This is a genomic window from Arthrobacter sp. NPDC080082 (assembly GCF_040686595.1).
Taxonomy (GTDB): domain Bacteria; phylum Actinomycetota; class Actinomycetes; order Actinomycetales; family Micrococcaceae; genus Arthrobacter.
In genome coordinates, this window is sequence record NZ_JBFBKQ010000001.1 from 226,482 (window position 1) to 283,535 (window position 57,054).

Genomic DNA, 57,054 nt, shown 5'->3' on the forward strand with positions numbered 1-57,054 from the left:
GGGCAGGAAACCGGCCTCGAGACGATCATCGCCGGGGCCGGCGGGGCACCGTGGTTGGCAGGGAACGCTGCCGTCACCTCGGCCGGGCTCTACGCGGACAAACTGTTGGACACCATGGCCAAGGGCGGGCTGGTCACGAAGCTGACCAACTGGCCCATGCTCGGCGCCCAGTACGGCCAGGCCGCCGAAGCCGGCTACGTCCGCGGCACCCAACTCCTCAACGGCACCTCCCTGCTGGGGCGGCTGTCCGGCGGGTTGGGCATCATCACCGGCGGCCTGCAACTGGCGCAGGGAATAGCGACGGACAACACCGGGATGAAGATCGACGGCGGCATCTCCACCATCCTCGCCGCGGGCAGCTTCGTTCCGGTGGCGGGACCCTTCTTTGCCGTCGCCGGGGTCGCCTGGGGCGGGGCCGGCCTGCTCGCCAGCAAGTTGGGCTACGGCTCAGCCTCGGAAATGATCGGCGACGGCGCCACGCATGTCGCCGACGCCGTGGCCGACGGCGCCAAAAAGGTGTGGGGCTGGCTCACCTGAGCCGCCCATCCCCCCTTCTCCCTAGACTGGGACCAGAGACAGAGACCCGCGGCACCACCCAATCCCCAGACCCGTCGCCCGAAAGGCAGTCATGACCGCGCAAGACGACGCACCCCTGCTTATCACCGAGCACGAACTGATCGCCCTGGTCGCTTTGGCGGGCACCGACGCGGCTCTGATGTGCCAGCGCTTGTTCCGGCTGGACCATGCCGCCGGCGCGCCGCTGGAACAGGCAGGGGTCAGCACGCTCCTGGAACGGGGGCTGATGACCGTCGAGGCCGACGCCCTGGTGCCGGTCGGGCAGGCCGCCAGCGTGGCGGCCGCACTGGCCGGTGCCGATGCGTGGCTGGAAATCGCACTGGTCACCCCCCAGGCCGACCACGTGTACTTCCTCTTCGGCTCCGCCGACGGCGCCCTGATCCTCAGCCTGAGCAAATACGGGGTGCACGAACTGCGACCGCTCACCGATGCCGAGGGCATGATCGTTACCGCCGTCGAGATGGTGAATTTCTACCTGGGCGCGTCGCCGGACGGGCGGCCTGCCGCGGCCACCCTCCGGCGCCATCTCCCGGACGGCGCCTCCCACGCCGTGCACGTGAAGGCGGACCCGGACGGGTCCCTCGAACTCCGCGCCGGGGACGACGGCAGCGAGGCGGTCCCCCTCCGCCTAGAGGATCTGGACTCCAGCCTCCGCAGGGGCCTCGGCCTGCAGCCGGCATGACCGATCCGTCAACGTTCGCCCGGGACCGACCCGAGCATCCCCTGGACCACTGGGCCTCGCCGGAACTGGCCCGGGTCAGCCCGCCGAACGCCCCGTCCCGCCTGCGCCAGTTAGCCGACGCGCAGGCAGCCCGGGCCGCGGCCTGGAGCGCTGCCATCGCCGCCGGACCCGTGCTGCTGCTGGCGGGGGCCTTCATCTCGGCCCTGTCCGGAAACCCCGCCTGGGTCCTGGCTCTCGGCGCGGCCGGAGTGCTGTTGGCGGTGCCGGGCATCGTGGCCTGGAAACGGGTCCGCGCAACGCTGCCGGACGCCGGCGCCAGCCTGGTCACCCGCGGCCCGGGGTCGGCGCGCGGCGGCATCATGATGGTCGCGGTGCTGGCCGTAGTCCTCGGAGCCATCCTGGGGTTCGTCTCCCCCGGCATCGCTGCCCGGGGCGGCTCAACGCTGGCCGCGGTGGCCGGCGCCTACGTCCTGATGGTCGCGCTCCTGGCGGCTTGCATTCTGGTCCCCGCCGTGGTCCTGGGCCGCGGGCGGCAATCCTTCCGCCGCAGGATCGGCACGGACCCGAGCCTCCGTGCCGCGGTGGAAGCAGACCTGGCTACCTGGCGTGACCCCCGCGGTGCCGTCGGGTATGGACCGCTCTGACCGTGGCCGGGCACTAATCATGGCCGAGCGCTGGATTTTTGACGGACACATCGCCGGGATTGGCGCCGCGTCCGGTTTCCGTGCTGTGATCGGCATCTGGCATTCCTCCCCCTTGGGCGCCTTCGCCGATGTGATGGTCCAGGAGGCCACCGGACGGCGGCTGCTGCTGGCCCCCTCCGCGGCGGTGGCGGAGTTTGTCGCCGCCACCTACCAGTTCGACCAAGTGCAGATTGTGGACGTGGACGCCGGGCTCGACGGCGGCCGGCTCACCGTCGCCGCCGGTCCCCTGGCAATCGAGGCAGGCATCGGCACCCGCACGGTGACAGGCATCGGGCTCCGGGCGGTCCCTCACCGCCTCGCCGTCCACCCGGCCTGGCTGACCGCGATCAACCCCCTCGCCGCCCTGCTCAGCCCCGGCGCCCGGACCGCCGGCACCGCCGGGAACGGCAGGCGGGAGTTCTACGGCGTCACCGACCTGCACCGGATCAACGACGCCCGGGTCCGCTGGGACGGCGAAGACCAGGGCGCGCTGGTGCCGATCCGGCCGGCGGTAACCTTCGGCTTCAGCAGCGTCCCTGCCCGGCCCGCCGTGGCGACGGTCCGCACCACGATCCTTTCTGGAGACTGAGCCGTGCGGTGGGGCAGCCTGCGGTCCTCCCCTCTTGGAGGTCAGCCGGCGTCGGCGTCACTCAACTGCGATTCGAACATCCGGAAGTAGCGGCCGCGCAGGGCGACGAGGTCCTTGTGGGTGCCCTGCTCGACCACGCGGCCGTCCTCGAGCATGTACACCACGTCGGCCTTCTCGATCGTGGCGAGCCGGTGGCTGATGGCGATGATGGTGCTGCTCCGGTCCGCGAACAGCCGGGTGAAGATCCGGTGCTCGGCCAGCGCGTCGATCGCCGACGTCGGTTCGTCCATCACCATGAAGGCGGCGTCCCGGTAGAAGTTCCGGGCCATGGCCAGCCGCTGCCACTGCCCGCCGGAGAGGCCGCTGCCCTTGCGCCCGCGGGGGTCCTCCATCCAGTTGCTGACGTGGTTGTCCAGGCCGTTGGGGAGTTTGAGGATGAAGTCCAGCGCCTCGGCGTCTGCCGCTGCCCGGCGGATCCGTGCGTCGTCCCGCGGGGCGTCGACGTCGCCGAAGCGGATGTTCTCCGCGGCGGTGGCGAACTCGTACTTCAGGAACTCCTGGCTGAGCACCGCCAGGTGGCGGTGCCAGGAGGTGACGTCGACGGCGGCGAGGTCGACGCCGTCCAGCAGCACCTGGCCCGAGTCGGGGTGGTACAGCCCGGCGAGGATCCGGATCAGGGTGGACTTGCCGGCGCCGTTCTCCCCCACGATCGCGACGTGCTGGCCCTGCCGGATGGTCAGCGAGATGCCCTTGATGACTTCGAGGTCGCTGCCGGTATAGGTGAAGCGGATATCCCGCAGTTCCACGGTGCGGGGTGCCCGCAGCAGCGGCGGCGCGTGCTCGGAGTGCACCGGTAGCGCCATGAACAGCTCGTAGTCCTTGAGGTTGGCGAGGTCCTCGTCAATGGAACTCAGGGAGGAGACCAGGTTGTTCGCCGTGGACAGGGCGCGGCTGACGATCTGCTGGACGTACAGGAACTGGCCGACCGGCTGGGCCCGGGCGATGATCTGCCCGACGACCCAGATCAACGCCACCACCTCGGCGCCGTACTGGAGCGCGTCCGCCGCGAGCTGGCGCGGGATGTAGCGTTTCTGGAAGTCCAGCCGCCGTTTCTCGTCGGCGTCGCGGAGCCGGGACCGGAGTCCCATCAGGTAGCCGACGATCCCATAGAGCCGCATCTCGGCGATGTGCTGGGGCCGCAGCAGGTTGGTTTCGATCATCCGCCGCTGCCGGCGCGAATCCACCTGGGTGTTCCAGTGGGCGATCTGCTCCCGGGAGAGCTTGAACTGCAGGTAGACGCTGGGCACGATCGCCACCAGCACGATCACGGCGATCCACCAGCTGACCAGCCAGAGTGCGCCGATCGCTAGCACCACGGAGACCAGCTGCGTGAAAATCGCGGCAATCCGGTCCAGGACCCGGGCGTAGGAGTCGGAGAACCGCTTGGCCCGGTCGTAGAGGTCCACGGTTTCCTTGTCGTCGTAGCGCCAGAATTCCAGGGCCAGGAACCGTTCGTACATCAGGTCGCCCACGATCGCGCCGACCCGGAAGCTCATCAGCTGCTGGATGTAGCGGTCCACGCTGCTGAACGCGCCCCAGAACAGGCCAAGGGCGGCGGTAACGACGACGTAGACGATCGCCTGTTGCCCGGCGGCGGCGTTGCCCGCGTAGGCCGCGGCCAGCGCGGTCGTCGTCAGCGCGGCGAAGTAGGTGGTGACCAGCGGCAACAGCGCCGAGATCAACGAGCCGGCCACCTTCATGACGACGGCGGCGGGCGAGGCGCGGAAACTGACCCGCAGCACCTGCGCTACGGCCCGGGCGTAGGGCCGCAAGGCGAGCTTCCGTGCCGGTTCGCGCGCGGGCAGCAGTTCGGACATAGCTTCAGCCTAGGTCACGCGCCCAACGCCGCGGACACGCGAAAGGGGCCGTTCTGAGTGATCAGAACGGCCCCATTCGGGTATCAGTCGGGCACCCTGTTCGGGTCAGCGTGCGCCGTAGTTGGGCGCTTCGACCGTCATCTGGATGTCGTGCGGGTGGGATTCCTTCAGCCCGGCCGGGGTGATCCGGACGAACTTGCCGCGGGCCTTCAGCTCGGGGACCGTGGGGGCGCCGGTGTAGAACATGGTCTGGCGGAGGCCGCCGACCAGCTGGTAGGCCACGGAGGCGAGGGGGCCACGGTAGGCCACCCGGCCCTCGATGCCTTCGGGGATGAGCTTGTCATCGCCGGAGACGTCGGCCTGGAAGTACCGGTCCTTGGAGTAGGAGGTGTTCTTGCCGCGGGTCTGCATGGCGCCGAGGGAGCCCATGCCGCGGTAGAGCTTGAATTGCTTGCCGTTGACGAAGATCAGGTCGCCCGGGGACTCGTCGCAGCCGGCCAGCAGGGAGCCGAGCATGACGGTGTCGGCGCCCGCGACCAGGGCCTTTCCGATGTCGCCGGAGTACTGCAGGCCGCCGTCGGCGATCAGCGGCACGCCGGCGGGGATGGCGGCCTTGGCGGACTCGTAGATCGCGGTGATCTGCGGGACGCCGACGCCGGCGACGACGCGGGTGGTGCAGATGGAGCCGGGACCCACGCCGACCTTGATGCCGTCGGCGCCGGCGTCGATCAGGGCCTGCGCTCCTTCGCGGGTGGCTGCCTGGCCGCCGATGACGTCCACGTGCGCGGCCACCGGGTCCGACTTGAGGCGGCGGATCATGTCCAGCACGCCCTGCGAGTGGCCGTTGGCGGTGTCCACGAACAGGGCGTCGACGCCGGCGTCAATCAGGGCCATGGCGCGTTCCCAGCCGTCGCCGAAGAAGCCGATGGCGGCGCCGACGCGGAGCCGGCCCTCGTCGTCCTTGGTGGCCAGCGGGTACTGCTCGGCCTTGGTGAAGTCCTTGGTGGTGATCAGGCCCTTGAGCCGGCCCTGGTCATCGACCAGCGGCAGCTTCTCGATCTTGTTGGTGGCCAGCTTGTGGGAGGCTTCCTCGCGGCTGATGCCCACGTGGCCGGTGACCAGAGGCATCTTGGTCATGACGTCGCTGACCAGCCGGATCGCGAAGTCTGCCTCGGGAACGAAGCGGGTGTCGCGGTTGGTGACGATGCCGAGCAGCCGCATGCCCTCGTCCACGACGGGGAGGCCGGAGACGCGGTAGTGCGAGCAGATCTCGTCGAGCTCGGCCAGGGTGGCCTCGGGGCCGATGGTCAGCGGGTTGGTGATCATGCCGGATTCACTGCGCTTGACCCGGTCCACCTGGTCCGCCTGGTCGGCGATCGAGAGGTTGCGGTGGACGACGCCGAGGCCGCCTTGGCGGGCCATGGCGATGGCCATGCGGGACTCGGTGACCGTGTCCATCGCGGCCGAGAGCAGCGGGGTCTTCACGGAAATGCGCTTGGAAATCCGGGAGGAGGTGTCGGCGTCGGAGGGGATGACGTTGGTGTGCCCCGGCAGGAGCAGAACGTCGTCGTAGGTCAGGCCGACGAAGCCAAAGGGGTCGTGTTCGGGCTGGGTCATGAGTGCGCCTCTTACCTTGGGTTTCTGGGTTTCACGGGTAGGGGTTGCAGCAGATGACCAGCCCGTCATTACGGGCGTGGCCTGTGCAGAAGTGTTGAATAAATAGTAGAACCTTGGCGCCGATCCCCATATTCCGGGCGGCGGGTGTGAGCCACTTCATCCGGGGTGCCGGCCGGGGGCACACAGGCGCCGCGACGGCGCGCAGGCGCCGCTCAGCTCCAGCCGGTCGCCGCGAGCAGACGCTCCTCGAACATGGGGATCATGGTCTGCACATAGGTCTTGGTCAGGTGGTTGTCGTCCTTGTAGACGTAGACGTTGCCCACCACGGCGGGGCAGGTGCCGTTGGCGCAGATGAAGTCGCTCATGTCCATCAGGTGCAGCCGGGGCACCTTGCCGCGGTAGTCATCCAGCGGCGAGGCGGCGGCCAGGGACTCCTGGAGCGGGACGTTGCACGCGGCGGCGTCGGCGCCCTTCTTCTGGACGCATTCGGGCATGTTCTGGGTGAAGCGGGGGTTGTCCCGGATCCCGACGACGTCGATCCCGGCGTCGGTGAAGGGTTTGATGCCCTCAAGGTACTGCGGAACCTCGGTCTCGTAGGGCGCGTCCTTGTGGGTCAGGGAGGCGACGGTGAACACCGCATCCGGCTTATGTTCCAGGACGTACTCGGCGCTGGCCTTGTTGAAGGCGTTGCAGTCGGCGTCACGCTGGTCCGATTCGCCGCCGAACCGGCAGTTGCCCTTGAGCAGGGTGACGACCTCCCAGCCGTGGCTTTTGGCGACCGGGCCGAGGGCGGCCATGTACTGCTGGGCGTGCGAGTCGCCGAGCACCACGATCCGCTTGGTCACATGCTCGGGGCGGCTGTTCTGCAGGCAACCCTGCAGCAGCGGGTTGCTGGGCACGTTCGCGTCCGTGCAGAGGCCGTCGATGTCCGCCCATTCGTTTTTCATCGCCTGCGGCGCGGGAATGATCTTCGCCTCCGGCGTGGGTTTGCCGGCGTTTTCCGGCGCCAGGACGGCGGCCCCGGGGGTGAGGTCCCGCGGCTGCGCGGCGGCGGCGGCCTCATCCGCGCTGATGCGACCCTGCCAGAGGGTGATCGGGGCGGCCAGCAGGGCCCCGCAGGCGGCGATCACGACGGCGGAGCGCCAGGCCCGGCTCTGCGGCCAGTGCCATTCGCGCAGCGGCTTCTCCACATAACGGGTGGTCAGCACCGCCAGCGCGATGGAGACGGCGACGATGGCCAGGCCCTGCCAGAGGTCCGGCGCGGTGATCCCCCACCCGGCCAGGGCCAGCACCAGCAGCGGCCAGTGCCAGAGGTACAGCGCATAGGAGTTGTCGCCAAGGGCCACCAGCGGCCGCCAGGTAAGGAGCCGGTCCACGCCGAACCGGCTTCCGCTCTGCCCGGCGACGATGATGGCGGCGGCGGCCAGCGTGGGCCAGAGGGCGATGAAGCCGGGGAAGGACCGGTCGACGGTCAGGAGCAGTCCGCAGGAGAGCATGGCCACGAGGCCGGCCCAGCCCAGCACCACGCGCAGCGCCTTGCCAGGCTTCAGGTGCGGCAGGGCCAGGGCGAGCAGCGAGCCCAGGGCGAACTCCCAGAGGCGGGCCCCGGTATCGAAGTACGCGTAGGCCTGGTTGCTGGCGGTCTGGTCGATGGAATAGACGAGTGACGCGGCGAAGACCGCACCGAAGGCCACCGCGAGCAGCAGCGGGTAGCTGACGCCCTTTGTCCCCAGTGGAGTCCAGCGGTTCAGTGCCCGGCGGAGCAGCGCCGCTCCGGCGAAGATCAGCGGCCACAGCACGAAGACCTGCCCCTGGATGGAGAGGGACCAGAAGTGCTGCAGCGGGCTCGCACCCGAATGGTCTTGGGCGTAGTAGTCGACGGCGGTGTCCGCGAGCAGCCAGTTCTGCCGGTACAAGAGGGAGGCCCAGGCCTGGCTCAGGACATCGGGCCAGCGACTGGCGGGGAGGATCGCCCAGGTCCCGGCGAGCACGGCGAGCACCACCACGACGACGGCGGGCAGCAGCCGCTTCAGCAGGTGGAGCCAGTGGTGCACGAGGCGCAGCGGCTTCCCGGCCTCGACCTTGCGGGCGAAGCTCAGGGTCATGAGGAAGGCCGAGATGAGCAGGAAGATGTCCACGCCTCCCGAGACCCGGCCCAGCCAGACGTGGTAGGTCACGACCATGAGGACGGCCAGGGCGCGCAGCCCCTGGACCTCCGGGCGGTAGCCCGTTTTACGGCTCGCCGGAGACCCGGCCGGCGCATGCGGCCGGGTGGGATTGATTCGCAGCTCTGACACGCGGGACCCCTCGGGGTGATTCATCGACATTGTGGGCAGGATTCCGAACCAACAATGTTACCGAACCGTAATTTCGTTCGCCAATCGCCAGAGTGCTTACTAATTGCGGCTGCGCCTGAGGATGCACTCCTTGAGGCCGCGCGGCTGAGTACCCCGCCGCATTCCCCCGGCTACTCTGAACGGGTCGAAGGAGGCCGCCGGTGATCGTCACGGTGCGAATAAGCGTTCCGGCGGAGCTGACCTCCGCCGTCGTCGAGTGTTGCTCGGATGCGGAAGGTGTGGCGGAGGTGGCGCTGCATCCGGGGACCTCGCTGGTGCCCGAGGGTGACGTGCTGCAGGTGATGATCGCCCGGGAAGCCGTCGATCCGCTGCTGGAGAGGCTTCAGTCACTGGGTGTGCAGCGCGCGGGCTCCATCTCCGTCACCACCCCCGAGCTCCTGCTCTCCGACCGGGCCGACCGCGCAGTCGCTGAGGCGCCGGGCGAGGGCGCGGACGCGATGATCTGGGACGAGGTCTCCCGGCAGACCGGGGACGATGCCAAGCTGACCTGGAGTTTCCTGGCCTTCCTGGTTCTCGCCACCCAGCTGGCGGCGATCGGCATCGTCACCGACTCCACCATCGCCATCGTCGGAGCGATGGCCGTCGGTCCGGAATTCGGGCCGCTCGCGGCGCTGGCGGTGGCGCTGGTGCGGCGGCAGTGGCGGCTCGGGCGCAGTGCGGCCCTGGCCCTCGGCGTCGGATTCCCGGTTGCGATGCTCGCGGCGGCCTTCACCGCGTGGTTGTCCGTTCCGCTGGGGCTCTTTCCCACGTCCGCGCTGGACACCGGGTCCGCCGTCGAGTTCATCTACCACCCGGGACCGTACTCGTTGATCGTGGCACTTCTGGCCGGGGTGGCAGGCATGCTGTCGGTGATCAGCCGCCGTTCCACCGCCCTGGTGGGTGTGTTCATCTCGGTGACCACTGTGCCGGCGGCGGGGTTCGTCGCGGTGGCGCTGGTGCTGGGCGAGTACCAGAAGGCGGCGGGCTCGGCCGTGCAGCTGTTCATCAACCTCGCCGGACTGGTGGTGGCCGCGGTGGCCGTGCTCCTTTTCTACCGGGTGGTGACCCGGCGGCACCCCCGCGGTGCCCGACCCCGCCAGGGGCGCAGCAGCGCTACTCCCAGCCGGTAGCGGAGAGCAGCCGGTCCTTGACCATCGGGGCCATGCTCGCCGAATAGGTGCGGCTGAGGTGGTTGTCATCCAGGTAGACGAAGGTGTTGCCCACGACGCCGGGGCAGTCGTTTTCACGGCAGATGAGGTCGGTCATATCCAGTGTGACGACGTTCGGGGCTCTGTCCGCCAGGGTGTCGAGCGGATTATCTGCGGCGAAGAGTCCACTCTTGGCCGGCAGGCACGCCGTGTCGTCCTTCCCCTTCGTCACGACACAATCGGCCATGTTGAATTCGAACCGCGGGTTGTCCCGCAGCAGGATCACCTGGATTCCGAGACCGGTCCACGTATCGAGGCTGGACTCCAGACCGGGGATCAGCGTTTCACCGTTTGACGAGGGCGACGCCGCGGTGCCCACCACCACGATCGCATCCGGCGGGTTGCGCCTGACCTCCGCGGTGACGGCGGCGTTGAACTTGTCGCAATCGGCATTGGCGTTCTGCGCAGTTGTGCCGGGCTTGCAGCCGCCCATCAGCATGGCGTAGAGCCGCCATCCCTTCTCATCACTCACCGGTTTCAGGGCGGGGAGCCACTGTTCTGCGTGCGAGTCGCCGAGGACGAGAACCCTCTTCGCCGAATTCCCGTTCTGGGTGTTTTCGTTGCACACTCCGCGGAGGGTGGCATTCTGGGGCTCGAGTGTACCGCTGCACGGCTGCGGCAAACTGGCCCAGTCCTTGCCCAAGTTCTCCGGCGCGGGAAGGAGGGCCGCGTCGGCGTCGGCCTGCTCTGTGAAGTCCGGCAGCAGCGCACGGGCGCCGGGATTATTCCGCGCGGCCTTGGCCAGGATGCCCTGATTCTCGAAGTACAACGCCAACTGGAGCCCGGCCAGCGGGACGGCGGCGACCGTGAGGGCGGCCACGATCGCAAGCGACGTCCGGCGCCGCCTCACCTCCGGCCACTTCCACTGCCGCCACGGGCGCTCCACGAACCGGGTGGTCAGGTAGGCCAGCGCTATGGTGGTTACGATGATCGCCGAACCCGTGACTGGACCGGCGTGGCCGCGCTGCTGCACCGCGAGCGCAACGACCAAGAGCGGCCAATGCCAGAGATACATCGCGTGGGACATGTCCCCGAGGCGGACCAGCGGCCGGGAACTGAGAATCCGGTCCGCCCCGAACCGGCTACCGGTCTGACCGGCGACGATCACGCAGGCGGCGGCCAGGGTGGGCCACAGCGCGATACTGCCGGGGAAGGACGCCTGGACGTCCAGCAGGAAGCCGCAACTCAACATCGCGGCGATGCCAAGCCACCCGAGACGCACCCGCCACGGCGCCGGGATCCGGAGCAGAGGAAGGACCAGCGCCACGAGCGATCCGAGCGCGAATTCCCAGAGGCGGGCGCCGGTGTCGAAGTAAGCCTCGGTTTGGCTGGCCGCGGTGAAGACGATGGAGTACACGAGGGAGACGGCAAAAATGAGCCCGAAAACGTAGGCCAACAGCGCCCGATACTTCAGGCGGAAGCGCTTGGCGAGGAGCGCGGCACCCACAAAGATCAGGGGCCACAGGATAAACACCTGCCCCTGGATGGACAGCGACCAGAAATGCTGGAAGGGGCTGGCCGAGGAGTGGTCCGAGGCGTAGTAGTCGGTGGCCTGGGCCTGCAGCAGCCAGTTTTCGGAATACACCAGGGACGCCCAACCCTGGCCGACGATGTCCAGCCACCGGGTCCGAGGAAGGAACAAGATCATCGCCGCCAGCGTGGCGACCACCACGACGACGGCCGCCGGGATGAGGCGGCGGAAGAGATGCAGCCAGTGTTTGACCAGGGCGGTCGGACGCCCGTCGTCGTAACGTCCCACGAACTGAAGGGTCATGAGGAAAGCCGACACCAGCAGGAACACGTCCACACCGCCGGAGACCCGGCCAAACCAGATGTGATAGGTCATCACCATCAGGACAGCCAGCGACCGCAGCCCCTGGATCTCGGGCCGGTAGCCGGGTTTCCGGTTGGGACGGGCCGGAACGCCCGTGGGAGCCGCTTCCTGGAGCCCCGCCTGCTGCGTCATCAAAATTCCTCACCACGTACGGCCTGCATCGGGCCGCCGAAACCTAAGTGTTCCACTCTACGGAAGGTGCGCCGGGGGTGCCAGCCGCCGGGGTGCACCCAGCGAGTTAAGCAGAGCGGACTGTGAGGAGCTTGTGAACCGGCCATGTTCTCCCGTCGCAGCCGGGAAAGCAGAAAGAACGCCCCGGCGCAATGCCGGGGCGTCCTCTCTCTGATGCAGATGGTGCACGTGGTGCAGCCGGAACTACACGTTGGCCTAGTGCTGGTGGCCGGCGTGCTCGTCTTCGTCGGCCGGCTTCTCCGCCACCAGGGTCTCGGTGGTGAGAACCAGCGCGGCGATGGAGGCAGCGTTCCGAAGGGCGGCGCGGGTGACCTTGACGGGGTCGATCACGCCGGCGGCGATCAGGTCCTCGTACTCACCGGTCTTCGCGTTGAAGCCCTGGTTGACGGCCGAGTCCGCCACCCGAGCGGCAACGACGTAGCCGTCGAAGCCGGCGTTCTGGGCGATCCAGCGCAGCGGCTGGGTCAGTGCCCGGCGAACGATGCCCACGGCTGCTGCCGCGTCGCCGTCGAGCGCCTTGACTGTCGGGTCCTCGTCGAGGGCCTTGAGGGCGTGGACAAGGGCCGAACCGCCGCCGGAGACGATGCCCTCTTCCAGCGCGGCGCGCGTGGAGGACACGGCATCTTCGATGCGGTGCTTCTTTTCCTTCAGCTCGACCTCGGTGGCGGCGCCGACCTTGATCACGCCGATGCCGCCGGCCAGCTTGGCCAGGCGTTCCTGCAGCTTTTCCTTGTCCCAGTCCGAGTCGGTGCGGGTCAGCTCGGCGCGCAGCTGTGCGACACGGGCCGCGACGTCCTCGGCAGAACCGGCACCGTCGACGATCGTGGTGTTGTCCTTGGTGACGGTGATACGCCGCGCGGTACCGAGGACCTCCAGGCCCACGGTGTCCAGGCTGAGGCCCAGTTCCGGGGAGACGACCTGCGCGCCGGTCAGGGTCGCGATGTCCTGCAGCATGGCCTTGCGGCGGTCACCGAAGCCGGGAGCCTTGACGGCGACGACGTTCAGGGTGCCGCGGATGCGGTTGACGATCAGCGTGGACAGGGCCTCTCCGTCGACGTCCTCGGCAATGATGAAGAGCGGCTTGGAGGCCTGCAGGGCCTTCTCCAGCAGCGGCAGGAAGTCCTGCAGCGAAGAGATCTTGCCCTGGTTGATCAGGATGAGGGCGTCCTCGAGGACGGCTTCCTGGCGGTCCGCGTCGGTGATGAAGTACGGGGACAGGTAGCCCTTGTCGAACTGCATGCCCTCGGTAAGGACGAGTTCGGTCTGCGTGGTGGAGGACTCCTCGATGGTGATCACACCATCCTTGCCGACCTTGCCGAACGCCTCGGCCAGCAGTTCGCCGACCTCGTCGCTCTGCGCGGAGATGGCGGCAACGTTGGCCACCTGGGTGCCCTCAACCGGACGGGCGTTCTCCAGCAGGCGGGCGGCGATGGCCTCGACGGAGACCTCGATGCCGCGCTTGATCTGGCCCGGGGCGGCGCCGGCGGCAACGTTGCGCAGGCCTTCCTTGACCAGGGCCTGCGCCAGCACCGTTGCGGTGGTGGTGCCGTCACCGGCGACGTCGTTGGTCTTGGTGGCGACCTCCTTGGCCAGCTGCGCGCCCAGGTTCTCGTAGGGGTCGTCCAGCTCAACCTCGCGGGCGATGGTCACGCCGTCGTTGGTGATCGTGGGGGCGCCCCACTTCTTGTCCAGCACGACGTTGCGGCCGCGGGGGCCGAGCGTCACCTTGACGGTGTTGGCGAGCTTATCGATACCGGCCTCGAGGGACCGGCGGGCAGCGTCGTTAAACGCGAGCTGCTTTGCCATGGTGTTGTCCTTTCACGAAAGAACCCCGCGCAGCCGTCCCGTTCATCACTGACGGTCCGGCGGCGCGGGGATCCAAGAGAGTTACTTTACGACGATCGCCAGAACGTCGCGGGCGGACAGTACGAGGTACTCGACACCGCCGGTCTTGACTTCGGTTCCGCCGTACTTGGAGTAAATGACGACGTCGCCAACGGCAACGTCGACGGGAACGCGGTTGCCGTTGTCATCGAAGCGGCCGGGGCCTACCGCGACAACTTCGCCTTCCTGCGGCTTCTCCTGCGCGGAGTCCGGGATAACCAGGCCGGAGGCCGTGGTCTGCTCGGCTTCGAGCGGGCGGACAACAATACGATCCTCAAGAGGCTTAATAGAGACCGACACTCGGACCTCTCCTTTTCGTCAGCAAATTCATGGACTTCAAAGCGGTGGTGCCATGCGTACAGACCGTCGTCGCGGTGCCGGCAGCAGCCTGGCAGCTGATGCTTTGGTGTTAGCACCCGCCTAGGGGGAGTGCTAATGACGACTCTATGTAAGGAGTTAGCACTCGGTCAAGGTGAGTGCCAGAAGTTCATCTGTGGCGAACGGCCGCCTGATGTCCGGATGGGCAAGCAGCCCGGCTACTCCCCCGCCAAGTCGTCGTAGTCCCACTCCAGCCCGTCGTCGTCCTCGTCCACCCGGGGCGCGTCGTTGCGCGTCCGGTAGAGCAGGAAGCCGCCGGCCAGGGCCGCGAGGAGGCCGGCGATCAGGAAGATGATGCTGCCGATCCGGACCCCGGCGTAGGTGTCGCGGATGGCCCGGGCCTCGTCGGTGGCGTCCGCGACGTCCTTGCCGTCCACCGAGTAAACCGTGGCATTGAAGGTGTCGAGGAGGAAGATGATCACCAGCAACGCGGCGCAGACGACGGCGGCCACGACGCCGGCGATCAGCGCCGGGCGGGCGTAGCGGGCCAATCCCCGACGGCCCGGGGCCTCCCCCGCCGCCGTTCCATCGGTTTCCGTGTTCCTGTCCTTCATGCCGTCAAGCCTAGTGGGCGCCGCGGGGTTCCCGGGCCTGAACTACGATCGATGGCATGGCTGAGACACCGCAGGACCAGATCGCACCACTGCTCAATCCGGCGGGGTGGGAACTGCTGTCCTCGCTGGGCCCGTACCGGGAGGAGGAGGCGTTCCAGCTCAACGCGGCGCTCCGCAAGGCAGGCCACCCGGCGGATCTGGTCTCCGCGGCCTTGACGCAGTCCCGGCTGCGGACCAAGGCGGAGGCCAAGTTCGGCGAATTCGCCCGGCAGATGATCTTCACCCGTGCCGGCCTGGAGCAGGCCACCCGGCTCACGGTCGCCGCCCGGCACGCCCAGCGTTTCGCGGAGGCGGGGGTCACCCACGTCGCGGACCTGGGCTGCGGGCTCGGCGCCGATGCGATGGCCCTGGCGTCCCTGGACCTGACCGTGACCGCGGTGGAACTGGATGAGACCACCGCTGCCTGCGCCACGATGAACCTGATCCCGTTCCGGAACGCCACCGTGGTGCACGCCGACGCGGAATCCGTGCCGCTGGACGGGATCGACGGGGTCTGGTTGGACCCGGCCCGCCGGACCACGTCCACCTCGGGCACCACCAGGCTCTGGGACCCGGAAGACTTTTCCCCGCCGCTGTCCTTTGTGGAGTCGCTGGCCGCCTCCGGCCGCGCCGTCGGCGTGAAGATGGGCCCCGGGATCCCCCACACCGCAATTCCCGCGGACTGCGAGGCACAGTGGGTTTCGGTGGGCGGCGACGTCACCGAGGTCGCCCTGTGGTTCAACTCCGTCCGCCGCCCGGGCATCCGCCGCGCCGCGCTGGTGCTCGGCCCGCGGGGCGCGGCGGAGCTCACCAGCGTCGAGGATTTCGACGGCGGCCCGGCGGCCCCCGTGGGCCCGGTATCCGGGTACCTCTACGAACCCGACGGGGCCGTGATCCGCGCCGGACTGGTGGCCGACGTCGCGCTCCGGCTCGGCGGACACCTGGTGGACGAGCACATCGCCTACATCTGCGCCCCCGAACTGCAGGACACCCCGTTCGCCCGCGCCTATGAGGTCCTCGAGGTGATGCCACTCAACGTCAAGGCCCTCAAAGCCTGGGTCAGGGAGAACGGTATCGGCGTGCTCGAGATCAAGAAGCGCGGCGTGGCCGTGACCCCGGAGGAACTGCGCGGGCAGCTGCTGCCCGGCGGCCGGGCCGCGAAGAAGGCCAAGAACAAGGCCACACTGGTCCTCACCCGGATCGGCGAGGACCGGGTTGCCGTCGCGGTACGTCCAGTCGCCCCGTAGGGCTCTGTAGCGCCGGGCGGCGACCTTACTGGGCGCGCATGAACTCCTCGGCGGCCCGGACCTGCTCCTCGCTGGGACGGATGCCGGTGTAGAGGACGAACTGTTCCAGCGCCTGGATGGTGGCCACCTCGGCGCCCGTGATGACCTTCTTCCCGGCGGTCCGGGCGGCCTTGATCAGCGGCGTCTCGGCGGGCAGGGCGACGACGTCGAATACCACCTCGGCTTCCTCCACCGCCCACTGCGGGTAGGCCAGGGCGTCCGCCTCGGCGCTGCCCGCCATGCCGATGGGCGTGACATTGATCAGCAGCGCGGCGGGGTCCACACCATCGCCTTGGGCCGGAACGTCGGCGCGCCAGGCGAAACCGTAGAGGTCGGCGAGCGCCCGGCCGGCGTCCTCGTTGCGGGCAATGATGGTGACGTCCCGGAACCCGGCGTCGCGCAACGCGGCCGCCGTCGCCTTCGCCATGCCGCCGGCACCGCGGAGCCAGACGGAGTAGTCCACCGGCACGGCGTTGCGCTGCAGGAGCTGTTCGATGGCGGTGTAGTCGGTGTTGTAGGCGGTGAGGGTGCCACCGTCGTTGACGATCGTGTTGACCGAGTCGATGGCCTTCGCGGACGGGTCCATGACGTCCACGAGGTCGATCACGTCCTCCTTGTACGGCATCGACACGGCGCAGCCGCGGATCCCCAGCCCGCGGACCCCGGCGATCGCCTGGCCCAGGTCCGTGGGGGCGAAGGCCTTGTAGATCCAGTTCAGGCCGAGCTGCTCGTACAGGTGGTTGTGGAAGCGCGTCCCGTTGTTGCTTGGGCGGGCCGAGAGCGAGATACACAGCGTCATGTCTTTGTTCAGGATAGGCACCGCTCCATTAAACGCCACCGGGCGGGACCGTACCCTGCCTAGGGACAGCGGCCATGTCCAGCTCTCTGGTGCAGCTCCCAGATTCAGCGCCTAGGCGCAGCCGGCCCCCGGGCCCTGCGCGCCCACGGCCACCGGCAGTTTCCCCGGCGCCGGCGCCTTGCCGCCCAGCACCGCCGCGAGGGCTTCGAAGGCTTCCCGGCTCCGGCCGTAGAGGGCGATTTTGGCCGGGGCAGCGGACTTCTCCAGCGGCCAGGGCGCGTCAAGGGCCACCGCGACGTCGGCCGTCACGGGGCCCTCGCCATAGCCGATGAGCGCCACCACCGGGCCGGACCCGACACCGATGCCGGCCTGCCGGGCGGCGGCAGCGAAGCGGGCCCGGTCCTGCTCCGTGCCGCCGGTCACCCGGACGCTCGCGGGCACGATCGGACCCTTGCACGGCCCGGACAGCACCGTGATGGCCTCCTGCGAGACCTTCTCGGAGAGGGCCGATCCACTGCCGGGCGCCGAGGCATGGGCCGGCTGGCTGCGTCCGCGCCAGAGCTGCATGGTCACGACGCGGCGCGCGGCCTCGTCCAGGCGTGCGGCCGGCAGGCTGCCCTTGCGGACGGCGGAGACAATCGCGGCGTGCGCGGTGTCCACCGAGGCGGGCATCAGGATCAGGTCCGCCCCCGCCGCGAGCGCCAGGGGCGCGGACGAATCGTTGGGGAACTGCTCCGTAACGGCACCCATGTTCATGGCGTCGGTGACCGCCACGCCCCTGAACCCCATGCGGCGCAATTCGGCATAGGAGGCGGCCGAGACGGAGGCGGGGACTCCGGGCTGGAGGGCGGGCACGGCTATGTGGCCGGTCATCACCATGGGCAGGCCCGCGTCAATCGCCGCCTGGAAGGGCTTGAGGTCACGGGACCGGAGCTGGTCCAGGCTGGCGCCCTGGACCGGGAGTCCCTGGTGCGAGTTGACGCTGACGGACCCGTGGCCGGGAAAGTGCTTGGCCGCGGGCAGCACGCCGGCATCCAGCATGCCCTTGGAGAACGCGGTCCCGACGGCGGCCGCAGTGTCCGGGCTGCCGGAGAACGAGCGGGCACCGATCGTGGGATCCGCCGGACCCATGGTGACGTCCGCAGCGGGGGCGAAGTCGACGTTGAAGCCCACCCCTGCCAGTTCGGCCGAGAGGGCCCGCCCGGCGTCGGTGGCCAGCGGGTCGCTGCCGGCGGCGCCGAAGCTCATAGGGGCCGGCCATTCGGTCAGCGGGGCGCGCAGGCGGGCCACCAGCCCACCTTCCTGGTCGACGCCGATCAGGCCGGGCCAGCCACGGCCGTCGGCACGGGCCGCCCGCTGCAGCCGGTCGGTGGCGGCGCGCATGGCGGTGGTGTCCACCTGGCCGGTCGCCGTCGCGGGAACGTTGTCGCCCATCACGATCGACCCGGCCAGGTGCAGCCGTTCCACCGTCTTGGCGTGCGCCTCGACGTCGAGCCCGACGAAGGAGGCCAGCAGGACCTGGCCCGCCTTCTGCTCCAGGGACATTCCCGCCACCGCCCGGGCGGCGGCGTCGGCGTCGGCCTGCTCGGGTCCCCAGCCGAGGGGCTGCGCGGAGGGGGCGGAGGGTTGGCCGGACTGCCCGGCGGGGCCGGTGCCTGGGGCGGCCGGGGCGGAGCATCCGGCGGCCGGGAGCACGAGCCCCGCCAGCAGCGCCGCGGTCACGGGCAACAGGTTCCGGTTGTGAAGACTCTCACGCATCAGCTGTAACTTGACCACCAGCTCGATGCTACCCCTGCACTAGACTTGGGACATTGTTGCCATACCCCCGCTCGCCGCCCCGGCGGCGGTGACGGCGCACATAACCACCGGCGAGCGCCGCCACTACAGCGAAGGGACCGCATGAAGATCGAGTTCGCTTCATCCAGGCAGTCAACACTCGGCGTCGAATGGGAGCTGGCCCTCGTCGACGCCGAGACCGGCGAACTCGCCTCGGTGGCCAAGGAGGTGCTGCGCAGCGTCGCCGCCCGGCACCCGGAACTCAACGAGGACGACGAGCACCCGCACATCAAGCAGGAGCTGCTGCTCAACACGGTGGAGCTGGTCACGGGGATCTGCACCACGGTGGCTGAGGCCAAGGCGGACCTGGCGGGATCCCTCGCCGCGCTCCGTGAGGTCACGGACCCGATGGGCGTGGAGGTCTTCTGCGCCGGTTCCCATCCGTTCAGCCCGCCGCAGCTGCAGCCGGTGACGGACAAGGAACGCTACGCCAAGCTGATCGACCGCACCCAGTGGTGGGGCCGGCAGATGGTGATCTATGGGGTCCATGTCCACATCGGCCTGGACAGCCGCGACAAGGTCCTGCCGGTGCTCGACGGCCTGGTCAACTACTTCCCGCACTTCCAGGCCCTCTCCGCCTCCAGCCCGTTCTGGGGCGGCGAGGACACCGGCTACGCCTCGCAGCGGGCCCTGATGTTCCAGCAATTGCCCACCGCGGGCCTGCCGTTCCAGTTCGGCAGCTGGGAGGACTACGAGTCCTACGTCCAGGACATGTTCACCACCGGGGTGATCGACGCCCTCTCCGAGATCCGCTGGGATATCCGGCCCGTGCCCAACCTTGGCACCATCGAGATGCGCATCTGCGACGGCCTGGCCACCCTGGAGGAGGTCGGCGCGATCGCGGCCCTGACCCAGTGCCTGGTCCACGAGTTCTCCACCATCCTGGACAACGGCGGGACTATCCCCACCATGCCGCCCTGGCACGTGCAGGAGAACAAGTGGCGCGCCGCCCGGTACGGCCTGGACGCGATCATCATCCTCGACGCCGAGGGGAACGAACAGCTCGTCACGGACCACCTTCGGGAGACCCTGGACCGGCTCGCCCCGATCGCCGAGCAGCTGGGCTGCGCCGCGGAACTGGGCGACGTCGCGAAAATCATCGACCGCGGGGCCGGCTACCAGCGGCAGCGCCGCGTCGCCGCCGAACACGGCGGCGACCTGCGCGCCGTCGTACTGGACCTGGTCAAGCAGATGCGGCAGGGCCCGGCGGCCTGACGCCTCCCGCCCGACGGCGTGGTCCGGCCGGGATGCCGGCCGGGCCCTTCGCCTCTAACCCTCCGCCCGGGTTAGACGGAGACGGACGTGACCGGCATCGACGAATCCGGCGCGAAACCGATCCTGCTGGGCGCCGTCCCGGCCATCACCAGCTGCGCCCCGAGGGCGGCCACCATGGCCCCGTTGTCCGTGCAGAGGCTCAGCGGCGGCACGGTCAGCCGGATTCCGGCCGAGGTGCAGCGCTGCTCGGTGAGCTCCCGGAGCCGGGAATTGGCCGCCACTCCCCCGCCCAGCAGCAGCTCCGTGATGCCGTTCTCGCGGCAGGCGAGCACCGCCTTGGCCGTGATGACATCCACCACCGCCTCCTGGAATGCCGCGGCGATATCGGCCACCGGCACCTCCTGGCCTTTGGCCTCGAACTGTTCGACGCAGCGCGCGACGGCGGTTTTCAGGCCACTGAACGACCAGTCGTAGCGGTGCGGGCCGGGCTCCTCCGCGGTCCCCATGTACTTGGGCTGGGTGAGCCCGCGGGGGAAGCGGATGGCCTTGGGGTTGCCCGTGCGCGCCAGCTTGTCGATGGCCGGGCCTCCGGGGTAGCCCAGGCCCAGCAGCCGGGCCACCTTGTCGTAGGCCTCACCGGCGGCATCGTCGATCGTCGATCCGAGCAGTTCCACGTCGTCGGTGATGCTGCGGATGCGCAGGATCTCGGTGTGCCCGCCGGAGACCAGGAGGGCGCCAAGGTTGTCGGGCAGGGCCGCCGGCTGTCCGGGACCGCCTGCGCCGTCCGTGTCCAGCAGCCCGACGCCCACGTGCGCCACCAGGTGATTGATCGCGTAGAGCGGCTTCCCGGTGGCCACGGCCAGCGCCTTGGCCGCGCAGACCCCCACCATCAGGGCCCCGGCCAAGCCGGGTCCGGAGGTCACGGCGATCGCGTCGATGTCGTCCAGGGCCACCTCTGCGGCGGCCAGCGCCTCGGTCAGCGTGGGAACGAAGGCGTCGAGGTGGGCGCGGGAGGCGATTTCGGGGATGACGCCGCCGAAGCGGACGTGTTCCTCCATCGAGGAGGACACGGTGTTCGCGAGCAGACGGGTGCCGCGGACAATGCCGACGCCGGTCTCGTCGCAGGAGGATTCGATGCCGAGCACCAGCGGCTGCTGGCTGTGCGGAGCGTTGTTCATGCCTGGCCTGTCTCCTCAGGGTTATCGTCCGGCGTGTGGCCGGCGGTTTCCGGGCCGGTCAGGGTCAGGCGCATGATCAGGGCGTCGACGCCGTCGCGGTAGTAGCGCGGCCGGATGTGGATCTGTTCGAAGCCGAAGCGCCGGTAGAGCTGCTGGGCGCGCGGGTTGTCGGCCCGGACCTCGAGCAGCACGTCCGCGGCGCGGCGCCGGCGGCTCTCGGCGATCAGCCGGGTCAGCAGGGCCGAGCCGATCCCGCGGCCCTCCTGCTCGGGGACGACGGCGATCGTCTGGACGTCCGCGATGGGCTCGATGCACATCAGTCCGGCGTAGCCCACGATCCCGCCGTCGGCCTCGGCCACGAGGTAGTGGCGGGTGTCGGTTTGCGAGAGCTCGTCGCCGAACATCTGCAACGGCCACGCGTCCACGGGGAAGAGCCGGACCTCCAGGGCGTGGACGGCAGGGATGTCGGCGGCCGTCATGGGCCGCAGGGTCACGCCCCCGCTAGCCGGTCCGGAGCCGGCGGCGGGTGCCCCGGCGGTCACAGCGCGCGCTTCCGCGGCCCGGGCACCTGGGCGTCGGATTCGCGCAGGTAGAGCGGCGTGGTGTCGGGCAGTTCTTCCCCGGCGGCCAGGCGTGCGAGGGCGAACTGGCCCAGGGACACCGCCTCGGGCTGGCGTTCGGCGAAACCGGCGACGGCGCGTACCTGGTCGGCGTACAGCCCGGCACCGGCACCGTAGACCGGCAGCTCCGGCAGCTCGGAGGCGAAGCCGACGTGGGGTCCGTCCGCTAGCTCGGGAAGCTGCCCGGTGGCCAAGGTGTACCGGGCCCAGTACACCTCGCGGCGCCGGGCGTCGGTGGCCACCAGGAACTCGGCGGCGCTGTCGATGGACTCTGCCACCTCGAGGGCGATCGCGTCCAGGCTCATCATGCCGTACAGCGGCTTGCCCCAGACGTTCGCGAGGGTCCGGGCGGTGACGATCCCCGAGCGCAGGCCGGTGAAGGGTCCGGGGCCGACGCCGGTGACCACCGCGTCGAGGTCGGCGCCGGTGAGGCCGGCGCCGGTCAGGAGTTTCGCAATGCCGGGGGCGAGGACCTCGGCGTGGCTGCGGGTGTCCTCGGTGGCGAAGCAGCCCACCACGGATTCCAGGGAATCGTCGGAGACGAGGGCCGCGCTGGCAACCGCCGAGGTGTCGATGGCGAGAATCAGCATTTAGTCCTCTTCCTGGGTGCGCGTTGCGTCCGGGCCGGCAGGCAGGGCCGCGGGCGGTTCGGCCCAGCGCGGGCCGAAGCCGCGGAAGACCACGGTGCGGGGCCCGTCGTCGTCCTCGTCTTCGAAGTCGAGCACGTCGTCCGGGGCGGTGTCCGCTTCGGGGACGGGCCGGTGGCCTCCGCCGGGGCTGCTTCCCAGCCTGCGGTGCAGGTCGATTTCCAGGCGGCTCTCGCTCAGGTGCTCCACCCGGTCCCGGCCCCACTCCACCACGGTCACCGCGGAGTCCATGGTGTTTTCGAGGTCGATGTCGTCGATCTCGGCGGCGGACTCCAGCCGGTAGGCGTCCACGTGGACCAGGTCCGGACCGCCGGGGCGGGGTCCATCCGGCAGGTTGGGGTGGATCCGGACCAGCACGAACGTCGGTGAAATGATGCCGGCGCGCACGCCGAGCCCCTCACCCAGGCCCTGGGTAAACGTGGTCTTGCCGGCGCCGAGTTCCCCGGTGAGCACCAGCAGGTCCCCGGCCCGCAGTTCGGCGCCGAGGGCGGCGGCCAGCTCCTGTGTCTGGGCGGCGGTGGCGACCTCGACGCTGCGCTCCCACACCGGCGCGCTCACAGCGACTCCCCGCCGTCGGAGTCGGGGGCCTCGTTGATGTAGCGGCGCGGCACCCGGGTGCTGATCCGTGTGACGATCTCATAGTTGTTGGTCCCGGCGGCGCGGGCCCAGTCCTCGGCGGTGGGCCCGCCGTCGGCGCCGTCGCCAAACAGGACGGCCTCCTCGCCCAGCAGCGACGTCCCGCCCGCCGAGACCTCCAGCGGACCCAGGTCGATCACCATCTGGTCCATTGCGATCCGGCCCACCACCGGGTACGTCCGCTCCCCCACCCGGACAGGTCCGCCGGTGGCAATGCGAGGGACGCCGTCGGCGTAGCCCAGCGGAATGAGGCCCAGGGTGCTGGGGCCGGCAGTGCGGTAGTTCAAACCATAGGAGACGCCCTGGCCGGCGGGGACGTCCTTGCAATGGGCCACCACCGTGCGCAGGGTCATGGCCGGGCGGAGCCCAACGTCCTCGGCGCCCTGGTCCTCGAACGGCGAGAGGCCGTAGATGCCCAGCCCGACCCGGACCAGGTCGAAATGCGTGTCCGGCCGGGACAGGGTGGCCGGGGTGTTCGCGAGGTGGCGGACCTCGGGGTCGACGCCGGCGTCCTGGGCCATGGCCAGGATGTCGCGGAAGACGGCGAGCTGCGCATCGGTTTCCGGCCGCTCGGGCTCGTCCGCAACGGCCAGGTGGGAGAAGATCCCGACCACGCGCAGCAGGCCCTGGTCCTGAAACTCGAGGGCCTCACCGAGCAGCGAGTCCCAGGCCGCGAGGGTCACGCCGTTGCGGCCCAGGCCGGTGTCCACCTTGAGATGGACCCGGGCGGGGCGTTCCTGTTCGCGGGCGGCCGCGACGATCCGGCCCAGCTCCCAGCCGGAGCAGCCGATGTCGATGCCGGCGGCGACGGCGGCGGCGAAGTTGCTGTCCGGGGTGTGCAGCCAGGCCAGCAGCGGCGCGTCGATGCCGGCGGCGCGGAGGGCGAGGGCCTCGGAGATGTGGGCGACGCCCAGCCAGCTGGCACCGGCGCTGAGCGCGGCGCGGGCCACCGGGATGGCGCCGTGGCCGTAGGCGTCCGCCTTCACCACGGCCATCACCTTCGCCGGGGACGCGACGGCGGCGAGCCGCCGGACATTGTGCCGGACCGCGGCGAGGTCGATGACCGCAGACCGTTCCTCCGCGCGGGCCGGCGCGGCGTCCGCGGACGGCTGGGACTCTCCTGATGCTGCTGGGGATATCACCTAACGATTCTACGGGTGGCCCCGGACGCGGCTGAATTCCGGGGCAGGGTCCGTGCTCCCGCCCCCGCGTCTTCGCCGTCCTAGCCGTCCTACGCGTCCGAGAGGTGCGCGATGGTAGCCGCGGCCCGACGCTGCGCCGCCGGCGGGACATCACGCACGATCTCCTCGAGGAAACGGTAGCGGCGCAGCCACTGGCTGCCCTGACGTTCCTTCCGGGCGTTGGCCCGCTGCCACCAGTCGGCGAGGTCGCCCCAGCCCGGTGCGGCGAGGGAACCTCCCACGTGCTGCACGGCCAGGGCGGCGCAGAGATTGGCAAAGCGCAGCCGGTCCCCCAGCGGCCAGCCGGCCAGGCAGCCCACGATGAACGCCGCGGCAAAACAGTCGCCGGCACCGGTGGGATCAAAGGCGGTGACGGGAAGCGACGGCACCCATTCCTCCTCGCCGCTCTCCGAGTCCACCGCCATGGCACCCTGCGCGCCGAGGGTCACCACGGCCACCGGCACCCGGTCCGCGAGCGCGTAGAGCGCCGCCCATGGGTTGTCCTTGCCGGTGAAGGCCATCGCCTCCTGCTGGTTGGGCAGGAAGGCGTGGAAGTAGCGCAGGTTCTCCAGCCGCGCCCGCGCCCAGGTTTCCGTGGGGTCCCAGCCGACGTCGCCGAAGAGCCGGACGCCGGCCCGGTGCGCGGCCACGGCCCACGGTTCCATCTCCTCGGCGAGGTCGGCGACGGCGGCGAGCGCGAGCGGCGGTGACCCGATCAGTTCGGTGGCGGAGACGGGCGCCGGGTGGCCGTGGGTGATCATGGACCGGTCCTTTTCCACGCTGAGGGACACGGTGACGGGCGAGTGCCAGCCGGGAATCCGGCGGGACAGCGAGAGGTCCACATGCTCCTGCCCGGCCAGGATCTTCCAGTTCTCCTCGCCGTACCCGTCGTCGCCAAAGACCGCCGCGAGGCCCGTCCGCAATCCCAGCCGGGCCGCGGCGATGGCCTGGTTCGCCACCCCGCCCGGGCAGCTGCCCATGCCCTCGCTCCAGATCTCGGTTCCCGGCCGCGGCGCGTGCGGCAGTCCGGTGAAAATGATGTCCTGGAACACGGTGCCCGTCAGCAGCACGTCGAATCCCAAGGCCGCCGGGGAGCGGACGGCGGCAAGCGGATCGAAACGCGGCGCTGGAATCGCGTCCATACTCCGCAGGGTACGCCCGCCGGCCCGGTCCCGGTAGCGGCTTTGGTCCGCCCCTCCCCCGCCGCCGGCGGACTGGCCTACACTGCTGGCATGCGGCTCATGGTTGCCGGCGGCGGCGGGTTCCGGGTGCCGCTCATTTACCGGGCGCTCTGCACCGGCCCGTACGCCGGGCTGGTGCAGGAGTGCGTGCTGTACGACGTCGATGCGCACCGGCTGGAGGCCATCGGGGCGGTGCTGGCGTCGTTCCGGGCCGGGCTTCCGGACGGTGCGCCCGCCCCGGCGGTTCGGACCTCCACGTCCCTGGAGTTGGCCCTCACCGGGGTGGACATGGTCTTCGCCGCCATCCGCCCGGGCGGAACCGCGGGACGGGTGGCGGACGAACGGGTGGCTCAGGGCGCGGGGCTGCTGGGACAGGAAACCACCGGCGCGGGTGGGATCTCGTACGCGCTGCGGAGCATCCCCCCGATGCTCGAGCTCGCCGCGGCGATGCGGCGGTTGTGTCCCTGGGCCTGGTTGGTGAACTTCACCAACCCGGCCGGGATGGTCACGGAGGCCCTGATCCCGGTGCTGGGGCCGAAGGTGGTCGGGATCTGTGATTCCGCCGGCGGCCTGGCCCGTCGGGTAGCGCGGGCCGCCGGGGTAGCGCTGCCGGACGGCGTTCTGGCGGGGGTGGGCTATTACGGGCTGAACCATCTCGGCTGGCTGTACCGGCTTGAGTCCGGCGGCCGGGACCTCCTGCCGGAACTGCTCGCCGATCCGCGGAAACTGGCCGGGGTCGAGGAGGGCCGCCTTTTTTCCCCGGAACTTCTGGCCGGGCTGGGCTGCCTGCCGAACGAGTACCTCTTCTACTACTACGCCGCAGGGCAGGCCGCCGCCGCGATGCGGTCCGCGGCGGAGACCCGCGGCGAGTCCATCCACCGGCAGCAGGCCGGGCTGTACCCGCGGCTGGCCGGGGCGGGGGCGGAGGCCTACGCGCTGTGGGACGCCGCGCGCCGGTCCCGCGAGGAGGGCTACCTCGCCGAGGCCAGGCCAGGCGGCGAACACCGGGACGAGGAGGATCTCGCCGGGGGCGGGTACGAGAGGGTGGCGCTGGCCCTGATGCGGGCGCTCTCCGGCGGCCGGGAGACGGAGTTGATCCTCAACGTCCCCAACACCCTGCCGCCCACAGGGCCCGGCGGAGGCGGGGGTCCTGCGATCCCGGGCCTGCCGGCGGACGCCGTCGTCGAGGTGCCGTGCCGCGTCAATGCCGACGGCGTCGTTCCGCTCGCCCAGGACCGCCCGGCCCAGGCGCAGCTGGACCTGATGCGCCGGGTGAAAGAGGTCGAGCGGCTGGTGGTCCGGGCCACGACGCCGGGGCCTGGCTCACGGTCGGGTGTTCAGGGGAGCGACGGCACCGCCGGCGGCGGTTCCAGCGCTATCTCCGGATCGGCACGAAGGGAAGCCGCGCTGACCGCCTTCGCCCGCCACCCGCTGGTCGACTCCGAGGTACTGGCCGCGAGGTTGCTGGCCGGGTACGAGGCGGCCTTCCCCCGGCTCGCCGCGCTGTGGCAGGACTCACCGGGCCGTTGAGGGAAAACCCGGCGGAGGGGAAAGCCTGCGTGGGAGCGGACGTGCCTACAACATCCGGTGCATGACGTGCAGGCCCACGAACCCTTGCTCCGGGTGCTGGAAGGCTTCGGGAATGGTGGCCAGGATGGTGAAGCCCATGCCCTGCCAGGCGGCGACCGCCCTGACGTTGGTTTCCACCACGGCGTTGAACTGCATGGCCCGGAAGCCCTCCCGGCGGGCGGCGTCGAGGGAGTAGGTGCAGAGCGCGCGGGCCAGGCCGCGGCCACCAAACCCGGCCCGCACCATGTAGCCCGCATTCGCCACGTGGCGCCCGCCGCCACCTTGGTTGGCGTGCAGCTCCCCCGTGCCCAGCACGACGCCGTCGTGCTCGCCTGTGCCCACGGCGACGAAGGTGCGGCCCGGCGCCGTCTTGACCCACTTGGACCGCGCAGCGTCCTCGGTGGTGTCCCGGTCCCAGGTGAAGGTCTCACCGGCACGGATTACCGGCTCCAGGATTTCCCAGATGCCGGGCCAGTCGCGGTCCGTGGCGTCCCTGATGATCCAGTCGGCGGTTTCCTGCGGGGCCTTGTCAACGGTGCTCACAGCGGCCACCGTATCAGCGGGGCTCGGACGGGGCACGGCGGGGCACCCGCGGGCGCCGGCCGGCCGGGTCCCGGGCGGCAATCCGAGCCTCCGCAGGAGTAGTGTTTTACCGAATCCACGTCCCCGGAACGCCGGGAACCGCACCCTGAGAGGAAGGACACCACGATGCCGCTGGTCCGTCGGGTCGCATTCCTCTCGCTGCACACCTCCCCCATGGAACAGCCCGGGTCCGGCGACGCCGGCGGCATGAACGTCTACATCCGGGCCCTGGCCGCAGCCCTCGCGGAATCCGGCGTCGAGGTGGAGATTTTCACCCGCTCGACCGCAGCGGACCAGCCCGCCGTCGAGCACCCCTCCCCCGGCGTGTGCGTGCACAACGTCTTCGCCGGGCCGGCGCGGAAAGTTCCCAAGGAGGAACTACCCGCGCTGCTGCACACGATGGTCGCGGAGATCGACCGGATCAAAGCCGACCAGCCGCGCGGCCGGTACGACCTGATCCACTCGCACTACTGGGTCTCGGGGGTCGCGGGGCTGGAGCTGTCGGAGCTTTGGGGCGTGCCGCTGGTCCACACCATGCACACCATGGCCAAGGTCAAGAATCTGCTGCTGGAGTCCGGTGAAAGGCCCGAGCCGCGGCGCCGCGAAGAGGGCGAACACCGGATCGTCGACGGCGCCACCCGCCTGATCGCGAACACCGCGGCGGAGGCTGCGGAACTGGTCTCGCACTACGACGCGGACCCGGACCGGATTGACGTCGCCCCGCCCGGGGTTGACCTCGATGTCTTCACCCCGGCGTTCCGGGCCAAGGCCCGCAGCGACCACGGCGTGCCGCCGGGCCGTTTCCACCTGCTCTTCGCCGGCCGGATCCAGCGCCTGAAAGGCCCGCAAATCCTGATCAAGGCCGCAGCCCTGCTGCGTGCCCGGCGCCCCGACATTGACCTGCAGGTCACCATCCTCGGCGCGGTGAGCGGGGCGAAGGACTTCGACCTCAAGGCCCTGATCACCGCCGCAGGGATGGACGACGTCGTCACCCACCACCCGCCGGTCAGCGCGCCGAAACTGGCCGGCTGGTACCGCTCCGCCGACGTCGTCGTCATGCCCTCCTACAGCGAATCCTTCGGGCTGGTGGCACTGGAGGCCCAGGCCTGCGGCACCCCCGTGGTCGCCACCCGGGTGGGCGGACTCTCCCGCGCCATCTTCGACGGCAGGACCGGGCTGCTGGTGGAGGGGCACAAGGCCTCGGACTGGGCGGACGCCCTCGAATCCCTGCACGACGACCCGCTGACCCGCGAAGACATGGGCCGCGCGGCGTCCGTGCACGCCCAGGGATTCGGCTGGCACCACACGGCCGCGCTGACGCTGGAGAGCTACCAGGGCGCGCTGGTCCAGTATTTTGGAACACGAAGCACCACGGCGGTGCCCGCTCCCTGACCGGGAGCCCCGCCGGACGCTTGGCCGGGACCGCCGGCACAGCGAATCCACGCCACGAGCCGAAGGACGCCGATGTCAGCCCCCACCTCCCCCGCCGCGCCCGTTCCCAGCGACCTCGAGATCGCCCGGCGCGCCACCATGCGGCCCATCGACGAGGTCGCGGCCGCCGCCGGGATCAACCCCGAGGCGCTGGAACACTACGGCCGGTACAAGGCCAAGATCGATCCGGCCCGGCTCACCGGCGCCGCTACTCCGGCCCGCGGCAAGGTGGTGCTCGTTTCGGCCATGTCACCCACCCCTGCCGGGGAGGGCAAGTCCACCACCACCGTCGGCCTGGCCGATTCCCTGGCCCGCGCCGGCCACCGGGTCATGATCGCGCTGCGCGAGCCCTCGCTGGGCCCCATCCTGGGGATGAAGGGCGGCGCCACCGGCGGAGGCTACTCCCAGGTGCTGCCGATGGACGAGATCAACCTGCACTTCACCGGCGACTTCCACGCCATCACCTCCGCCAACAACGCCCTGATGGCGCTGGTGGACAACCACATCTATCAGGGCAACGCGCTGAACATCGACCCTCGGCGCATGACGTTCAAGCGGGTCCTGGACATGAACGACCGGGCCCTCCGCGAGGTCGTGATCGGGCTCGGCGGCCCGACCCAGGGCGTGCCGCGGCAGGACGGGTTCGACATCACGGTCGCCTCCGAGATCATGGCCGTCTTCTGCCTCGCCACGGACCTGGACGACCTTCGCTCCCGGCTGGGCCGGATCACCTTCGGCTACACCTACGACCGGGAGCCGGTCACCGTTGCCGACCTCGGCGTCGAGGGCGCCCTGACCATGCTGCTCAAGGACGCGATCAAGCCCAACCTGGTGCAGACCATCGCCGGCACACCCGCGCTGGTTCACGGCGGCCCGTTCGCCAACATCGCCCACGGCTGCAACTCCCTGATCGCCACCCAGACGGCCCGCTCCCTGGCGGACATCGTGGTGACCGAGGCCGGTTTCGGCGCTGACCTGGGCGCGGAAAAGTACATGGACATCAAGTCGCGGGTGGGCGACGTGGCACCGTCCGCCGTCGTGGTGGTCGCCACCGTCCGCGCCCTCAAGATGCACGGCGGGGTGGCCAAGGACCGGTTGCAGGAGCCCGACGTCGATGCCCTCGCCGCCGGCGTCGCGAACCTGCAGCGGCACGTCCGCAACATCGGCAAGTTCGGCATCACCCCGGTGGTGGCGATCAACAAGTTCGGCACAGACAGCCAGGAGGAGCTCGACTGGCTGCTGGCCTGGTGCAAGGCGGAGGGTGTCGAGGCCGCCGTCGCGGATGTCTGGGGCCGGGGCGGCGGGGGCGACGGCGGCGACGAGCTCGCCGCGAAGGTTGCCGCAGCAATCGAGGCCCCGCATGGGTTCGCCCCGCTGTACCCGCTGGAACTGTCGGTGGAGGACAAGATCCGTACCATCGTCCAGGAAATCTACGGCGCCGACGGCGTGGAATTCTCCGTGCCGGCGCTGAAGCGGCTGGCGGACATCGAGAAGAACGGCTGGTCCTCGATGCCCGTGTGCATGGCCAAGACGCAGTACTCGTTCAGCGACGACGCCGCCAGGCTGGGCGCACCGAAGGGCTTCACCGTGCACGTGCGGGACCTGATCCCCAAGACCGGAGCGGGCTTCATCGTGGCACTCACCGGCGCCGTGATGACCATGCCCGGGCTGCCGAAGGTCCCGGCGGCGATGCGGATGGACGTCGACGCCGACGGCAACCCGGTCGGCCTCTTCTAACCCCTCCCTCACGTCCGGCCCTCCCGAACCCGAAACGCTCCCGCACGTCCGGCACCGACCGACGAAACGCTCCCGCACGTCCGGCACCGATCGTCGAAACGCTCCCGCACGTCCGGCACCGACCAACGAAACGCTCCCTCACCTCCGGCACCGATCGACGAAACGCTCCCGCATGTCCGGCACCGACCGACGAAACGCTCCCGCACGTCCTGCACCGACCAACGAAACGCTCCCTCACGTCCGGCACCGACCGACGAAACGCTCCGTCACGTCCGTCGCGGCTTCTTAGACGGCTGTGGATAACTTCTCCAAAGCTTGTCCAAGTCGTCCACAATGCCAGCATGCGCGCACGAAGAGAGTTGCCGGAGTCGTTGGAGGCCAGACCGTTCACCCTTACTTCTGCGATGTCGTTGGGAGTGACGAGAGCCAGGTTGCGGCAGCCGGATGTCCGGCACATCAGTCGGGGGCTCTACCGGCCCGCAAGTTGGAGCTTCGAGCTGGAGTCGGCCGCCCGCGCGTTGTCCGAGGCCTCCCCCGGGGCGTGGATCTCACACGTCACGGCCGCTCGGCTTCGCGGCCAACTCTTGCCCCTGTGGCTCTCGGATTCCGAGGAGTTACACCTGAGCAAGCCCCGCGCGCTCCCGGAAGTCCGTCGGAAAGGAATTGTTGGACACACGGTTGTTGCCTTCGACGACGAGGTCGAGACCGTTGATGACATCCGGATCAGCACGCGCTCCCGGACGTGGCTCGACCTGGCCAAACGCTTGAACCTGCCTGAGCTGGTCTGCATGGGGGACGAGCTCGTTCGTGTCCCCCGGTTCAACCTGGAGGGACGGAGCGAGCCGTTCGCGTCCCTCGCCGGATTGCGGTTGATGCTGGGTCGCCATCCGAATCTTCAGGGAATCGTCCGGGCCCGAATAGCTTTGGAGTTAATGCGCGTCGGAGCAGACTCAGGACCTGAGACCCTCCTTCGCCTCGCGATGTGCGACGCCGGGCTTCCTGAACCGGAGCTTCAAATAGAACTGCACCCGGGTAGTTCCGCAACCCCGACGGCCGACCTCGGGTACCGGCGTCGGCGCCTCGCGATCCAGTACGACGGTGGTCATCACCTGGAGCCCGCCCAAATCTTCAGCGATCGACGCCGAGATAAGGCCTTTGAAGCGGCCGGCTGGGCAGTGATCCTTTTGACTAAAGAAGACCTCGCCGACGGTTTCGTTGCCGCGACGTCCAAAATCAAACGTGTCCTACGCAGCGCATACGTTAGCCCGTCAACCGCCGCCGGCTTTTGATGTCGATTTGAGGGAGCGTCCCAACGGAACCCGCCGATCGTGAGAGGGCGTCCAACGGAACCCGCCAATCGTGAGGGAGCGTCCTAACGAAACCCGCCAATCGTGAGGGAGCGTGCGGACAGGAAAGTCCCTCCGGCAGGAAAACACAACGCTCCCGCACCGGAAGTGCGGGAGCATCGTGGTGAAACGGGCCGGATCTGAGGGAGCGTCCGGAGGCGGGGAAGGGCTTTAGCGCTCCAGGTCTCCGCGGATGAAGGCCTCGACCTTTTCACGGCCGAGGTCGTCGTTGAACTGCTCCGGCGGGGACTTCATGAAGTAGCTGGAGGCGGAGAGCAGCGGACCTCCGATGCCGCGGTCCAGGCCGATCTTGGCGGCGCGGACAGCGTCGATGATCACGCCGGCGGAGTTGGGCGAGTCCCAGACCTCCAGCTTGTACTCCAGCGACACCGGGGCGTCGCCGAAGTTCCGGCCCTCGAGGCGGACGAAGGCCCACTTGCGGTCGTCCAGCCACTGCACGTAGTCGGACGGGCCGATGTGCACGTCGCGCGCTGCGAGGTCGGCCTCGACGTTGGAGGTCACGGCCTGGGTCTTGGAGATCTTCTTGGACTCGAGCCGGTCGCGTTCCAGCATGTTCTTGAAGTCCATGTTGCCGCCGACGTTCAGCTGGTAGGTGCGGTCCAGGGTTACGCCGCGGTCCTCGAACAACTTGGCCATCACGCGGTGGGTGATGGTGGCACCGATCTGGCTCTTGATGTCGTCGCCCACGATCGGGACGCCGGCCTCGGTGAACTTGTCCGCCCACTTCTTGGTTCCGGCGATGAAGACCGGCAGGGCGTTGACGAAGGCGACGCCGGCGTCGATGGCGCACTGGGCGTAAAACTCGGCAGCTTCCTGCGAGCCGACGGGCAGGTAGCAGACCATGACGTCCACCTGGGCGTCCTTGAGGGCCTGGACGACGTCGACCGGCTCCTCCGGGGACTGCTCGATGGTCTCGAGGTAGTACTTGCCGAGGCCGTCGAGGGTGGGACCGCGCTGGACGGTGACACCGGTCGGCGGGACGTCCGCGATCTTGATGGTGTTGTTTTCGCTGGCGAGGATGGCGGCGGAGAGGTCCTGGCCCACCTTCTTGCCGTCGACGTCGAACGCCGCCACGAACTGCACGTCGTTGACGTGGTACTTGCCGAACTGGACGTGCATCAGACCCGGGATCGTGGCCTCGGGATCGGCGTCCCGGTAGTACTCGACACCCTGGACCAGCGAGGTGGCGCAGTTACCCACGCCCACGATTGCAACACGAATCGGATTTGCAGACACGAAACTCCCTTAGAGAACCAACAGGTGCCCGGCGAGGCCGTACCGCGAGGGGACGGCGAAGAAGCGGGCACGACGCCGTGCGGCGTCCTTGCATTCTAGTCAACGGTGCCGCGGGCGGGGTTTGTTCCCGTCCGCGGCACCGTTTCGATAACGGACCGGTTACTTCTGGGCCCAGAGGTTGATGTCGGACTCGACGGCGAACTCGTCGATGGCGTCCAGTTCCTCGGCACTGAAGTCGAGCTTGTTGATCGCGGCGAGGCTGTCCTCAAGCTGCCGGACGCTGGAGGCCCCGACGAGCGCGGAGGTGACCGGGGCGCCCTTGCGCTGGTCGCGCAGGATCCAGGCGATGGCCATTTGGGCCAGGGTCTGGCCGCGGCCCTCGGCGATCCGGTTGAGCCCGCGCACCCGGTCCAGGTTCTCCTCGCTGATCATGTCCGTGTCCAGCGACTTGTGCTGGGCGGCGCGGGAGTCTTCGGGGACCCCGTTGAGGTAACGGTCGGTGAGCATGCCCTGGGCCAGGGGTGAGAACGCGATGGACCCGGCCCCCACCTGCTCCAGCGCCTCGTGCAGGCTCGGGCTGCCGTTCTCGGTCCATCGGTTCAGCATCGAGTAGCTGGGCTGGTGGATCAGCAGGGGCGTGCCGAGGTCCTTCAGGATCCGGGCCGCTTCCAGGGTCTGTTCCGGGGTGTAGGAGGAGATGCCGGCGTAGAGGGCCTTCCCGGAGCGGACCGCCTGGTCCAGGGCGCCCATGGTTTCCTCCAGCGGGGTCTCCGGGTCCGGGCGGTGGCTGTAGAAGATGTCCACGTAGTCCAGGCCCATCCGGCCCAGCGACTGGTCCAGGCTGGCCAGCAGGTACTTGCGGGAGCCCCAGTTGCCGTAGGGACCGGGCCACATGTCGTAGCCGGCTTTGCTGGAGATGATCAGCTCGTCGCGGTACGGGGCGAAGTCGTCCCGGAAGTGCCGGCCGAAGTTGGTTTCGGCGCTGCCGTAGGGCGGGCCGTAGTTGTTGGCCAGATCGAAGTGCGTGACGCCCAGGTCGAAGGCGCGGCGCAGGATGTCCCGCTGTACCTCGAAGGGCTTGTCGTCGCCGAAGTTGTGCCACAGGCCCAACGAGATGGCCGGCAGTTTCAGGCCGCTGCGCCCGACCCGGCGGTAGGGCATCGTGTCGTAGCGGTTTTCCGCTGCGGTGTAGGTCATGGGTTTCCTTCCGTGCTGGCGTTATTTCCCGGACGAGACGATACCGGCGCTGTGGCCGGGCAGGCTCAGCCTCCCGCCGTCGAGGGCGACGGCGTCGTCCGTGGCGAGCCCCAGGGAAGACCCGGTGACGGACACGGTCCGGGCCTCGGCGGAGAAGTTCAGGGCGACCTCGGTGCCGCCGCGGCGCAGCAGCAGCCAGCCTTCGTCCTGGCTGAAGTCGACTGCGGTGTCCGCGAACCCGCCGTCGGTGAGGTCCGGCGTCGAGCGTCGCAGGGCGATGAGTTCCCGGTAGAGGTCCAGCAGCCGGGCGTGGTCTCCCTCGGAGGCCTCGGCCCAGTTCAGCTTGGAGCGGGTGAACGTCTCCGGGTCTTGGGGGTCGGGGACGACGTCGGGGTCCCAACCCATGCGTTCGAATTCCTTAATCCGGCCCTCGGCGGTGGCCTTGCCCAGGTCCGGTTCCGGGTGGGAGGTGAAGAACTGCCAGGGCGTGCTGGCTCCGTATTCCTCACCCATGAACAGCATCGGGGTGAACGGGGCGGTGAGGGTGGCGACGGCGGCGAGGGCCAACTGCCCGTAGCCCAGGGTCTGGGAAAGCCGGTCGCCTGTGGCCCGGTTGCCGATCTGGTCATGGTTCTGATTGCAGACCACCAAGGCGGCGGGGTGGACCAGGCCGGTGTTGATCGGCCGGCCGTGGTGCCGTTCCCGGAAGCTGGAGTAGCTCCCGTCGTGGAAGAAGCCCTTCTCCAGCACCTTCGCCAGTGCTCCGAGGGACCCGAAGTCCTCGTAGTAGCCGGTGGTTTCGCCGCTGACGTTGACGTGCACGGCGTGGTGGAAGTCGTCGCTCCACTGCCCGGCCAGCCCGTAGCCGTTCGCGTCCCGGGGGTAGAGCAGGCGCGGGTTGTTCAGGTCGGATTCGGCAATCATGGTGGCGGGCCGGCCGGTTTCGGCGGCGACGGCGTCGGCGAGCGCGCCGAAGTCCTCCAGCAGGTGGACGGCGCGTTCGTCCTTGAAGGCGTGCACGGCGTCTAGCCGGAGGCCGTCGACGTGGTAGTCGCGCATCCACATGGCGGCGTTGTCCAGGATGTAAGAGCGGACGACGTCGGAGCCGGGCCCGTCGAGGTTGACCGAGTCGCCCCAGGTGTTGCCTTCGCCGGACTTCAGGTACGGGCCGAAGCGGGGCAGGTAGTTGCCGCTGGGGCCGAGGTGGTTGTAGACCACGTCCTGGATGACGCCCAGCCCGGCGGCGTGGGCGGCGTCGACGAAGCGCTGGTAGGAGGCCGGCCCGCCGTAGCCCTCGTGCACGGCGTACCAGAGGACGCCGTCGTAGCCCCAGTTGTGGGTGCCGTTGAAGCCGTTGACCGGCAGCAGTTCGACGAAGTCGACGCCGAGGTCGGCGAGGTAGTCGAGTTTTCCGGCGGCGGCGTCGAGGGTTCCCTCGGGGGTGAAGGTGCCCAGGTGCAGCTCATAGATGACGCTGCCTTGCAGTTCCCGGCCGGACCAGCCGCCGTCGGCCCACTGGTGTGCACGGGGGTCGAAGGTCCGGGAGAGGGAGTGGACGCCCTCGGGCTGCCGGCGGGAGCGCGGGTCCGGCAGCGGGCTGTCGTCGCCGTCGAGGAGGTAGCCGTAGTCGACGTCGCCGCCGGCCGGCGCGTCCGCCGCCGTCCACCAGCCCTCGGGGCCTGAGGCTGCGCGGGTCATGGTGTAGCGCTGGCCGCCTGCGAGCAGGACGACGTCCTTGGCCTCCGGCGCCCAGATGTCGAAGCGCGCGGATCCGTCTGTGGGCAGTGTCATTGCCGTTCCCCCTGGGTTGGCGTGGGACTGTGAAGGGCTCATGCGGTCGGGGCGAGGAGGGCCACCGGGAAGTGGCGGAGGAGATCCCCCACCGCCACGGAGCCGGGTTCGAAGGACCGGCCGGTGAGCTGGTCGGTCATCGGCACGGCGAGCTCAAGGGCCGTGTCCTGCCAGCCGCCGCGCTGCTCCAGGCCGTGGGGCAGGCGGGTGGCGACGGTGACGGCGCCCGGGGCGTCCTGCCCGCGGTCGAAGGCGACGACGTGGCCGGCGGCGTGACCGGTGGCCTGCAGCGGCGTGTAGCCGGTGAAGAGGTCCTGCCGGTCGCGGCGCAGGCGCAGCGCTCGGGAGGTGACCAGGAGTTTGGCGTCGTCGTCGCGGTAGGAGTCCGGCAGGTCGCCGCCGTCCAGCCGCGCCAGGGCGGCCCGGCGGGCGCCGAAGTCGAATGGACGCCGGTTGTCCGGGTCGGTCAGGGACCGGTCCCAGAACTCGGTGCCCTGGTAGACGTCCGGGACGCCGGGCATGGTGAGCTGGACGAGCTTGGCGCCGAGCGCGTTGACGGCGCCCCGCGGGTCCAGCCATTCGACCAGTGAATCCAGTTCGGCACGAACGGCCGGGTTGTCGAAGGCGGCATCGACCGCGGCGGTCAGCTTGGTCTCGAACTCCTCGTTCGGGTCCAGCCAGTCGGTGGAGTTCCCCGCTTCCCGGGCGGCCTTCTGCGCGTAGGACTGCAACCGGTCCCTGTCCGCCGGCCAGACTCCGGCGATGGCCTGCCAGAGCAGGTTCGCCAGCGGGCCATCGGGCAATGGGGCGAGCTGCTGCAGCCGTCCCAGAGCCGCACTCCATTCGGCGGGGCATTCGGCGAGCACCGTGATCCGGGCGCGGGTGTCCTCGCTGCGCTTGGTGTCGTGGGTGCTGAGCGTCGTCATGGACAGCGGCAGGCGCTCCTGCCGGCGTGCCATCCGCGTGTGGAAGTCGTCCACGGAGACCGCGAATTCGGTGGGGTCCGCGCCGACCTCGGTGAGGGTGCCCAGCCGGGTGTACCGGAAGAAGGCCGTGTCCTCGACGCCCTTCGCCATCACCATGCCGGAGGTCTGCTGGAAGCGGCGGCCCAGTTCCTCACCGGCGTCGGGACCGGCCTGCAGCAGCAGCGGCAGCAGGGTTCGAACGGCGTCCTTGAGATCCGGCCGGCGCTCGACGGCGAGGTCGCACGCTTCCCTCAGTACGTCTTCCCCTTCGGGGAGGTAGCTGCGGTAGACCGGGAAGGCTGCAATGATCTCGGAGAGGGCGTCCGCCGCGGCGTCCACGGTCAGGCCCGCGTCCGCCGGGACCAGCCGGGCGAGGCGGAGCATCTCAGAGTGCAGGATGCCGTCGGTGATGCGGCGCTTGGTGCCGCGGATCATGTCTTCGTAATCGGGGACCCGGCCGTCGCGCAGCGACGCGTCCAGGGCATCCAGGCCCGCCTGGCCGGCCGGATCCACGAAGAGCCGGTCCACGTCCGCGAGCGCGTCGTACCCCGTGGTGCCCTCGGCTTCGAACCCGGCAGGCAGTTCCTCGCCCGGTTCCAGGATCTTCTCGATCAGCAGGTACGCCCCGCCGGTGGCCTCACGGAGCCGGTGCAGGTAGCCGCCCGGGTCTGCCAGGCCGTCCGGGTGGTCGATGCGGAGCCCGTCCACCAGGTCCTCTCGGAACCAGCGGACAATCTCCTCGTGCGCCTCGTCGAAGACTTTCGGGTCCTCGACCTTGATCCCGGCGAGGGTGTTGACCGCGAAGAAGCGGCGGTAGTTCAGCTCGTTGTCGGCGCGGCGCCAGCCCACCAGTTCGTAGTGCTGACGGTCGTGGACCTCGCGGGGATCATCCCCGGCGGAGTAGGTCCCGGCTGCCAGGGGGAACCGGTGGTCGTAGTACCGGAGTTCGCCGTCGCGGACCTCCAGGACGTCGACGTCGGAGTCCTCACCGAGGACGGGGATGCGGATGCGTCCGCCGCCGAAGTCCCAGTCGACGTCGAACGCCGGGGCGTAGGGCGACTGGCGGCCTTCCTTGAGCAGGGACCACCACCACGGGTTCTGGACCGGGGTGGCGACGCCGACGTGGTTGGGCACGATGTCAACCAGCACGCCCATGCCTGCCTCGCGGGCGGCGCGGGAGACCGCGGTGAGGCCCTCGGGGCCGCCGCGGTCGGGACCCACGGCGGACGGGTCGGTGACGTCGTAGCCGTGGTCCGATCCTTTCTCCGCGGTCAGGATGGGTGAGAGGTAGATCCAGTCGACACCGAGCGACTTCAGGTACGGGACCTGGGCGGCGGCGTCCTGCAGGGTAAAGCCGGACCGGATTTGCAGCCGGTACGTGGAGATCGGTGTTTTCATGCCTGGGTGGCCTTCGCTTCGCTCTCGTCAGCGGCCTTGGTCTGGGCCTGAACCATCTCTTCCTGGGCTTCCTCATCGGCGGCGCGGGCGGCCAGCGATGCGGCGGCCGAGTAGTCGACCTCCACCTCGGGGCCTGTGTAGGCGCGCAGCACCACCATGGATTTGGCGGCGAGGGTCAGGGTGGTCCCGGCCTTCAGCGGCTCGTAGTCGTCGGCCTGGGCTGCGGTGTCGATGAGGACCTCCCAGTTCGGGGAGTACTCGTCCGGCGGAAGGACGAAGTCGACGCCGTCGTCGTGGGCGTTGAAGGCCAAGAGGAAGCTGTCGTCGGTGATCCGCCGGCCTCGGGAGTCCTGTTCTTGGATGCCGTGGCCGTTGAGGAACACACCGATGGTCCGGCCGAAGCCGCTCCCCCAGTCCTCCGGGAGCATGCCCGTTCCGTCGGTCTTGAGCCAGACGATATCCGGCAGCTTCTCACCCTCGCCGCGTACCACCGGGCGGCCGTCGAAGAAACGGCTGCGGCGGAAGGTGGGGTGGTCGTGGCGGAGTTTGTTCACGAAAGCGGTGAATTCCACCAGCGGCTGGTCCATCGCCTCCCAGTGGACCCAGCTGAGCTCGGAGTCCTGGCAGTAGGTGTTGTTGTTGCCCTGCTGGGTGCGGCCGAGTTCGTCGCCGTGCAGCAGCATGGGGACGCCCTGGGAGAGCAGAAGGGTGGCGATGAAGTTGCGCTGCTGGCGGGCGCGCAGTGCCAGTACGGTCTCGTCGTCGGTGTCCCCCTCGATGCCGCAGTTCCAGGAGCGGTTGTGGGATTCGCCGTCGTTGTTGCCCTCGCCGTTGGCCTCGTTGTGCTTCTCGTTGTAGGACACGAGGTCCCGCATGGTGAAGCCGTCGTGTGCGGTGACGAAGTTGATGGAGGCCACGGGCCGGCGGGCGGAGCTCTCGTAGAGGTCCGCGGAGCCGGTCAGCCGGGACGCGAATTCGCCCAGGGTGGAGGGTTCGCCGCGCCAGAAGTCGCGCACGGTATCCCGGTACTTGCCGTTCCATTCGGTCCACTGCGGAGGGAAGTTGCCCACCTGGTAGCCGCCGGGGCCGACGTCCCAGGGCTCGGCGATGAGCTTGACCTGGGAGACGATCGGGTCCTGCTGAATGAGTTCGAAGAAGGTGGACAGCTTGTCGACGTCGTAGAACTCGCGGGCCAGGGTGGAGGCGAGGTCGAAGCGGAAGCCGTCAACGTGCATCTCGGTGACCCAGTAGCGCAGCGAGTCCATCAGGAGCTGCAGCGAGTGCGGGTGCCGGACGTTCAGGGAGTTACCGGTGCCGGTGTAGTCCATGTAGTGCTTGAGGTCGCCGTCCACCAGGCGGTAGTAGGCCTGGTTGTCGATGCCCTTGAAGGAGAGCGTGGGTCCCAGGTGGTTGCCCTCGGCGGTGTGGTTGTAGACCACGTCGAGGATGACCTCGATGCCGGCACGGTGCAGGTCCCGGACCATGGCCTTGAACTCCTGGACCTGGAGGCCGCCGTCCCCGGCGGAGCTGTAGGTGTTCTGCGGGGCGAAGAAGCCGATGGTGTTGTAGCCCCAGTAGTTATTCAGGCCCTTCTCTACCAAGGTGCCGTCGTTGACGAACTGGTGCACGGGCATAAGCTCGATGGCGGTGACGCCGAGCTTCTTGAGGTGTTCGACGACGGCGGGGTGCGCCACGCCGGCGTAGGTGCCGCGCTGCTCCTCGGGGATGTCCGGGTGCAGCTCGGTCAGGCCCTTCACGTGCGCCTCGTAGATGACCGATTCATGGTAGGGCACGCGCAGCTGGCGGTCGCCGTCCCATTCGAAGAAGGGGTTGATGACCACGCCGTGCATGGTGTGCGGCGCGGAGTCCGCGTCATTGGTGGAATCCGGGTCGCCGAACTCGTAGGAGAAGAGGGCCGGGTCCCAGTCGATCTGGCCCTTGATGGCCTTGGCGTACGGGTCCAGGAGGAGTTTGTTCGGGTTGAACCGGTTGCCGTTGGCCGGGTCGTAGGGCCCGTGGACGCGGAAGCCGTAGCGTTGGCCCGGCTGGACCATGGGCAGGTAGCAGTGCCAGACGTAGCCGTCCACCTCGGTGAGTTCGATCCGCGTTTCGGTGAGGTCGTCGGCCAGGAGGCAAAGCTCCACCCGCTCAGCCTGTTCGCTGAACAGTGCAAAATTGGTGCCGGTGCCGTCGAACGTGGCTCCCAGCGGGTATGCCGTACCGGGCCAAACTTCCATGTGTACTCCTCGTGCGATGCGGACTATCTCTAGACAGACTACTTGTAAGCAGGGTTACTAAATTACCAAGACGCGGCGGGGTCGGTTGTGTTACAGCGCGGCCATGACCTCCGGGAGCGTGCGGGCGATATCGGTGGCCGTGATGGGGCCGCCGCGGCTGGCGAGTGTCCCGGCCCGGCCATGCAGGCTGGCGGCCATGGCGCCGAGGGCGGCCCAGCGGTCCGCGGCCGCGATTCCGGCGGCGGCGAAGTGGCCCGGATCGTCCGCCAGCTGGGCCATCAGGGCGCCCAGGATGCCGCCCAGGACGTCGCCGCTGCCCGCCGTGGCCATCCAGGGGGTGGCCTCGGCCTGGCTGAACACCGCACCGGACGGGGCCGCCACCAGGGTGGTCGCACCCTTGAGCAGCACCGTTGCGCCGGTCAGGGACACCGAGTGCCGGGCACTGGCCAGCGGCGCGGCCTCGACGGCGGTGCGTTCCCCGCCGGCGCCGTAGCGGCTCAGGAGGGTGGCCAGTTCTCCGGCGTGGGGTGTCAGCACGGTCTGACCGGTCAGCTCGCGGGGCAGGACGGGAAGGGCGCCGGCGTCCGCCACGACCGGCAGCCCGGCGGCGGCAGCGGCCCGGACCCGGTCAAGCTGCTCCCCGGCGCCGTCGTCGAGTCCGGAGCCGAGGAGCCAGGCCTGGACACGCACGTCGGTGTCCTGGCCGCAGACCACCTCGGGGCAGGCGTGCCGGACCAGGTCGGCGACCGCCGGCGGCCCGACGTAGCGGACCATGCCGACGCCGGCGGCGAGGGCGCCGCGGCAGGCGAGGACGGCGGCGCCGGGGTACCGCTCCGAGCCGGCGACCACGCCGAGGACGCCGCGGGAGTATTTCTGTTCCCGGCGGCCCGGGTGCGGCAGGAGCGCCGCCAGGTCCGGGGCCTGCAGCCGGCGCACGGACGGGAGGCCAAGGCCGTTCTCGACGCCGATGGGCACCGTCACGATCCGGCCGGCGTGGTCCGCGCCGGGGTCGGCCAGGAGTCCGGCCTTGGGGGCGCCGAACGTCACGGTCAGATCGGCGGCCAGGACGGTGCCGTGCGCTTCGCCGGTGTCCGCGTCGATGCCGCTGGGGATATCGCAGGCGACCACGAGGGCTCCGGCCCCGGGCTCCAGCCTGCGGTCACGCTGGTCCCGGATCTCGCCGGACAGCAGTTCAAGGAGCCGCACCGTCGAACCCTGCAGGCCGCCGCGGGCTCCGGTGCCGAGGATAGCGTCGATGACGATGTCGGAACCCGCGGCCCGGCGCGCCAGCCCGGCGGCGGCCTCACCTGAGTCCGGCAGGGCGATGGACCGGCCGCCGGCAGCGTGGAAGGCGGCCAAGGCCTCCGGGTGGGCGTCGCCGGCGGTGAGTACCGCCGTCGTCCTCATGCCGCGGCGGGCCAACAGGGCCGCGGCGAAGAGGCCGTCCCCGCCGTTGTTTCCCTTGCCTGTGAGAACGGTGACGCTGCCTCCGTAGAGACGGCGCCCGCGGCCCCGCAACTCACGCACCACGGCAGTGGCCAACCCGTAGGCGGCCCGTTGCATGAGAACAGCGCCCATGCCGGGGTCCGCAGCTGCTTCCAGGAACCGCCTTTCGACGTCCCGGATGTGCGTTCCGGTATGGGCGCTGATCATGGCCTAACCTTCGGCGATCACCGTGGCGGTGGCGATCCCGCCGTCGTGGCTGATGGACAGGTGCCAGCGCTTGACGCCCTTCGACTGGGCCACGGCCAGCACGGTGCCCTTGACCTGCACCGTGGGCCCGTTCTGGTCTAAGCCGATCCAGCAGTCCTGCCAGTTCATACCGGCCGGGGCGCCCAAGACCTTGGCGACGGCTTCCTTGGCGGCAAACCGGGCGGCCAGGGAACGGGTGTTCAGCTCCCGCTCGGCCGGGACGAACAGCCTGTCCCGCAACCCGGGGGTGCGCTCCAGTTGCCGCCCAAACCGCTCGATGTCTACGACGTCTACGCCAATGCCTACGATCATGCGGCTATTCTACGGTCACGCTCTTGGCGAGGTTCCGCGGCTGGTCCACGTCGTAGCCCTTCGCGCTGGCGAGGGCCAGCGCGAAGATCTGCAGCGGGACGGTGGTCAGCAGCGGCGCCAGCAACGTGGGGGTTTCCGGGATGTAGATGACGTGCTCGGCGAACGCCTTGACCGCGTCGTCGCCCTCTTCGGCGATGACGATCGTCTTGGCACCTCGGGCGCGGACTTCCTGGATGTTGGAGACCACCTTGGCGTGCAGGGAGTCGCGGCCGCGCGGGGACGGGACCACCACGAACACCGGCTGGCCCTCTTCGATCAGGGCGATCGGGCCGTGCTTGAGCTCGCCGGCGGCGAAGCCCTCGGCGTGGATGTAGGCAAGCTCCTTGAGCTTGAGCGCACCTTCCATGGCGACTGGGAACCCGACGTGGCGGCCCAGGAACAGCACGGACTTGGCGTCGACCATGGACTCGCCGAGCTCCTTGATCCGGGACGCGTCGTCGAGAATGGACTGGACCTTCTCCGGGATCTTGCCCAGGTCGGAGAGGATGTCCTTGATTTCGCCCTGGAACTTGTTACCGCGCAGCTGGGCGAGGTAGAGGCCCAGCAGGTAGGCGGCGGTGATCTGGGCGAGGAAGGCCTTGGTGGAGGCGACGGCGATTTCCGGGCCGGCGTGCGTGTAGAGCACGGCGTCGGATTCGCGCGGGATGGTGGAGCCGTTGGTGTTGCAGATGGCCACCGTTTTGGCGCCCTGTTCCTTGGCGTAGCGGACCGCCATCAGGGTGTCCATGGTCTCGCCGGACTGGGAGATCGAGACGATCAGGGTCTGGGCGTCCACGATCGGGTCACGGTAGCGGAACTCGTGCGAGAGCTCGACCTCCGTGGGGATCCGGCACCAGCGCTCGATGGCGTACTTGGCGACCTGGCCGGCGTAGGCGGAGGTACCGCAGGCGAGCACGATGATCTTGTCGACGCTCTTGAGCAGCTCGGGGTCGATCCGCAGCTCGTCCAGGGTCAGCTTGCCGTCGACGTCGGAGCGGCCCAGCAGGGTCTGCAGCACGGCGTCGGGCTGGTCGTGGATTTCCTTCTCCATGAAGGACGGGAAGCCGCCCTTCTCTGCGGAGGCCGGATCCCAGTTGACGTGGTATTCCTTGCCCTCGGCCGGGGCGCCGAAGAAGTCTGTGATCTCTACGGAGTCGGCGGTGATGGTGACGATCTGGTCCTGGCCGAGTTCCACGGCGCGGCGGGTGTAGTCGATGAAGCCGGAGACGTCGGAGCCGAGGAAGTTCTCGCCTTCGCCCAGGCCCACCACTAGCGGGGAGTTGCGGCGGGCGGCCACAACGACGTCGGGCTGGTCGGCGTGCACGGCAAGCAGCGTGAAGGCGCCCTCGAGCCGCTGGCAGGCGAGCTGCATGGCCTTGGTCAGGCCGCCGTTGGCGTTGTCGCCGCCGAGCTGGTTGCGGTAGATGTCGCCGAGTAGGGCGGCGGCAACCTCGGTATCGGTCTCCGACTGGAAGGTCACGCCCTTCTCCAGCAGTTCTTGCTTGAGTTCGGCGAAGTTCTCGATGATGCCGTTGTGGATCAGCGCCAGCTTGCCGCCGTCGGACAGGTGCGGGTGTGCGTTCTGGTCGGTCGGACCGCCGTGGGTGGCCCACCGGGTGTGGCCAATGCCGGTGGTCGCATCCGGCAGCGGGTTGGCTTCAAGTTCGGCGATGAGGTTGCTGAGCTTGCCGGACTTCTTCCGCGAGGAGATCGCGCCATCGGCGACCACGGCGATACCTGCGGAGTCGTATCCGCGGTACTCCAGCCGGCGCAGACCTTCGAGGACGACGTCCAGGGCCTGGTGCTCGGTACTTACCTGGCCACTCGGGCGGCCTACATATCCAACGATTCCACACATGGGCACCAGCTTATCTGGTTTTAAGGCTGCACTCAGGATCGCTACGCCCGGAGCGCCAGCCGTCACGGCGCGCGCATTTCGCTCTGGGCGCCCGCGAGGGCAGAATCTCTAGGGTGACTTCGCAACGCAATGATGCGAACGGCGAGGGCGTCTCCCCGTTCGTGGAGCTGGACCGGCAGACCTGGTCCCGGCTCGCTGCCCAAATGGAGCAGCCCCTCAACGAGGAGGACGTCCTCCGGCTCCGCGGCCTCGGCGACCCACTGGACATGCGGGAGGTCCGCGAGGTGTACCTCCCGCTCTCCCGGCTACTCCACCTCTACGTCGAGGCGGCCAACCAACTGCACGCGGCCACCACCACATTCCTGGGCGAGACGACCCGCCGCACCCCCTTCGTGATCGGCGTCGCCGGTTCGGTGGCCGTGGGCAAGTCCACCATCGCCCGTGTACTGCGTGAAATGCTGCGCCGCTGGCCCGGCACCCCCAACGTGGAACTCATCACGACGGACGGTTTCCTCTACCCCCTGGCGGAGCTCAAGCGGCGGCAGTTGCTGGACCGCAAGGGGTTTCCGGAGTCCTACGACCGCCGCGCCCTCCTGCGCTTCGTCAGTGAGGTCAAGGGCGGAGCGGAGGAAGTCCGGGCCCCGTGGTACTCCCACGTCACCTACGACATCGTCCCCGGCAAGGAAGTCGTCGTCCGCCGGCCCGATGTGCTGATCGTGGAGGGCCTCAACGTCCTCGCCCCCGCCCGCCCGCGGTATGACGGCCGGCAGGGCCTGGCGCTGAGCGACTTCTTCGACTTCTCGATTTACGTGGACGCCAAGACCTCCTACATCGAGGAGTGGTACGTGGACCGGTTCCGCAAGCTGCGCACCACCGCGTTCGCGCAGCCGGAGTCCTACTTCCACCGGTACGCCACGCTCTCAGACGCCGAGGCCGAGGAGACGGCCCGCGGGATCTGGAAGCGAATCAATGAGCCGAACCTGGTGGAAAACGTGCTCCCCACCCGGGGACGCGCCCAGCTGGTGCTCACGAAGGATGCTGACCACTCGATCCGCCGCATGCTGCTCCGCAAGGTCTAGCACGGGTGGGCTATAACGCGGGCGAGGACAGACGGCGGGGGTTTCTGAGCCGACGTCGCTTCGGCAGCCTTCTGGCTGCGGCCGCCGTCCCAATAACCGCCGCCGCCCTGACAGCCTGCGAGCCCTCCGCCGGACCCGCGCCGGCGTCCGGCACGGGCGTGCCACCAACGCCCGCTGCCGCCCCGGTCAGCGCCTCCCCTAAAACGACTCCGTCGGCGAATCCCTCGGAAAGCCCGGAGCCAGCTACCCCGTCGACGACCGCCCCGGCACCCTCGTCGCCGGCCGCTTCCGCTCCCGGGCCGCAGCACTCCCTGACGGATCCCGCCAGCCCCTGGGTGGTGGTCAACAAGCACCGGCCGCTCTCCCCTGCAACCTTTATCCCGCCGGATCTGGTTCAGCCCGCTGTCCGGTTGGCGGTGTCCGGCGAGGCCGCCCTCCTGAACAGCACGACGGCGGCGGCAGCAGAGCGGATGTTCGCCGCGGCCGCAATGGCCGGCGTAGTGATGACCCTGGCCAGCGGGTACCGGTCTTTTGTCACCCAGACCTCGACCTATAACGGCTACGTCGCGACGAGGGGACAGGCGGAGGCGGACACGGCATCCGCGCGGCCGGGCTTCTCCGAGCACCAGACGGGCTGGTCGTTTGACATCGGCGACGGCGGGGGTGCCTGCAGCTTTCAGCCCTGCTTCGCCGAGCAGCCCGCGGCCGTCTGGGCGAAGGCAAACGCCCACCGTTTTGGCTTCATCGTTCGGTATCCGTGGATGTACCACGAGACCACCGGCTACTACTACGAGTCCTGGCACCTGCGCTACATCGGAGTGGAGGCCGCCGGCGACATGGCCGCCAGGGGTGTCCCCACGTTGGAGGAGTACTTCGGCCTGGAAGCCGCACCGGCCTACCTCTGATCGAGGCGGGCCCGCGGGCCATCGCGGACGGACCGCCGATTAGTCGCCGGCCAGCGCCAATGCGAGTTCGGTCCGGACTACCTCGGCCAGTTCCCCGGCCACCCGTTCTGCGGTTTCGTGGTCCCCTGCTTCGACCATGACGCGAACCACCGGCTCGGTACCCGAGGGCCGCAGCAGAACCCGGCCGGTGTCGCCGAGCGTGGCCTCGGCCGCTTCCACGGCGGCGGCAACGGCCGCGTCGCCGTTGACCCGGCTGCGGTCCACGTCGCGGACGTTGATGAGCACCTGGGGAAGCTTGGTCATGACCGTGGCGAGGTCCTTAAGCGGACGCCCGGTCAGGGCCACCTGCGCGGCAAGCTGGAGGCCGGTGAGGACGCCGTCGCCCGTGGTGGCGTGATCGGCGAAAATGACGTGGCCGGACTGTTCGCCGCCCAGGCTGAAGCCGCCGTCGCGCATGGCCTCGAGGACGTATCGGTCCCCCACACCCGTTTCCTTTAGTTCGATGCCGGCGCCGCGGAGGGCGAGCTTCAGGCCGAGGTTGCTCATGACCGTGGCTACCAGGACGTCGTCCTTGAGTTTCCCGGCGTCCTTGAGGGCCAGGGCGAGGATGGCCATGATCTGGTCGCCGTCGACTTCGGTGCCCTCATGGTCAACGGCCAGGCAGCGGTCCGCGTCGCCGTCGTGCGCGATGCCGAGGTCCGCGCCGTGCGCCACGACTGCCGCCTTAAGCGGGGAGAGGTGGGTGGACCCGACGCCGTCGTTAATGTTGATGCCGTCTGGCTCGGCGCCGATGGTGATGACTTCGGCGCCGGCGGTCTTGAACACCTCGGGCGAACAGCCGCTAGCTGCTCCGTGGGCGCAGTCCACGACGACCTTGAGGCCTTCGAGGCGGTGCGGAAGCGTGCCGAGCAGATGGACGATGTAGCGGTCCTCGGCGTCGGAGAAGCGCTGGATGCGGCCAACGTCGGCACCGACAGGGCGGAGCGGCTCCTCGCCGAGCCTGGCCTCGATCGCGTCCTCGACCTCGTCGGGGAGCTTCTGGCCGCCGCGGGCGAAGAACTTGATGCCGTTGTCCGGGGCCGGGTTGTGCGAGGCGGAGATCATCACGCCGAAGTCGGCGTTGAGGTCCGCCACAAGGTAGGCGGCCGCCGGGGTGGGGAGGACACCGGCGTCGTAGACGTCGATGCCGGAGCTGGAGAGCCCCGCCTCCACGGCGGCGGCGATGAATTCGCCGCTGGCCCTCGGGTCGCGGGCCACGACGGCGCGCGGCCGCCCCTGGCCCGTGTTGCGGTCGTGCCCGAGCACGACGGCGGCGGCCTGTGCCAGCTGCATCGCCAGCTCCGCGGTCAACAGGCCATTCGCAAGGCCCCGGACACCATCTGTTCCAAATAATCTAGACATCGTGTCCGAGTTTAGTCGATGGCCCGGGATACGACGTCGGGTCCCCGGCCCGTTAACGACGAAAGCCCGCCCCGCACATGCGGGACGGGCTTCCGAAGCAGGCGCTGTTTAGCGCTTGGGGATCCGAGCGCTGGACAGCGCCGCGGGTCCCGGTGTGTGGTCGCGCCAGCGGCCACACACCGGGAAGGCGCTGTTTAGCGCTTGGAGTACTGCTGAGCCTTACGGGCCTTCTTGAGACCGGCCTTCTTACGCTCGATGACACGGGCGTCACGGGTGAGGTAGCCGGCCTTCTTCAGGGTGGCGCGGTTGTTCTCGACGTCGATCTCGTTCAGCGAACGGGCGATGCCGAGACGCAGTGCACCGGCCTGGCCGGAGGGGCCACCGCCGTGGATGCGGGCGATGACGTCGTAGGCGCCTTCCAGATCGAGGATCTTGAAGGGCTCGTTGACGTCCTGCTGGTGCAGCTTGTTCGGGAAGTAGTTCGCCAGCTCGCGGCCGTTGATGGTCCACTTGCCGGAGCCGGGGACGACGCGGACGCGTGCGACGGCTTCCTTGCGGCGGCCAACAGCTGCGCCGGCAACGGTCAGGGCCGGGCGTTCCTTCTTGGGAGCGGCTGCGTCAGCAGCGCCGCTCTCAGAGGTGTAGCTGGTCAGGTTTTCCTCAGCCTCGACGGCTTCGGTGGTCTCTTCGTTCTGAGCCACGGTTCTCCTTGTATTAATAAAGTTGTTTGGTGGCCAGGACTACTGGGCGACCTGGGTGATTTCGAAAGTCTTGGGCTGCTGGGCGGCGTGCGGGTGCTCTGCACCGCGGTAAACCTTCAGCTTGCCCAGCTGCTGTGCAGCGAGGGAGTTCTTCGGGAGCATGCCCTTGATGGCCTTCTCTACGGCGCGGACCGGGTTGGTTTCCAGCAGCTCCGCGTAGTTGACGGAGGTGAGGCCGCCCGGGTAGCCGGAGTGGCGGTAAGCGCGCTTCTGCTCCAGCTTGGCGCCGGTCAGGGCAACCTTCTCAGCGTTGATGATGATGACGAAGTCGCCCATGTCCATGTGGGACGCAAAGGTGGCCTTGTGCTTGCCGCGCAGCAGGATTGCGGTCTGGCTGGCAAGACGACCAAGGACAACGTCGGTGGCGTCAATGACGTGCCACTGGCGGTTGATATCGCCGGGCTTCGGGGTGTACGTACGCACGGTGTTTGCCTCGTTCTTGTTCTGGCGTTCTTGTTTTAGGCGTCACGCGGGGTGCACCTACTATCTATGCGCTACCGGAACAGAGGTGAGGGCTCTATGTAACCAGTCATCCTGTGGTCTCGAATGTGCACGCGGAGTAGCTATCCTGCAACCGGATTCTCTGCGGGCACGCACCATCGAGATAGGACACGCACAACGACTACCTAGATTAGCGGAAGCCGTGGGCATGGGTCAAAATGAACTGTCCGCCACCCGCAGGCCAGCTGTGGCGCAGAACCGGGCGGCATCATCGCCGCACTTGATCCCTGGAGGCCCCGTGACCGCTCCCACCGTGACCGGGGCGGAACACCTTCCTGCGGCTGGAGCGGCACTTTTTATCCTGGCGATCGCCATTGCCGGCGTCGCTCTCGACTTCGGAGCCCGGGCCGCCTCCCGCCGTGCGCTCCCCCAGTTCGCCGTTTCGTCTCCACGCCGGGCATGGCCGACGGCGGCCGCAGCGGGACTGCTCTGCGGCGCACTGGCCTGGCGCCTCGGCCCGGCACCGGAATTACCCGCCTATCTATTTCTGGCAATTGCCGCGGTGGAATTGACGCGAATTGATCTCTCATTCCATATCCTTCCCAACCGCCTCGTAGGCCCGCTCCTGGGTGTCGGCCTGGTGCTCCTGACGGGCTCCGCAATGACCTCCGGGGAGTGGCCGGCACTGCTCCGGGGCATCATCGGCCTCGTCATCCTCTTCGTTTGCTACTTCATCTTGGCTCTCATCAGTCCCAATGGCATCGGAATGGGCGACGTAAAGCTGTCCGCGCCCCTCGGGCTGTACTTGGGATACCTAGGCTGGCCGCACCTGTTCTACGGGGGCGCCCTGGGCTTTGTGGCCGGCGGCGCCGCCGCCGCTCTGCTGGTGCTGAAAAACCGCGGAAACACGCCGAAGGAAGTTGCCTTCGGGCCGTCCATGCTGACCGCCGCACTGGCCGTCATCCTGCTCTCCGCCTAAGGCTTCCGTCGTCGGCTCCCCCACCCACCAATAAGTAAGCCGACTTAGCAAAACAAGTAGTTTACCGTCGGGGCCGTGTCGGACTGAGTACAGCACTCCGGATACCTGCGTAAACGCGCTCTTTTACGTGCGGAAGTCGAGTAGTTGAAATCATTGCCGGGCCGATATTTGCCGTGCCATGGTGGTCGCATCGACGCTCCACCGAATAGCAAATGGGGGATTTGCCGGAGTTTCGATAAATATCAAAAAACTCTGGAAAAGGATTAATACAATGACTGGTCTCATGGTCTCAATGCTTTCTTTCATCGCCGGCGTCAAGGGCAAGCTGGAATCCGAAAAGGGTGCCACGGCGACTGAATACTCGCTGCTGGTGGCTTTCATCGCCTTCGGCATCATCCTCGCCGTTACGGCCTTCGGTACAGCCCTCTCCGGCTGGTTCAACGGGCTCGCCGCCACTGTCAACGGATGGGCCCGGTAGGTTTCCGGCCACTTCTCTCAAACAGGTCTCAGCACCAACCTCTGTGCCGCGTCCGCGCCACGCGGGCGCGGCACAGTCCATCCCATCGCTGCATCTATTCCCTGGGGGGATCCTATGAAGCGCAGCAACCAGCCCCCGCGCCCGCCTAGGCGGGCCGGCCGTGAACGCGGGGCGGCCGCCGTCGAGTTCGCCCTCGTTGCACCGATCCTTTTGGCCCTGGTGGGCGGGATCGTCGAGTTTTCTTACACCTACAACCTGCAGATCTCCGTTACCCAGGCGGCCCGCGAGGCCGCACGGACCATGGCGATCTACAACGATCAGGCCCGCGCCCGGACCGCCGCCGTCGCGGGCGCACCGGGGCTCAGCCCGGCCGGCTTCAGCTACACCTTCACGGGCGCCTGCCCCACTGGCGGAACGGGTAACGCCCAGGTGGCGCTCAGCTACACCGCGAACTCCCTCACCGGGATATTCGGCGGCTCCGTGACGGTCCGCGGGACGGGGGCCATGCGATGCCACGGCTAGCGCGGCCAAAGCAGGCCCGGGACGGCAAGGAACGCGGCGCGGCCGGCGTCATGGTGGCGCTGCTGATGTTTGTCCTGATCGGTGCAGGGTCCCTGGCCGTGGACACCGGACAGATCTATGCGGAACGCGCACAGCTGCAGAACGCCGCGGACGCGGGAGCCCTTGCCGCAGCGCAACGGTGCCACTCCGCCGGCACCTGCACCGTGTCACAGGCGCTCACGTGGGCCCGGGAACTTGCAGGACCAAACTCAAACGACGGCGCGTCCGCCGTCGATTCGGTTGACCTGTCCGTCCCCGGACAGGTCAGGGTGGTCACCTCTACCCTGGGCTCCAACGGCGCGGGCTTCCTCACCAAATTATTCGCCAGCGCCCTGAATGCTCCTCCCGCAACCGTCCGTGCCGGCGCTACCGCGTCGTGGGCGCCGCCCCTCGGGGGTTCCGCTTTCCCGTTGGCCATCTCGGACAACTGCTACAACCTATCCACCGCCGCGGCCACGGCCCAGGTCCAGAAGATCTCCTACAAGCCGGGCGGTACCTGCACCGGCCCGTCCGGCACGGAAATCCCGGGCGGGTGGGGCTGGCTGGACCAAAGCTCGCCCTGCGTCGCCACCACCCAGACGGGCAGTAACCGGATCGGTTCGGATCCCGGCAACAACCCGCCGACGGAGTGCGCCGCCGTTCTGACCGGATGGATCAACACAATCTCCGGCGGTGGTGAGGTCAAGGTCACCTTCCCTGTCTTCGATGACGCCTCGAACCAAGGCCAAAACGGTTACTTCCACATCATCGGCTACGCCACCTTCAAGATCTGGGGCTGGAAGTTCGGGAACGGCTCGCCTTACGAGTTCCGCAACGCGGCCTCCGACCCCGGGATGAACAGTTCCCTGGCCTGCACCACGGTGAACTCCGGCGGGGGCAACGGCGGGGGCAACGGTCACGGCGGAAACGGTGGCGGCGGCAACGGCGGCACCACCGGCAACGCGCGCTGCGTCATCGGTCAATTTGTGAAATTCGAAACCATTAATTCGACCCAAACTGGTCCCGGCACTGGCACGGACCTGGGAACGGTCGAAATAACGCTCACACGATAAGTATTTCTAAGGAGTTGAAATGAGAACACGCCTGCTGGGGGGCATTGCGGCTCTACTTGTTGCCATCATTGGCACAGTCCTATTGGTTTCCTATGTACAGAATGCCGATAAACGTGCTGTCGCCGGAACGGAAACAGAATCCGTGTATGTCGTACAGAAAGCAATTCCCGCCGGAACCTCGGCGGACAAGGTGGCCGGCATGGTGGTGAAAAAGGACGTCCCGAAGCTTGCGGTGGCGGACAACACCATCACCGATCTTTCCTCCCTGGGGTCGAAGGTCACGGCGGTCACCCTGGAACCGGGTGAGCAGTTGCTCTCGAGCCGCATGGTCGACGAAACCTCGTTCCTCGGCCCGTCTCGGGTCCAGGTGCCCACCGGGTTGCAGGAGGTCACGCTCAAACTACCCATCGAACGCGTGGCCGGCGGCATTCTGAAGGCTGGCGACACGGTCGGCGTCTTCCTCTCACTGGAATCGGCGGCCACGGGCACCGACGGCGCCAAGCTCAGCCGCACGCAGCAAACCTTCCACAAGGTCCTGGTCACTGCGGCGCAGTATAGCGACGGCGCGGCGACGCAGTCCGGAACGGCCTCGGATAGCGGCGGCGCAAGCCAGGTTTCCTCGACGACGTCGTCGAAGTCCTCCGGCGACGGCGGTTACCTCATCACCTTAGCGCGGAACAGCGCTGACGCTGAGCGGATCGTCTTCGCGGCGGAGTTCGGCAAGATCTACCTGTCCAAGGAACCCTCGGATTCCCCGGACGCCGGAACCGGCACGGTGGATGCGGCAGGGCTGTTCAAATGAGCCGCTTCGTCCTCATCACCCCGAATTCGGACTTCGAACGCCTGGTCCGTCTGGCCGTCAACGGAATGCACGGCGAGCTACACGTCTTCAAGGCGGACTACCTGCCCGAGGGACCTGCCGACATGCTGAAGCAGTTGGTCGGCGAACCGCCGGAGGTCCTCATCCTGGGACCGGGCGTCCCGGTGGCCGACTCGCTGAAACTGGCCTCCGTCATGGACTTGCAATACCCCGAGATCAGCGTCGTGCTGGCTTGCACTGCAGAACACGAAACCGTGGTCCAAGCCATGCGTGCCGGTGTCCGGGATCTCCTGGATCCCGACGCGGATCCCGACACCATCCGCGTCATGCTCGAGCGGGCCAGCCTCGCCGCTGCCGGCCGGCGCCGGGGGCTGGGTCCGCAGGCCACTGAGCACGCAGACCACGGCCCCGGCCGCGTGATTGCCGTGATGTCACCCAAGGGCGGCGTCGGCAAGACGACGGTGGCCACCAACCTCGCCGTCGGGCTGGGCAAGAGCGCACCGATGAGCGTGGTCGTGGTGGACCTGGACCTGCAGTTCGGGGACGTGGCCAGCGGACTGCTGCTCGAGCCTGAGTTCACCATCACCGACGCCGTGGCGGGAGCGGCCAGCCAGGATTCCATGGTCCTCAAGACCTACCTCACGGTCCATCCGGCCGGAATCTACGCGCTCTGCGCCCCTCGGACGCCGATTGAGATGGACCGCATCACCGCGGCCCATGTCAGCCACCTACTGGAGCAGCTGCGGCAGGAATTCCGCTACATCGTGGTCGACACCGCACCGGGCCTGGGCGAGCACGTCCTGGCCACGTTGGAGCAGGCCACCGACGCAGTCTGGATCTGCGGGATGGACGTCCCCAGCATCCGGGGACTGCGGACCGGGTTCCAGATCCTCGACGAGTTGAACCTGGTGCCGGCCCACCGGCACATCGTCCTCAACATGGCCGACCGCCGCGCGGGACTCTCGCTCAAGGACGTCGAGGCCACCATCGGCGCTCCGGTCGACGTCGTCCTCCCCCGCTCACGGACCCTGCCGTTCTCCACCAACAAGGGCGTCCCCATCCTCCAGGACAACAGCCGGGACGCGGCACTCAAGGGCCTGCGGCGCCTGGTCGACCGGTTCAAGCCGGACTGGGACGCCCGGCCCCACAAGCAACTCCACAGAAGGGCGGTAGTCCAATGAGCCTCGCGGACCGGTACCAGCAACTGCGCGGGGTCCCCGGGCCCACCGAAGCAAACAAGCCCGACGACGACGTCTTCGCCGCCCCCAACGCGCCGGCCACCCTCGGCCGGATCCTCGAGGCCAAGACCGCCGCGGAGGCGCAGCCCGCCGCCGAACTGCAGCAGACGGCAACGGTGGCCAGCGAGGCACTCAACGCCCTCAAGGAACGGGCCAGCGCGTCCCTCTTCGAACGGCTCGGCTCCCGCATCACGGACTCCTCGGTGGACGAGGCCGAGCTGCACCAGTCCGTCAAGGAAGAACTCAAGGCCGTCGTCGAAGAGGAACAGATTCCCCTCTCCGCGGCGGAACGCCAGCGGCTGATCCGGGACATCACCGACGACGTGCTGGGCCACGGACCCATCCAGCGGTACCTGGACGACCCGACCGTCACCGAGGTGATGGTCAACCGATTCGACCAGATCTACGTGGAACGCCAGGGACGGCTTCAACTCACCGATGCCAAATTCACCTCCGACGAGGCATTGCGCCGGGTGATCGAAAGGATCGTCTCCAACGTTGGCCGCCGGATCGATGAGTCCTCTCCCCTGGTTGATGCCCGGCTCTCCGACGGGTCCCGCGTCAACGCCATCATTCCGCCACTCGCGGTCAACGGTCCCGCCCTGACCATCCGCAAGTTCGGCCGGGACCCCCTGACGGTGCACGACCTGGTCACTATGGGCAGCCTCTCGCCCGAGATGGCCGAGTTGCTGCAGGCGTGCGTGCAGGCGCGGCTGAACATCATCGTCTCCGGCGGTACCGGCACCGGCAAGACCACCCTGCTGAACGTGCTCTCCTCGTTCATCCCGAGCACGGACCGGATCGTCACCATCGAGGACGCCGTGGAACTGCAGCTGCAGCAAGATCACGTGGTCCGGCTGGAGAGCCGTCCGCCCAACATCGAAGGCAAGGGCGAGATCTCCATCCGCGATCTGGTCCGCAACTCGCTGCGCATGCGGCCGGATCGGATCGTGGTTGGCGAGGTCCGCGGCGGCGAGTCCCTGGACATGCTGCAGGCCATGAACACCGGCCACGACGGGTCCATCTCCACCGTCCACGCCAACTCGCCGCGGGACGCCGTCGCGCGGTTGGAAACCCTCGTACTGATGGCCGGGATGGACCTGCCACTGCGGGCCATCCGCGAACAGGTTGCCTCCGCGGTGAACCTGATCGTGCACATCACCCGCCTCCGGGACGGCTCGCGCCGGGTCACGCACATCACCGAGGTTCAGGGCATGGAGGGCGACGTCGTCACGCTCCAGGACGCGTTCGTGTTCGACTACGCGGCCGGGGTCGACGGCAACGGCCGCTTCCTGGGCCGGACCATCCCCACCGGTGTCCGCCCGCGCTTCACCGACCGCTTCGCCGAGCTCGGGATTCCGATCTCGCCGGCGGTCTTCGGCGCCGCAGCGATGAGGGGGCGGTAACGGTGGAACTCTCTCCCCTGGTGTTTGTCGGCGGCCTGCTCCTGGTCTACGCCGCCCTGGCCATCGTGATCGTCGTCGTCTTCGCCTCCCGCAGCGTCCCCCTCTCGCGGCGACGTCCGGAGCTGCAGGCCAACCACAACTCCGGCCTGACGAAGCTGACCGACCATGCCGTGACTGCCCTCAACCAGCAGCTCCGCGGCCGGGGCCCGGGCCTGCTCAGCCGGGAACGGCTGGACAGCGCGGGCCTGAAGAAGCAGCCCGGTGACTACCTCCTGTTCGTCGGAGCCGCAGCCTTCGTCGCCGCGGTCATCGGGTTCCTGCTGGGCGGGCTGGTGCCGGCCTTCCTGTTGCTGTTGATGGCGCCGGTCGGGCTCCTTCTCCTGCTGCAGGTCCTGGTCTCCCGCCGACGCCGCAAGTTCGCCGAGCAGGTACCGGACGCCTTGCAAATGTTGGCCGGGGGGCTGCGGGCCGGACACAGCCTGCTCCGGGCGGTGGACGCCGCCGCGGAGGAAAACGAGTCGCCCATGAAAGAAGAACTCAGCCGGGTGGTCAACGAGACCCGGATCGGTCGGGACCTCGGGGAATCGCTGGCAGACGTGGCCCGGCGGACCGCCAACGAGGACTTTGCCTCCATCACCCGGGCCATCGAGATCCACCGCGAGGTAGGCGGTGACCTCGCGCAGGTCCTGGACAACGTGGGTGAGACCATCCGGGACCGGACCCAGCTACGCGGCCAGGTGAAGGCTCTCAGCGCGGAAGGACGTATGTCGGCGTTGGTCCTCATGGCTCTGCCGATCGTGATGTTTTTCGGACTCACGCTGTTCAACCCGCTGTATTCGAAGGTCTTCCTCACCACGTTTCCCGGCTTCCTGATGATCGTCACCGCCGTCGTTCTGCTGGCCGCCGGCGGATTCTGGCTCAGCCGCCTCATCAAACCAAAGTTCTGAGAGGACGAAGACTATGAATCCCATCGCTTATGCCGCCATCCTGGCCATCATCGCCCCGGTGTCCCTCATGACGTGGCTCGCCTTTACCGGCGACCGTGCCGGCCTGCGAAACATCCAAACCAACCTGGGGCGGCGCCCGGAGACGGCCGGGTCTTTGGTGTCCGCCGCTGGGCAGCTCGCGGCCCTCAGCCGAAGGGTCACCCCCAAGGGCTATGCCGCGTGGCTGGACAAGCAGCTTGCCGGTGCAGGGCGGCCGAAGGACTGGCCCCTGGGCCGCGTCATCATGGTCAAGCCGTTGTTGGCACTAACGGGAGCAGTACTGGGGACCATGCTGGTGGCCGGAAGCCCCACCATCACCAACGTCCTCCTGATGGTGGGCGTCACGGCGCTTGCCTACTTCGTCCCCGACATCTTGATCCGGAACAATGCCCAGAAACGTCGCGAGCAGATCAAGCTGGAACTGCCGGACACGCTGGACCAGATGCTGATCTCAGTTCAGGCCGGGCTCGGCTTCGAAACTGCCATGGCGCGCGCTGGCCAGAATGGC

General features: G+C 68.8%; 49 protein-coding genes (2 of these 49 running past the window's edge). 22 read left to right on the forward strand and 27 right to left on the reverse strand.

What is annotated here, in order from left to right:
* The 4 genes from AB0O44_RS01000 to AB0O44_RS01015 form a co-directional block, all read left to right on the forward strand.
* Positions 1-537 carry the 3' portion of a hypothetical protein gene (locus AB0O44_RS01000; RefSeq protein WP_364133205.1) on the forward strand. It extends 357 nt beyond the left edge of the window, so only the last 537 of its 894 coding nucleotides appear in the window; its start codon lies off the left edge, out of view; its stop codon occupies positions 535-537.
* 91 nt (positions 538-628) lie between these two features.
* On the forward strand, positions 629-1,258 hold the full coding sequence (locus AB0O44_RS01005) for a hypothetical protein (RefSeq protein WP_364133208.1): 630 nt from the start codon (positions 629-631) through the stop codon (positions 1,256-1,258).
* Positions 1,255-1,902 carry a hypothetical protein gene (locus tag AB0O44_RS01010; RefSeq protein WP_364133210.1) on the forward strand — a complete coding sequence of 216 codons (648 nt, stop codon included), beginning with the start codon at positions 1,255-1,257 and terminating at the stop codon, positions 1,900-1,902. The genes AB0O44_RS01005 and AB0O44_RS01010 overlap by 4 nt, the downstream gene beginning before the upstream one ends.
* 19 nt (positions 1,903-1,921) lie before the next feature.
* The gene (locus tag AB0O44_RS01015; RefSeq protein WP_364133213.1) at positions 1,922-2,530 is read left to right on the forward strand and encodes a hypothetical protein; all 609 of its coding nucleotides are present in this window, start codon (positions 1,922-1,924) and stop codon (positions 2,528-2,530) included.
* A gap of 41 nt (positions 2,531-2,571) precedes the next feature.
* Here AB0O44_RS01015 and AB0O44_RS01020 read toward each other — a convergent pair whose 3' ends face one another.
* The 3 genes from AB0O44_RS01020 to AB0O44_RS01030 form a co-directional block, all read right to left on the reverse strand.
* Complete coding sequence (locus AB0O44_RS01020; RefSeq protein ID WP_364133216.1) at positions 2,572-4,407, reverse strand: ABC transporter ATP-binding protein; 1,836 nt, start codon at positions 4,405-4,407, stop codon at positions 2,572-2,574.
* A 105-nt stretch (positions 4,408-4,512) separates the two neighbouring features.
* A complete protein-coding gene (gene guaB / locus AB0O44_RS01025) occupies positions 4,513-6,024 on the reverse strand; it encodes an IMP dehydrogenase (protein WP_364133219.1) in 1,512 nt (503 codons plus the stop codon).
* A gap of 212 nt (positions 6,025-6,236) precedes the next feature.
* Positions 6,237-8,312, reverse strand: a complete 2,076-nt coding sequence (locus AB0O44_RS01030; RefSeq protein WP_364134634.1) for an acyltransferase family protein — start codon at positions 8,310-8,312, stop codon at positions 6,237-6,239.
* A gap of 209 nt (positions 8,313-8,521) precedes the next feature.
* On the opposite strand from AB0O44_RS01030, the gene AB0O44_RS01035 reads away from it, so the two are divergent.
* Entirely contained in the window at positions 8,522-9,490 is a 969-nt protein-coding gene (locus tag AB0O44_RS01035; RefSeq protein WP_364133222.1) for a DUF389 domain-containing protein, read from the forward strand.
* Here the strand turns inward: AB0O44_RS01035 and AB0O44_RS01040 are convergent.
* The 4 genes from AB0O44_RS01040 to AB0O44_RS01055 all read right to left on the reverse strand — a co-directional run bounded on the left by AB0O44_RS01040 (position 9,474) and on the right by AB0O44_RS01055 (position 14,410).
* Positions 9,474-11,534, reverse strand: coding sequence for an acyltransferase family protein (locus tag AB0O44_RS01040; RefSeq protein ID WP_364133225.1), 2,061 nt, complete (start codon positions 11,532-11,534; stop codon positions 9,474-9,476). The genes AB0O44_RS01035 and AB0O44_RS01040 overlap by 17 nt on opposite strands.
* A 255-nt stretch (positions 11,535-11,789) precedes the next feature.
* Positions 11,790-13,400 carry a chaperonin GroEL gene (groL, locus tag AB0O44_RS01045; protein WP_290255861.1) on the reverse strand — a complete coding sequence of 537 codons (1,611 nt, stop codon included), beginning with the start codon at positions 13,398-13,400 and terminating at the stop codon, positions 11,790-11,792.
* 81 nt (positions 13,401-13,481) lie between these two features.
* Positions 13,482-13,778 (reverse strand): co-chaperone GroES, encoded by a 297-nt coding sequence (gene groES / locus AB0O44_RS01050; protein WP_056737866.1) that lies wholly within the window; start codon positions 13,776-13,778, stop codon positions 13,482-13,484.
* A 236-nt stretch (positions 13,779-14,014) separates the two neighbouring features.
* Positions 14,015-14,410 carry a hypothetical protein gene (locus AB0O44_RS01055; RefSeq protein WP_364133228.1) on the reverse strand — a complete coding sequence of 132 codons (396 nt, stop codon included), beginning with the start codon at positions 14,408-14,410 and terminating at the stop codon, positions 14,015-14,017.
* Positions 14,411-14,466: 56 nt separating this feature from the next.
* On the opposite strand from AB0O44_RS01055, the gene AB0O44_RS01060 reads away from it, so the two are divergent.
* Complete coding sequence (locus AB0O44_RS01060) at positions 14,467-15,696, forward strand: class I SAM-dependent methyltransferase (RefSeq protein ID WP_364133231.1); 1,230 nt, start codon at positions 14,467-14,469, stop codon at positions 15,694-15,696.
* Between the two features lie 25 nt (positions 15,697-15,721).
* On the opposite strand, the gene AB0O44_RS01065 is transcribed toward AB0O44_RS01060, so the two are convergent.
* Positions 15,722-16,555, reverse strand: coding sequence for a shikimate 5-dehydrogenase (locus tag AB0O44_RS01065; protein WP_364133233.1), 834 nt, complete (start codon positions 16,553-16,555; stop codon positions 15,722-15,724).
* A 90-nt stretch (positions 16,556-16,645) separates the two neighbouring features.
* Positions 16,646-18,292 carry a glycoside hydrolase family 3 N-terminal domain-containing protein gene (locus AB0O44_RS01070; RefSeq protein WP_364133235.1) on the reverse strand — a complete coding sequence of 549 codons (1,647 nt, stop codon included), beginning with the start codon at positions 18,290-18,292 and terminating at the stop codon, positions 16,646-16,648.
* Between the two features lie 141 nt (positions 18,293-18,433).
* Between AB0O44_RS01070 and AB0O44_RS01075 the strand changes: the two genes are divergently transcribed.
* A complete protein-coding gene (locus AB0O44_RS01075) occupies positions 18,434-19,585 on the forward strand; it encodes a glutamate--cysteine ligase (protein ID WP_364133237.1) in 1,152 nt (383 codons plus the stop codon).
* 71 nt (positions 19,586-19,656) lie between these two features.
* On the opposite strand, the gene tsaD is transcribed toward AB0O44_RS01075, so the two are convergent.
* From tsaD to AB0O44_RS01105, 6 genes are all read right to left on the reverse strand, one after another.
* Positions 19,657-20,763 (reverse strand): tRNA (adenosine(37)-N6)-threonylcarbamoyltransferase complex transferase subunit TsaD, encoded by a 1,107-nt coding sequence (gene tsaD / locus AB0O44_RS01080; protein WP_364133239.1) that lies wholly within the window; start codon positions 20,761-20,763, stop codon positions 19,657-19,659.
* Positions 20,760-21,242: a ribosomal protein S18-alanine N-acetyltransferase gene (gene rimI / locus AB0O44_RS01085; RefSeq protein WP_364133242.1), complete on the reverse strand. Its 483-nt coding sequence runs from the start codon at positions 21,240-21,242 to the stop codon at positions 20,760-20,762. The genes tsaD and rimI overlap by 4 nt, the downstream gene beginning before the upstream one ends.
* A 59-nt stretch (positions 21,243-21,301) precedes the next feature.
* A complete protein-coding gene (gene tsaB, locus AB0O44_RS01090; RefSeq protein WP_364133244.1) occupies positions 21,302-21,973 on the reverse strand; it encodes a tRNA (adenosine(37)-N6)-threonylcarbamoyltransferase complex dimerization subunit type 1 TsaB in 672 nt (223 codons plus the stop codon).
* Entirely contained in the window at positions 21,974-22,588 is a 615-nt protein-coding gene (gene tsaE, locus AB0O44_RS01095; protein WP_364133247.1) for a tRNA (adenosine(37)-N6)-threonylcarbamoyltransferase complex ATPase subunit type 1 TsaE, read from the reverse strand.
* Positions 22,585-23,808 carry an alanine racemase gene (gene alr, locus AB0O44_RS01100; protein WP_364133249.1) on the reverse strand — a complete coding sequence of 408 codons (1,224 nt, stop codon included), beginning with the start codon at positions 23,806-23,808 and terminating at the stop codon, positions 22,585-22,587. Before alr ends, tsaE begins: the two co-directional genes overlap by 4 nt.
* A gap of 89 nt (positions 23,809-23,897) precedes the next feature.
* The gene (locus AB0O44_RS01105) at positions 23,898-24,989 is read right to left on the reverse strand and encodes a carbohydrate kinase family protein (protein ID WP_290255871.1); all 1,092 of its coding nucleotides are present in this window, start codon (positions 24,987-24,989) and stop codon (positions 23,898-23,900) included.
* Positions 24,990-25,079: 90 nt separating this feature from the next.
* Between AB0O44_RS01105 and AB0O44_RS01110 the strand changes: the two genes are divergently transcribed.
* The gene (locus AB0O44_RS01110) at positions 25,080-26,558 is read left to right on the forward strand and encodes a 6-phospho-beta-glucosidase (protein WP_364133252.1); all 1,479 of its coding nucleotides are present in this window, start codon (positions 25,080-25,082) and stop codon (positions 26,556-26,558) included.
* A 45-nt stretch (positions 26,559-26,603) separates the two neighbouring features.
* On the opposite strand, the gene AB0O44_RS01115 is transcribed toward AB0O44_RS01110, so the two are convergent.
* The gene (locus tag AB0O44_RS01115) at positions 26,604-27,140 is read right to left on the reverse strand and encodes a GNAT family N-acetyltransferase (protein WP_364133255.1); all 537 of its coding nucleotides are present in this window, start codon (positions 27,138-27,140) and stop codon (positions 26,604-26,606) included.
* 165 nt (positions 27,141-27,305) lie between these two features.
* Between AB0O44_RS01115 and mshA the strand changes: the two genes are divergently transcribed.
* The 3 genes from mshA to AB0O44_RS01130 all read left to right on the forward strand — a co-directional run bounded on the left by mshA (position 27,306) and on the right by AB0O44_RS01130 (position 31,636).
* Complete coding sequence (gene mshA, locus AB0O44_RS01120; protein ID WP_364133257.1) at positions 27,306-28,571, forward strand: D-inositol-3-phosphate glycosyltransferase; 1,266 nt, start codon at positions 27,306-27,308, stop codon at positions 28,569-28,571.
* 72 nt (positions 28,572-28,643) lie between these two features.
* Positions 28,644-30,347, forward strand: a complete 1,704-nt coding sequence (locus AB0O44_RS01125) for a formate--tetrahydrofolate ligase (RefSeq protein ID WP_364133260.1) — start codon at positions 28,644-28,646, stop codon at positions 30,345-30,347.
* Positions 30,348-30,688: 341 nt separating this feature from the next.
* A complete protein-coding gene (locus tag AB0O44_RS01130; RefSeq protein WP_364133263.1) occupies positions 30,689-31,636 on the forward strand; it encodes a hypothetical protein in 948 nt (315 codons plus the stop codon).
* A gap of 228 nt (positions 31,637-31,864) precedes the next feature.
* Here the strand turns inward: AB0O44_RS01130 and AB0O44_RS01135 are convergent, their stop codons facing one another.
* The 8 genes from AB0O44_RS01135 to glmS all read right to left on the reverse strand — a co-directional run bounded on the left by AB0O44_RS01135 (position 31,865) and on the right by glmS (position 44,439).
* Positions 31,865-32,950 carry an inositol-3-phosphate synthase gene (locus AB0O44_RS01135; RefSeq protein WP_290255877.1) on the reverse strand — a complete coding sequence of 362 codons (1,086 nt, stop codon included), beginning with the start codon at positions 32,948-32,950 and terminating at the stop codon, positions 31,865-31,867.
* 159 nt (positions 32,951-33,109) lie between these two features.
* Positions 33,110-34,147: an L-glyceraldehyde 3-phosphate reductase gene (gene mgrA / locus AB0O44_RS01140; RefSeq protein WP_290255878.1), complete on the reverse strand. Its 1,038-nt coding sequence runs from the start codon at positions 34,145-34,147 to the stop codon at positions 33,110-33,112.
* Positions 34,148-34,168: 21 nt separating this feature from the next.
* Positions 34,169-35,938: a malto-oligosyltrehalose trehalohydrolase gene (gene treZ, locus AB0O44_RS01145; RefSeq protein WP_364133267.1), complete on the reverse strand. Its 1,770-nt coding sequence runs from the start codon at positions 35,936-35,938 to the stop codon at positions 34,169-34,171.
* A 38-nt stretch (positions 35,939-35,976) separates the two neighbouring features.
* Positions 35,977-38,301 carry a malto-oligosyltrehalose synthase gene (gene treY / locus AB0O44_RS01150; RefSeq protein ID WP_364133270.1) on the reverse strand — a complete coding sequence of 775 codons (2,325 nt, stop codon included), beginning with the start codon at positions 38,299-38,301 and terminating at the stop codon, positions 35,977-35,979.
* Positions 38,298-40,538, reverse strand: coding sequence for a glycogen debranching protein GlgX (gene glgX, locus AB0O44_RS01155; protein ID WP_364133272.1), 2,241 nt, complete (start codon positions 40,536-40,538; stop codon positions 38,298-38,300). Before glgX ends, treY begins: the two co-directional genes overlap by 4 nt.
* A gap of 90 nt (positions 40,539-40,628) precedes the next feature.
* On the reverse strand, positions 40,629-42,191 hold the full coding sequence (locus tag AB0O44_RS01160) for an NAD(P)H-hydrate epimerase (RefSeq protein ID WP_364133275.1): 1,563 nt from the start codon (positions 42,189-42,191) through the stop codon (positions 40,629-40,631).
* 3 nt (positions 42,192-42,194) lie between these two features.
* Entirely contained in the window at positions 42,195-42,542 is a 348-nt protein-coding gene (locus AB0O44_RS01165) for a holo-ACP synthase (protein ID WP_290255883.1), read from the reverse strand.
* Positions 42,543-42,546: 4 nt separating this feature from the next.
* A complete protein-coding gene (glmS, locus tag AB0O44_RS01170) occupies positions 42,547-44,439 on the reverse strand; it encodes a glutamine--fructose-6-phosphate transaminase (isomerizing) (protein WP_364133278.1) in 1,893 nt (630 codons plus the stop codon).
* A gap of 113 nt (positions 44,440-44,552) precedes the next feature.
* Here glmS and coaA point away from each other — a divergent pair, with 113 nt between their 5' ends.
* A complete protein-coding gene (coaA, locus tag AB0O44_RS01175; protein WP_364133280.1) occupies positions 44,553-45,518 on the forward strand; it encodes a type I pantothenate kinase in 966 nt (321 codons plus the stop codon).
* A 107-nt stretch (positions 45,519-45,625) separates the two neighbouring features.
* Positions 45,626-46,423 carry a M15 family metallopeptidase gene (locus AB0O44_RS01180; protein ID WP_364134637.1) on the forward strand — a complete coding sequence of 266 codons (798 nt, stop codon included), beginning with the start codon at positions 45,626-45,628 and terminating at the stop codon, positions 46,421-46,423.
* Positions 46,424-46,462: 39 nt separating this feature from the next.
* On the opposite strand, the gene glmM is transcribed toward AB0O44_RS01180, so the two are convergent.
* The 3 genes from glmM to rplM all read right to left on the reverse strand — a co-directional run bounded on the left by glmM (position 46,463) and on the right by rplM (position 49,008).
* Positions 46,463-47,824 carry a phosphoglucosamine mutase gene (glmM, locus tag AB0O44_RS01185; RefSeq protein ID WP_364133282.1) on the reverse strand — a complete coding sequence of 454 codons (1,362 nt, stop codon included), beginning with the start codon at positions 47,822-47,824 and terminating at the stop codon, positions 46,463-46,465.
* Between the two features lie 194 nt (positions 47,825-48,018).
* A complete protein-coding gene (gene rpsI / locus AB0O44_RS01190; protein ID WP_290255887.1) occupies positions 48,019-48,525 on the reverse strand; it encodes a 30S ribosomal protein S9 in 507 nt (168 codons plus the stop codon).
* A 39-nt stretch (positions 48,526-48,564) separates the two neighbouring features.
* Positions 48,565-49,008 carry a 50S ribosomal protein L13 gene (gene rplM / locus AB0O44_RS01195; protein WP_043454696.1) on the reverse strand — a complete coding sequence of 148 codons (444 nt, stop codon included), beginning with the start codon at positions 49,006-49,008 and terminating at the stop codon, positions 48,565-48,567.
* 316 nt (positions 49,009-49,324) lie between these two features.
* Here rplM and AB0O44_RS01200 point away from each other — a divergent pair, with 316 nt between their 5' ends.
* The 9 genes from AB0O44_RS01200 to AB0O44_RS01240 form a co-directional block, all read left to right on the forward strand.
* The gene (locus AB0O44_RS01200; protein WP_364133287.1) at positions 49,325-50,005 is read left to right on the forward strand and encodes a prepilin peptidase; all 681 of its coding nucleotides are present in this window, start codon (positions 49,325-49,327) and stop codon (positions 50,003-50,005) included.
* A gap of 271 nt (positions 50,006-50,276) precedes the next feature.
* Positions 50,277-50,483: a Flp family type IVb pilin gene (locus AB0O44_RS01205; RefSeq protein WP_364133290.1), complete on the forward strand. Its 207-nt coding sequence runs from the start codon at positions 50,277-50,279 to the stop codon at positions 50,481-50,483.
* A 114-nt stretch (positions 50,484-50,597) separates the two neighbouring features.
* On the forward strand, positions 50,598-51,005 hold the full coding sequence (locus AB0O44_RS01210; RefSeq protein ID WP_364133292.1) for a TadE/TadG family type IV pilus assembly protein: 408 nt from the start codon (positions 50,598-50,600) through the stop codon (positions 51,003-51,005).
* Positions 50,993-52,096 (forward strand): pilus assembly protein TadG-related protein, encoded by a 1,104-nt coding sequence (locus tag AB0O44_RS01215; protein ID WP_364133295.1) that lies wholly within the window; start codon positions 50,993-50,995, stop codon positions 52,094-52,096. The genes AB0O44_RS01210 and AB0O44_RS01215 overlap by 13 nt, the downstream gene beginning before the upstream one ends.
* Positions 52,097-52,115: 19 nt before the next feature.
* Positions 52,116-52,898, forward strand: a complete 783-nt coding sequence (locus AB0O44_RS01220) for an RcpC/CpaB family pilus assembly protein (protein WP_364133297.1) — start codon at positions 52,116-52,118, stop codon at positions 52,896-52,898.
* On the forward strand, positions 52,895-54,097 hold the full coding sequence (locus AB0O44_RS01225; protein ID WP_364133299.1) for an AAA family ATPase: 1,203 nt from the start codon (positions 52,895-52,897) through the stop codon (positions 54,095-54,097). The genes AB0O44_RS01220 and AB0O44_RS01225 overlap by 4 nt, the downstream gene beginning before the upstream one ends.
* Positions 54,094-55,560 carry a CpaF family protein gene (locus AB0O44_RS01230; protein ID WP_364133301.1) on the forward strand — a complete coding sequence of 489 codons (1,467 nt, stop codon included), beginning with the start codon at positions 54,094-54,096 and terminating at the stop codon, positions 55,558-55,560. Before AB0O44_RS01225 ends, AB0O44_RS01230 begins: the two co-directional genes overlap by 4 nt.
* Positions 55,561-55,562: 2 nt before the next feature.
* On the forward strand, positions 55,563-56,507 hold the full coding sequence (locus AB0O44_RS01235) for a type II secretion system F family protein (RefSeq protein WP_364133304.1): 945 nt from the start codon (positions 55,563-55,565) through the stop codon (positions 56,505-56,507).
* A gap of 13 nt (positions 56,508-56,520) precedes the next feature.
* A protein-coding gene (locus AB0O44_RS01240) for a type II secretion system F family protein (RefSeq protein ID WP_364133306.1) crosses the window boundary here: on the forward strand, positions 56,521-57,054 show its 5' portion. 348 nt of this gene lie beyond the right edge of the window; only the first 534 of its 882 coding nucleotides appear in the window; it begins with the start codon at positions 56,521-56,523; its stop codon lies off the right edge, out of view.

What these genes read in the sequence shown, in the direction of transcription:
- AB0O44_RS01010 (WP_364133210.1), top strand. Translation starts at nt 1,255, where the DNA reads ATGACCGATCCGTCAACGTTCGCCCGGGACCGACCCGAGCATCCCCTG.
- AB0O44_RS01130 (WP_364133263.1), top strand. Translation starts at nt 30,689, where the DNA reads ATGCGCGCACGAAGAGAGTTGCCGGAGTCGTTGGAGGCCAGACCGTTC.
- AB0O44_RS01060 (WP_364133231.1), top strand. Translation starts at nt 14,467, where the DNA reads ATGGCTGAGACACCGCAGGACCAGATCGCACCACTGCTCAATCCGGCG.
- AB0O44_RS01125 (WP_364133260.1), top strand. Translation starts at nt 28,644, where the DNA reads ATGTCAGCCCCCACCTCCCCCGCCGCGCCCGTTCCCAGCGACCTCGAG.
- AB0O44_RS01215 (WP_364133295.1), top strand. Translation starts at nt 50,993, where the DNA reads ATGCCACGGCTAGCGCGGCCAAAGCAGGCCCGGGACGGCAAGGAACGC.
- AB0O44_RS01220 (WP_364133297.1), top strand. Translation starts at nt 52,116, where the DNA reads ATGAGAACACGCCTGCTGGGGGGCATTGCGGCTCTACTTGTTGCCATC.
- AB0O44_RS01210 (WP_364133292.1), top strand. Translation starts at nt 50,598, where the DNA reads ATGAAGCGCAGCAACCAGCCCCCGCGCCCGCCTAGGCGGGCCGGCCGT.
- AB0O44_RS01205 (WP_364133290.1), top strand. Translation starts at nt 50,277, where the DNA reads ATGACTGGTCTCATGGTCTCAATGCTTTCTTTCATCGCCGGCGTCAAG.
- glmM (WP_364133282.1), bottom strand. Translation starts at nt 47,824, where the DNA reads ATGTCTAGATTATTTGGAACAGATGGTGTCCGGGGCCTTGCGAATGGC.
- AB0O44_RS01075 (WP_364133237.1), top strand. Translation starts at nt 18,434, where the DNA reads ATGAAGATCGAGTTCGCTTCATCCAGGCAGTCAACACTCGGCGTCGAA.
- AB0O44_RS01015 (WP_364133213.1), top strand. Translation starts at nt 1,922, where the DNA reads ATGGCCGAGCGCTGGATTTTTGACGGACACATCGCCGGGATTGGCGCC.
- AB0O44_RS01105 (WP_290255871.1), bottom strand. Translation starts at nt 24,989, where the DNA reads ATGGACGCGATTCCAGCGCCGCGTTTCGATCCGCTTGCCGCCGTCCGC.
- AB0O44_RS01020 (WP_364133216.1), bottom strand. Translation starts at nt 4,407, where the DNA reads ATGTCCGAACTGCTGCCCGCGCGCGAACCGGCACGGAAGCTCGCCTTG.
- AB0O44_RS01070 (WP_364133235.1), bottom strand. Translation starts at nt 18,292, where the DNA reads ATGCGTGAGAGTCTTCACAACCGGAACCTGTTGCCCGTGACCGCGGCG.
- treZ (WP_364133267.1), bottom strand. Translation starts at nt 35,938, where the DNA reads ATGACACTGCCCACAGACGGATCCGCGCGCTTCGACATCTGGGCGCCG.
- AB0O44_RS01160 (WP_364133275.1), bottom strand. Translation starts at nt 42,191, where the DNA reads ATGATCAGCGCCCATACCGGAACGCACATCCGGGACGTCGAAAGGCGG.
- tsaB (WP_364133244.1), bottom strand. Translation starts at nt 21,973, where the DNA reads ATGCTGATTCTCGCCATCGACACCTCGGCGGTTGCCAGCGCGGCCCTC.
- treY (WP_364133270.1), bottom strand. Translation starts at nt 38,301, where the DNA reads ATGAAAACACCGATCTCCACGTACCGGCTGCAAATCCGGTCCGGCTTT.
- AB0O44_RS01005 (WP_364133208.1), top strand. Translation starts at nt 629, where the DNA reads ATGACCGCGCAAGACGACGCACCCCTGCTTATCACCGAGCACGAACTG.
- glmS (WP_364133278.1), bottom strand. Translation starts at nt 44,439, where the DNA reads ATGTGTGGAATCGTTGGATATGTAGGCCGCCCGAGTGGCCAGGTAAGT.
- mgrA (WP_290255878.1), bottom strand. Translation starts at nt 34,147, where the DNA reads ATGACCTACACCGCAGCGGAAAACCGCTACGACACGATGCCCTACCGC.
- AB0O44_RS01040 (WP_364133225.1), bottom strand. Translation starts at nt 11,534, where the DNA reads ATGACGCAGCAGGCGGGGCTCCAGGAAGCGGCTCCCACGGGCGTTCCG.
- glgX (WP_364133272.1), bottom strand. Translation starts at nt 40,538, where the DNA reads ATGGAAGTTTGGCCCGGTACGGCATACCCGCTGGGAGCCACGTTCGAC.
- AB0O44_RS01055 (WP_364133228.1), bottom strand. Translation starts at nt 14,410, where the DNA reads ATGAAGGACAGGAACACGGAAACCGATGGAACGGCGGCGGGGGAGGCC.
- tsaD (WP_364133239.1), bottom strand. Translation starts at nt 20,763, where the DNA reads ATGAACAACGCTCCGCACAGCCAGCAGCCGCTGGTGCTCGGCATCGAA.
- AB0O44_RS01225 (WP_364133299.1), top strand. Translation starts at nt 52,895, where the DNA reads ATGAGCCGCTTCGTCCTCATCACCCCGAATTCGGACTTCGAACGCCTG.
- AB0O44_RS01165 (WP_290255883.1), bottom strand. Translation starts at nt 42,542, where the DNA reads ATGATCGTAGGCATTGGCGTAGACGTCGTAGACATCGAGCGGTTTGGG.
- guaB (WP_364133219.1), bottom strand. Translation starts at nt 6,024, where the DNA reads ATGACCCAGCCCGAACACGACCCCTTTGGCTTCGTCGGCCTGACCTAC.
- mshA (WP_364133257.1), top strand. Translation starts at nt 27,306, where the DNA reads ATGCCGCTGGTCCGTCGGGTCGCATTCCTCTCGCTGCACACCTCCCCC.
- rimI (WP_364133242.1), bottom strand. Translation starts at nt 21,242, where the DNA reads ATGACGGCCGCCGACATCCCTGCCGTCCACGCCCTGGAGGTCCGGCTC.
- groL (WP_290255861.1), bottom strand. Translation starts at nt 13,400, where the DNA reads ATGGCAAAGCAGCTCGCGTTTAACGACGCTGCCCGCCGGTCCCTCGAG.
- AB0O44_RS01230 (WP_364133301.1), top strand. Translation starts at nt 54,094, where the DNA reads ATGAGCCTCGCGGACCGGTACCAGCAACTGCGCGGGGTCCCCGGGCCC.
- AB0O44_RS01110 (WP_364133252.1), top strand. Translation starts at nt 25,080, where the DNA reads ATGCGGCTCATGGTTGCCGGCGGCGGCGGGTTCCGGGTGCCGCTCATT.